We start from the raw sequence: 55306 nt of genomic DNA, 5'->3' as shown, positions 1-55306 counted from the left end.
AATCCGATCGAAATGGCATTCTCGAAGCTAAAGACAGCGCTGCGCAAGGGGGCCGCTCGCACCGTGACAACGCTGATGAAGCTGATCGGCAGGCTCATCAAGACATTTGCACCCGAGCAGTGCGCGAACTACTTTCGACATGCCGGATACGCGTAGTGACCCATATCAAGTGGAAAGCGCTCTAGCGCAACAGCATCGATTGCCATCCTGCTACGGTTTTAGGGATACTGTAGTTGCTGGCGGCTTAATCAGTCTTGGTCCAAATATCGTCGCGATCGCTATCGAGGGCGCAAACTACGTCGACAAGATCTTGCGCGGCGCAAAGCCAGCCGATTTGCCAGTTGAACAGCCCACCAAAATGGATGTGGTCATCAATCTCAAGACAGCTAAGGCGCTGGGCCTCGATATCCCAGCAACTCTCTTGGGGCGCGCCGACGAGGTGATCGAATAGGCTGCGTCACTTCCGCTCGGGGGTAAAGCTGAAGTCGGACTTCGGGGCCGTCAGGGCAGCTTTTGATCCGGAGCAGACATTTTCTGGGCCGTTTCGCAATGCCGTTTGAATCGCTATGATGATCCTGGCGACGGGGACTAGCATGAAGCGGCGTACGTTGATTATGCTTCTGGGCGGCGTTGCGGCTTCTACCTTATGTTCGCCGCTCCGGGCCATCGCCCAGCAATCGCCTGGCAAGGTGTGGCGCGTCGCTTTCCTGCTTCCTGGAGCTTGGGATAACCCTGCCGACCGGGCCCTCTTCGACCTCTTCCGCGAGGAATTGCAGAAGCTCGGCTACGTCGACGGCAAGAACCTTGTCATCGACCGCCGGGGCGCAGAGGGGCACAACGAACGGCTCTTTTCGCTGATCAGCGAGTTGATTGCACTTAGCCCGGACGTCATCGTCGCCGTTGGCGTCCCTCCCACGGCCGCTGCCCGGCGCGCGACGTCAACCATTCCCATTGTGATGTGGGGGACGAACGATCCGGTCGGCGCGGGCTTCATCAAAAGTCTGGCCCATCCCGGCGGAAACGTGACCGGCGTCGCCGGCATGTTTGCCGATTCCATCGGCAAGTCGGTTGAACTCCTTCGTGCCGTTCTTCCCACGGCAAAACGCATGGCGGTGCTGACCTCGTCCAATCCGAACCATCCACGGCAATACGAATTGGCGGAGGCTGCCGGCAAGGCTTTAGGTCTTATAGCGATCCAAATCCTGGCTCCTGCATCAACCGATCTCGAGCAGGCCTTTGACAGAATGGCGCAGGAAAAGTGCGATGCTCTCTTTGTCCTTGCTGACCCAATCCGGCCAACCATCGTTCCGCTGGCGGCAAAGACGAAGATACCGGCAGTTTATCAATACAGCGCTTATGTCGATTTGGGTGGCCTTGCAAGCTACGGCGCCAGCATCACGCTGATGGCCAAGCAAACGGCGCAATACGCCGACAAGATATTCAAGGGAGCTGACCCGGCAGAACTTCCCGTCGAGCAGCCGGTCGTCTTTGAACTTGCTCTGAATCTCAAAACAGCGGCGGCGCTTGGCGTGAGTATTCCAGAGTCCGTCGTGGCCCGCGCCGACCGGGTGATCGAATGAAGCTAATTGTTGCAGTGCATGAGTCCGGGTTTGGCACAACTCGGACATGCCGCCGTGGTCACTCTATGTCCGTTGTTGGGGGCAGAGCGGAAAACATATGCTCCCATTGAGCATTTCAGCTTTTGACCCAGAACCGACTTCGCGTGGCATAGAAAAATTCGGCCATGCCTTACACCCGACTTCTTCAACATGCTAACGTGAGCCATGCGGTACCCTCGTCTGACGCAGAGGGTGCGGGATATGAGACGGCGAGAGTTCTTCGCAATCGTAGGAGGCGCAGCGGCCGGATGGCCGTTCGGCGCGCGTGCCCAACCGTTCCCTGGAACAAAACGGCTTGGCGTGCTTATGAGCGTGCGGCAGGACGATCCGGAGGGAAAAGCCCAACTCTCAGCATTCTTGGAAGCGCTGGCTGCGCTGGGTTGGATAGTCGATCGCAACCTCCGGATGGACATTCGTTGGGGCGGCGGCGACGTAAGTCGGACACGGACTTTCGCGAAAGAATTGGTCGCCCTGCAGCCCGACGTCATCCTGACACAAGGGACTCCGGGGACTGCAGCGCTGCAACCGGAAACGCGTACCATTCCGATCGTATTCGTCGTTGTCGCCGATCCGGTAGGTCCCGGGTTCGTGAGTAGCATTTCGCGGCCTGGGGGTAACATTACAGGATTTATTAATTCAGAAGCCTCACTAGGGGCCAAGATGCTTGAGTTGCTTACGGAGATTGCCCCCAGGCTCAAGCGGGTCGCTATGATCTTCAATTCCGACACGGCGCCTGGCCGCGGGACCTATTACTTCCGCGACTTCGAAGCTGCTGCACGCCGGTCCAAATTGGAACCGATCGCAGCGGACGCTCGCAGCGACGCCGAAATCGAAACCGTCGTAACCTCACTTCGAGGAGAGCCCCGCGGCGGCATCGTCGTCACACCAGACTATTTTATGCTCAATCATAGCCAGCAAATCATATCGCAGGCAGCGCGAAACAATGTACCAACCATCTATCCTTGGAAATCCACCGTTATTAGGCAAGGTGGTTTGCTTTCGTACGGACCAGACCTTGTAGACATAGTTCGTCGTAGCGCGCCCTATGTCGATAAAATACTCCGCGGCACCAACCCGGCTGACCTGCCGGTACAAGTACCGATAAGATTCGAGGTGGCTGTAAACGTTAAGACGGCCAGCGTACTGGGCCTCACCGTGCCGACCTCCATCGTGGTGCGCGCCGAAGAAGTGATCGAGTAGAGCGCTCTTCGCCGCGGTTCATGAGGTCCGTTCATGGCACGAAACGGACCTGCCGACTGCGGTGCACGATGTCCGCTCTCAGGGGCAAAGCGGAAAACATATGCTCGCATTGAGTTTTTCCGGTTTTGACCCAACTCAGACATGGCGACCTACGTCGTCGTACAGCCGACTTCGCCCTATTGAAGCCTCCAAGCTCACGCTGCGCGGAGCCTGTTCCGCCGTTTCAACCTCGCAGAACCAGCCGCCGTGCCGCCGTTCTCAGGCACGGCGGAGTTCACGCGTCACCGCGCGCTGCCCGTCGTAAGCTCTTCCGAGTGCACCGGGATCATCAGGTGCTCGTTTGGTTTGCCGGGGAACATGACATAGGGCTGGGTCGGGTCTTTGACATCCAGATCGCGCGGATAGGGACTGAGCATCTCGCGTGCTGCGCCGCCGACGATCATCACATGCGGCCCGGTCTGGACCCAATGCTGGTGCGTGTGGCGTTCGGCGGAATCATGATTGCTCGTGCCGGTGTCACCGGCCAGCATGAAAATGAAGCCTATCTTATTTGGCGGGGTCTGTTTGGCCTGCAGAGCCTTGCGCCATTCCATGGCGTTCTGGTCATCGCATTCGGGCGTACCGTCGTTGCCGATAAAGCACGTGAAGCCGTTCGATCCGGTTTGGACGGTCTTGGAAGACCCATCCGGCTGCGGCATGGTGATCGTCGCGTTGTTCACCAGCGACGCCGGGGCGGCGGTCTTCACCTTGGCGATGTACTCTGGTTCGGTCTTCGGGATTTCCTCGGTTGGAAGAGCCGATGCCGACGTGATGAGGGCTGCCGAAGCTACGCAGAACCCAACCGACGCGAGAACGTAGAGGCTGTTCATGGCTTACCTCCTGTAGTGGGCGACCGGCATCAATTGTACATCAAAACCAAGTGGGTGCATTCACCGAAAGCACCCCAGGCGGACATCTTCGGCGAGGTTCCGCCGATGCCACGACGGGAGGAACGAGCTACCGCCTCAAGTCTCTGACCAGAGATGAAGGGATCGCCAAAGCCTGCCGAGCGTCCGGTTGTGGCACTAAACAGACACGCCGTGGTCACCCGGAGATGTCCGCTTTGGCGGGCAAAGCCGACACGGCGGATTTATGAGGTACAGGCCCTAGCTCTTGCGATGATCGACATGCGGGGCCAGCGGCTCGGGCTCGCCGACCGGCTGGATCGAGCCCGCGACCGCTTCGCCGCCGACCACTTCGATGTCGCACAGCGTGACCAGCTCGCGCACGCCGTCGCCGAGATCGGCATCGCATTTGGCGGTGACCTGAGCCTGGCCGACGCTGCCGACCGGCGTGGCGCGGCAGATCGAGCTGTCGCCTGCATCGACCGAGACCGCGATGATGCTCGCATCCGAACTTTCCCACGAGACCTCGCCGTCTATGGTAGCGGGGTTGCCCTTGGCATCGACGTAGCTGACCTGCATCAGAACGGTGTGATCGACTGGCAATGCATACATGACATGGCTCCCTTCGGCGGTGATGTTGAAGCGGTCGAACTGCAGCGTGATCTGCTGCTGGCCGAGCGGCTGCTCGGTTACTTCCAAGATCTTCAGCGGATTGACGAAGGCGATCTCGATGCGCTGCGCTTCGGCCATCACGCTGACAATGCCCTGCCGATCGGCAGGCAGAATGCCGGATGCACGACCTTGTTCTCTTGTCTCAGCTCATCGCAGCGCGAGGCGTCGTCATAAAGTTTGTACGCCATCACCAGCGACGGCAGCGGCTCGAAGAACTCGAAGTTCAGCATGCGCGGCAGCGGTCGCGCGGTCGCGACCAGATGGTTCGTCACTGCGCCGTGCAGCTTGATCAGCGCCTGAAACATCGCCTGATCCTTGTCGTCGGCGGCGGTCTCCTCGGCGTCTCGGAACGGCTGCAGCAGCTGCAGCTTGATCGCATCGACATCCTGGCGGCTGACAAAAGTCATCTGCGCGATGATGGCGGCCTCGGTGGCGAGGCAAAGCCGGATGCCTGCGTTCATCACCAGCGCGCCGCCCAGCGTCGTCGGCGATTCCTGCTCGATCATGACGCGCACGGCGTCGATCTTCTGCAGCGTCGCGCCAGCTTGCCGCGCCAGATCGAAGCACCGGTCGAGCGGCGGCCCGAGCGCGTCCTCGATGCACAGCTTGAACGCATTGGCGCGGGTGTCGCCGATGGCGGTGCGCGCATCCGAACCGGAGCGGCCGACGGGCGGCACGGTCGCGATCAGGTTCGCGAGCATGCGATCCACAATCGGAGCTGCCTCGGTTGCGTCGCTGCGCTTCATGGCGTCGCCTGCGGCTGCAGCGGGCCGAGGTTTGGCCCGGTGTACGGGGCCTTCAGCGATTCCTGCACCTGATCGCGCACGCCCTGACTGGCATCAGTCACCGTGCTCGCTGTCGCAACGCTCGGTGCGGTGAGCGACGGATCAGCGCCGTACTCCTGGAACGTCATGTCGATGGTGCAATAGCCGCCGAACCGTTCCTCCTCGTTGACCCGATAGCGCGGACAGACGACCGGCTGCGACGGCTGCGTCGGAAGCTGCAGCGTGCCGGGGCCTTCCGCCTCCAGCTGGGCGATCAGCGCGTCGCGCACCACCGTGTAGTCGAGCGTGCGCAGGCCGTCGCCAGTGTCGAACGGGAAGACGATGCAATAGGCGCGGATCGTGAACTCGCGCGCCGCGCGGCCCATGTCCTCGGCATAGGGCACGTCTTTTTTCGGAAACTGATGCTCGACAATCCTGCGCCCGCTCTCGCGCGCATTGCTCTCGCAGTGGAAGCGCGCACCATTGAACGATGCGGGCAGCATCCTCGCGCGCCATACTGCTGGCAGATCGAAAATGTTGGTCATGGCGTCTCTGCAGGCGGCCCGCGATCTGCGGGAGCCATCTGGGTCTGGCGATAGGTCTCGACGCTACTGAACAAGCCGCTGGCCTCGGCCCCGACATTGGTGCCCTTGGGCGCATTGACATCGACCCTGATCTTGGCGTTGCCCTCGACCCTCGTCGCGGCGTTCTGCTCGGCATCCATGCTTCGCCGCGCGTGCGCCAGCAGGTTCTCCCTTGTCAGATCGCCCGACTGGTTCATCAGCCTGCGCTCGCCATAGGCTCGCAGCTGCTCCGGGGTCAGCGTCGATGCTGCCGGTTGATCATTCGCGGTCTGCGGCGATGTCGGCACCATTGGCGCCGATGACGTGACTTGGTCGCTGCCGGTGTAGGCACCGACGCCGGGGACGCCGCGCAAATATTTGTTGCTTCGGCTAACGCGGTAACCCGCCGCTGGCTTCAGATATTCGTTGACGAAGAGCGACGCGGCTTCGCCCGGAGACTTTGCCGCCTGCATCCGCTTCCATGTGCCGGGATAATTCTTTTTCAGATTCTCGGCGAGGAAGTCGCTCTGCAGTTTCGGATCAGCTTCTCGACATGCTTGGTACCGCTGCCGTGCTCGCCGCCGAGTTCCTTGATCTGGTCCTGCAGCTTGCCGAGCCCAGCCGATGCGTTGTCAACCAGCGTGACGACGAGGCGCAGCTCTTCCTGTTCAGTGGCCATTATTCGTCATCGCTGTTTGCGGCCTTCTGCGCCTGCTGGCACTCCCAAGTGCGATGCATGTGCAGCCCGACCTCGCTGATGGTCATCGACAAAAACACTTCAGGACTGACGTGATACCAGCGCGCCAACCGATAGCAGTCGAGGATGATCTCGTGCTCACTGCCTACCAGGCCGCTGGATCGGGAAGAAAAAAACGCTGCAGCTTATAGGCGCAGGTGTTCCAGTCGCGCGGATGCATCTCTTCGATGAACGGCGGCAGGATGCCGGTCAGCGCGGCGATCATGTACGTCATCTTGCGCTCGTCGTGGACGATGTCGCCCTCGCGGTTGAATCGCACCGGGTTGCCATAGCGGTTGATGTCGCCAGCGCGCGGCTCGCGCAGCTCGACCTGCGTAATCTCGTCGCCGCGATTGTTGCGGATCGGCTTGTACTTCAGCGTGACGATGATCGGCCATTCGTCCTGCTCCAGCGGCGGCATTTCCTCGGGCGACGGCTCGATCTCTGGCGGCGGTGCCGCGCGCTTAGTGCCCGGAGCCGCAGCCGGGGCAGGCTGTTCGTGCTCGACCGGCTTCGCCTGATCGTCCACGAATCCCTCGCGTTTCGGATTGACGTTCACAGGCTCATCTCCTCACAAGTGAGGCCTTCCCAGCGCACGCGGACCTGACCGTCTCGGGTGTTGTTCTCGAAGCCGCCTTTGCAGGTCGCGCTGGTGAGCACGTACTGCATCTTGTTGGCGAGCTGCGCGACCACGGTAACGTCGGTCTCGGCCAGCAGCGTCTCAAGCGACAAGCCGGGGACCGTCGAGAGATCGCCCTCGATGTAGGGCACGCGCGGCAACTCCTGATAGCCATGCACGCCGTCCTGCCCCGCGATCATGGTTCGCTCGACAGGCGACGGGCTGACGGTGAAGTTGCCGCGCAGCGCCAGTTGATCGCCATCCACGGTCAGGAAGGCGATGCCCGCAATTCTCTGTGCCATAGTTCATCCTCCTTATGCGCCCGAGGCCGCGTTGAACGGCGGCTGGGCCTGTCCGATGATCTGGGTGTCGATGCCCCGGTCGTATTGCAGCCGGAACTGCGCCAGCACCGCGAAGATGCGCAGCTGGTTGATCAGGTCAGGCGGATACAGCACGTTCGCCCATGTTCAGGATGGCGTTGTCGAAGTCGGGCGTTCCGACGCCGCCTGTCAGGAATCCGGTCGCGGGCATCGTAATGCCGAGCCCGACCGGCAACTGCTCACCGCCACGGCTGCCGTAGTAGTTCAGCGACACGCTGATGTCGTTGGCATTGACGCTCTTGAAGGTCGAGGTCAGGTCCACGCCAGAGCCGCCGACAGCGCTCACCGTTGCGGTCAGCGGCAGGGTCACGTCGGCATTGATCGCCGCAGTGATGGCGGTTGCGATGCTGCCCGTTGTGTCGGTGGTGGAGATGTTGACCGGCACATGGTCACCCGCGATGTACAGGTGCAGCGTGCCAGCTGTTGTCGGAACATCGGTGATATCAATGGTGCCGGTCGCAGCTGCCGCGGCGGTCGGCTCGGCCAGCGGCAGGCCCCAGACTTCGTTGGCGAAGTTGTTGGCGAAGAACGCCTTGAACATCCGCGCCAGCTCGGAGCCTTCGCCGAAGGCCTGATCGGCTTGCGCTTGGCTACCGATAGGCAGCGGGATGTCGGGCGGCGCTTCGCCTGCATCGATCTTCACGCCGACCAGCAGCGCCCGCAGGTTGATGGTCGGCAGGCCCGCCATCGACGGGTCCACCTCAACCCAGAAAAGTGGGACCTTGATATTTGCGGGAATCGAAGAGAACGAGATTGGCATGGTTATGACTCCTTGCTTTGCAGCCACGCCAAGCGGCGCGCAGCCGACCAGGGTTCACCCCGGCGCACGAACTGGTTTGCGATGCGCGCCAGCCAGCCGCGAGCGCTCATTCATGCTTCGCGGTGTGCGCAGGCGCTGCAGCTCGGGTCTGGTAGTCGCCACGACTTGACTGTTGCGACGGCTTGGCCTCGCGCGATTTGGGCTGCGCCGATGGATCGTTCGGATCAGGCGGCGATCCATCAGGCTCGTGTTCGGTGCCGTGAACGCCCAGCGCAGCGAGATCGTTCTCGTCCTGCGTTGGCGTAGGCTTCACCTTGCCCTCTTCAGCGATGCGCTCGTTGCGCGCCTTCTCGCGCGCCTCGCGATCCTCGGCCAGCTTTTTCTTGGCGGCCTCGGCCTGCTTCGCAGCAGCGTCAGTGTGTTCGGTCATTTTTGCTTCTCCTCTGAATTGCCGATGCCGGTTACCAAGTGACGCCCGAGACGTAGGCGACGACGCCAGCGCGGCGGATGGTCCAGTTGATCGGCAGGATCAGCCGCAGCGCGAGGCTGTCGGTCTGCCAGAGCGACTTGACCGGGTTGGCCGGGGTGCCCGGAGCTGCGCCGCTCACGATGTCCTGCGGCGCGGTGTCCTCAAGATGCAGCGTGGCCTGGTCGCTGATCTCGAAGCGCGGGGCTTCGCCGCCGACTGCGACGAAGTCGGCCGCATCGATGGCGACCACTTCACCCAGCGGCACCGTGCCCGAGTCGATGATCGGCCAGCCGCCGAGCTGGCCTCGGCTGATTTCCTCGCGGAACGGGAAAGCGCCGACGCCCGGAGCTGCCGTCAGGCTGATGCTGTTGACCTGCTGCGGGTTCATCAGCCAAGCCGGATTGCGCACGTTGCCCTTGGTGCCGGTGAGCAAGGCACCAGAGAGCTGCTTGATGTCGCCGACCAGCGCATTGAAGCCGCCGCCAGCGGTAGGTGTCAGGCCGACGACACCGTTCAGGATGCCAGCGGGACGGATCACCGTTGCCGGGTTGCTGTCGAGCAGCACGCTGTCGAGCGAGATCGCGGTGTCCTGCGAGATCGCGTCGCGCAGCAGGCCTTCAATAGCGGGCACGCTGTGCTCATCGATCTCTCGGGTCCACGTGGTGATGACGGCCATCTTCTTCGGCGTCAGGGTCTGCGAAGTGAACAGGCCTTGACGGACGGGGATCGGCAAACCTTCACCGACGAACGAGCCCGCGATGGTCGGCGTCGTCGCGCGGGTCGGAATGATGATCTTGCCGTTGCGCCCGAACTCCAGCGAGAGGCCGAGCGTCGAGAGCCGGGGAAAGACCGACTTCGGCATCAGGGTCTGCATGAAGTCGGTGACGATCTGCTGCACCAGCTCGGCGGCCCAGCCGGTAACCGTGGTCATGGCGGGCGCGGTCGCCGCGCGGGTTGCCCATTCGAGCACCGAGCGCGTGGCTTCATCGTCGCCATAGATTTCCCGCATCACGGTATCGAGAGACTTGCGATGCAGATGGGAGAAAATCTGCACCGTGCCCGCACGAACCAGCAGCTCGATGGGCTCGATCTTCTTCTTCGGCATGTTGAAAGGCCGAAGCGGCTGCTGCTGCTGCTGCGGCTGCTGCTGGCGCGTGACCACGACCGTGCGCCCACCGTCATCGGACTGCTGGCCGAGGCTCTTCTCGGCAGCCCGCATCGCTTCAAGCGTGCGCTCCTCGCGCTCGATCTGCTCGTTCAGGTCAGTGGCGATCTTCAGCTGATCGTCGCTGACATTTGTTTCGTCGGTCTTTTCCCAGTGCGCCGACAGCTGATCGCGCAGCGCGTTGATGCGCTGCTCGGCAGCAGTGATCCTTTGAGCAAACGACATTGTCGTGCCCTTTCTCACAAGCGATGATTTTTCGGCTTGCCCGCCGGTGATCTCGCGCCGCTCGATGCCGTCCCGTGCGCCTTTCCCGGCGAAGACGAGATCGATGGTTGCGCGAGAAATTTTCAGCGACTTGGCGACCGCCAACGCATTCGGGTTGGCAGGCACCGAGACGAGGCTGGTCTCGACCAGCTCGCTCTTGGTGAAGAACAGGCCCCAGTCAGATTCCGCTCGCGGCTTGCTCTCCTTGGGTCGGAAGCCGACGCTGACCGCGCGCAGAATGTCGGCATCGACCAGCCGCCTGATTTCATCGATGCGCTGCGATGTGCCTTCCGGGGCCAGCTCCAGAAAACCGCGCAGCTGCTTGTCCACGACGCGGACGTTCTTCCACTTGCCAATCGGGAAGCTGCTTTGATGGCCGAACAGCGCTATCGGGTTCTTGTTGAAGTTCGCGAGGTCCCAGCCATCGGACATGATGACATCGTCCATGCGGTCGGGCGTCTCAAAGCCCGATGGCTGGCGTGCTGATGTAGCGGTCCCGGCAGCTAAGCAGCGAGAGCTGCGGCGGGTTGTGCTTCAGCGTGATCCCGGCTTGGAAGAGAACTCGCTTGATGACGGGCGGTGCTTCGCCGAACCACTCGATGGTGCCGCCGCCCTCGATGAGGACGACGTTGCTATCGACGCTGTCGTCGGGCGGCGCGATCTCGACGGTTGAAGCGCACGCCAGCGAGACAGCTGGCGCTTCACCATGAGCGCAACGCCATCGCAGAATCGGCAAGCCATCACTCTTTGCGTTTGCTCGATGATGCCGCAGCCGCGTCGCCGGTCTCGATTGCAATGGCGAATTTGCAATCGTCCTTGGTCTGCTTCACCGGATGATCGCGCGAGCCTGATCTGAACTTGATGAAGGCAATTGAGCGCGTCCAGTGCTCGCCGACGATGATGCCGGTGTTCGGCTTCGCCACGCAGGTGACCTCGCTGCCGTCGGCATTGAACAGATCGTTGTAAAGATCGCCATTGCTGGAGATTTGAAACGTCAGGTTCGCAGGCGTGAACTCCTGCGGCACGGTGATGCGAACGATGGTGCCCGCCGAGCAATCGACGCCATCCGAGAGCGACTCGCCCAGCTTGATGGTTGGTCCGTCCACGATGCTAAGTGCCATGATGCGCGTCTCCCTTTTCAGCGGTGCCTGTTGGCGGGGTGGTTCGGATCGGTCGGCCAGCCATCGGCATCGACCGCGATGTCGAAGCCGCGCGCTTCGATCTGCTGTTTGCGCGAGCTGTGGCAGGTGGCGCAGAGGCTCTGCAGCGCGCCCAGGCAGAACAGATTCCAGTCGCCGCGATGCGGCTCGACGTGATCGACATGCGTGGCTGGAGTAACGATCCCGTCGTCAGCGCAGAACTTGCAGAGCGGGTGCTGGCGAAGCTGCAGCTTGCGTCGGCGCTGCCAGAACGCCGTGCCGTAGAAATGGCCCCATGCCTCACGCATGGTACGCGACGATCAGGATGATGATCAGGCCGACTGCAACGCCGATAACGATCCACCAAGGAATGTCATGGCCGTTGAAACTCATCCGATCAGCGCCTCGATGTCGATGGGTTTGACGGTGCGATCCCGCGCACGCAGCCCGAGCAGCATCGAAAGCGCCACCGCGCCGTCGATGCGGAATCGCGCCTTGTCCTTGTCCAGCTTGCGGTTGCCTGCCGGGTCCATGGTCGCTACCGCGTTCGCCATGTTCCAGTTCAGCACCGGATTGTTCGGATGGATCAGCTGGCGTTCGATCACGGCCAGCTCTAGCGCATCGATGGCAGGCCCCATGTCCTTGAAGCCTTGGCCCCAAAGCCGACGACCTTGAGTGTCTGCTCAATCGATGGAAGCCAGCGCACACGCAAATCGTCTTCGATTATTCGGGTCTCGGAACGCCGAGCGATCCGATGGCCGGGACGCCTTGAGAGGAAACAGGCATGCAGTACAATCAGCCTTACGGCGTCAGCGATCCGAACGCGGCTTACATCAACGGCAATCCCGCGACCGGCACCATGGGCTCGATCCCGCCCGCCGCTTCCATCGAGTTTCCCCAGCGCGAGATCGTCAACCTGATCAGCGATGCCAATTTGCTCGCGCCTGACAATGCCGACCTGCGCCAGCTCGGAAAGTCGATCCAGTCGCAGAAGCTGTGGTCGGTCGATGATGCGGGCACCGCCAACCAGTATTCGGTGACGCTGTCGCCTGCGCCAGGCGCTTACTATCGCTACCTGATGGTGGTGGCGTGGGTCACCGCGCCGAACACCGGCCCATCGAACCTCAATGTCAACGCGATGGGTGCGAAGCCCATCCTGCGGTCGGACGGATCGCCGCTGATCCCCGGCGACATCGGCGGCAACACGCTCAACGCCTTCATGTACGACGGCGCGGCGTTCCGCATGGTGTGGCAGGGCAAGAGCGTCGGCGGCCCGGTCTTCCTGACGCAGAACCTGACCTTCTATGTCAACTTCGCGACCGGCAACGATAACAATGACGGCGCGGCGGCGGTGGTCGGCGGCGGCCATGGTCCATTCAAGACGCTGCAGCGCGCTGCCACCGTCATCGGCGTGATGAACCTCAACGGCTACACCATCACCGTCAATGTCGCCGACAGCCTGTCCTATACCAGCTTCACGCTGCCAGCCTGCGCGGGCACTGGCTCGGTGCAGTGGATCGGAAATGCCGGGACGCCAGCGAACTGCACTATCTCGGGCGTCAACAGGGGCGCGATCTTCGTCAGCGGCGTCTGCAACACCATGACCGGCTTCAAGGTGCAGACCAGTGGCACGCCATCGGGCGACGGGCTCGCGGGCATCGCTGGACAAGGCAACGTGCAGGCGGTCTTCGCCAATTTCGAGTACGGCCAATGTGCGGGGCCGCAGATCAGCGCCTATGGTGGCGCGTACCTTCGGCTGCAGGGGCCGAAGCGCATCTCGGGCGGCGCGTCGCACAATCCGTATGGCCTCGGGGCCTTCATCGATGCCGTCATGGGCGCGAAGGTCGATGTGGTCGAGATCAGCCCCGCGCAGCCGCTGGTCCTGATCGGAAACCCGACCTATGACGACGCCTTCATCATCTCCAACAGCCTTGCGGTGGTTTCGTTCTTCTACAACACGATCAGCGGCAGCGCCGTCGGCAAGAGATTCGACGTTCAATACAACGCAATGATCGGCGTCGGCGGCGGCGGCATCAACTATCTGCCTGGGACCATCGCGGGCACGCAAGCGACGGGAGGCCAGTATGCCTAGAAATATTTACATGCCGCGCCACTGGTGGTGGCTGGCCGACGATGGCCGCCTGTTCAGCAGCGAAAACGTCACCATCACCGATGTCAGCGATCCGAAATATATCGCGTGGCAGGGCACCGATCAGCCGGTGGCGGAAGCGCAAATCTGGCCGCGCGACAGCACAGGCGCGCAGACCACCGCCTCGATGCAAGCGGTGATGGACGAGTACGGCATCACGGTGCCGTAGCGGAGACAGTGCATGGCCATCGTCAACATCACCACGCAGAACGATTCGGACTTCATCCGCTCGTTCGCCTACCAGACCGTGGCTGGTGCGCCGATTGATCTGACCGGCGACAAAATGCGGATGGGCATTCGCCGCCGCGCCCAGGATGTCACCGAGGAGCTGCTGCTCACAACCGAGAACGGCGGCCTTGAGATCACCGATGCGGTCAACGGCGTCTTTCAGGTCTGGATCACCAACGCGCAGCTGCTCGCGCTGCAGCTCGGCAACTATGAGCATTCGCTGATCCGCATTGTCGGCGCGCTGCAGCTTCGCATCTGGTCGGGCGCGCTGACCGTCAACGCGGGACCGAGTCGATGAACGATCTTCTCGTCACGCAGGATGTCGATGTCACCAGCGACGACATCACGGTGGTCGCCGACTTCGATGTCGAGGTCATCCAGACATTCGAGCAGGGAGCGCCCGGACCACAGGGGCCACCGGGACCGCTCGGCCCCGTCGGCCCGCCCGGTCCAGAAGGCCCGACAGGCAATACGATCTGGTACGGCACGCGCGATCCGATTACGGCCGACGGGCTGCCAGGCGACAGCTGGATCAACACCGCGACCAGCAAACTATTTGGTCCGAAGAGTACAGGCGGCATCTGGCCGCCCGGTGTGTCGCTGATCGGGCCGCAAGGTGTCCAAGGCGTACAAGGCGCGCAAGGCATCCAAGGCGTTCAGGGACCGCAGGGCAACCCCGGCCAGGAAGGCAACACCGTGCTCTATGGCGCGGCCGATCCGACCGGCGCGGTCGGTGTCGATGGCAACTTCTACATCAACACCACGACGCATTTTCTATTCGGCCCGAAGGCGGGCGGCGCATGGCCTGCTGGCACGTCGCTCGTTGGTCCGCAGGGTCCGCAGGGCATCCAAGGCATCCAAGGCGTTCAGGGCGTCCAAGGCCCGCAGGGGAATCCCGGCGTCGATGGCAACACGGTGCTCTATGGCACCGTCGATCCGGTCGCGGGCGCGGGCGTCAACGGCAACTTCTATATCAACACCTCGACGCATTTCATGTTTGGCCCGAAGGCAGGCGGCGCATGGCCTGCTGGCACCTCGCTGATCGGGCCGCAAGGCATTCAAGGCCCGCAGGGCATTCAGGGCATTCAGGGACCAGCGGGCGCAGGCAGTCCATCGACAAATGTGCCGCTCGTTGACAGCGGTGCTGGCGCGGTCGGCGTCTCGACCAACTTCGCGCGAGAGGATCACGTTCATCCGTTCCCGCCTGCGGTGCGCTTCGATGCCGCCCAGGCGCTGACCGGCGCGCAGATTTTGCAGGCGCGACAGAACATCTACGCCGCGCCGTTCGACGCGATGGCGTTCAGCGGCATCCAGATCAACGGCTCGTTCGACATCTCGCTGGAGAACGGGACCAACCAGATGAGCCTTCCGAACATCGGCAAGTATATCTGCGATACTTTCTATGTCGCCTGCATCACTCCCAGCGGCGGCGCGCTGAACTGCCAACAATATCAGGGCGGCGGCGCGCTCGGCTTCCCGAATACGCTGCGAATGATCGCCTCTCCGGCAGTGGCGCTGGCTGCTGCCGATTACACGGTTAGCATGTACATGATCGAGGGCAACCGCTGGGCGCGGCTCGGCTGGGGCAACTCAGGCGCGCTGCCGGTCACGCTCGCGTTCTGGGTCTTTTCGTATGCCGCGACCGGGATCGCGACGGCGAGCATCCGCAATGGAACCAACAACCGAAGTTATCTCGCGAACTTCAACATCCCGGTGGCGAACGTCTGGCAGTATGTCACGGTCACCATCCCCGGCGACATGGCGGGCGCATGGAGCACCGACACCGGCCTTGGTGCCTATGTCACGCTCTGCTTCGGCGCGGGCGCGAACTATCAGAGTGCGGCGGGTGTCTGGAACGCCGATGGTCATTTCGCGACCCCGCAGACCACAAACTTCTTCAGCGCCATAAACTACGGCATCCAGATCGCGGGGCTGGCGATCTTCCCCGGCGCGCAGGCTCCGACCGCCGCGCAGCATCCACTGATCATGCGGCCACCGCAAACCGAGTTGCCGCTGGTCGAGCGCTACTATCGGAGATTTAACTGGAACGCTGAAGGCTACGGAGCGCCGCGCGTCAACTGGACGACCGCGATGCCGCCGATGCGGGTGCCGCCATCCGTGGCGCGCTTGGCAGTCGGCACCATGACCAATATCCGAGCCAACGATCCAACGAACTACGTGATGGTGCAGGCGCTGGGTTACAATTCGCTTAACATCAGCATGGAAGCCGCTGCGACCGGGTGGGTGCAGTGCCTTAACTTTGTCGAAGCCCTGAACGCGAGGTTCTGATGGCCGAGTACAAGCTCACAACTTCCGATGCGGTGATCCGCACCATCGACAACACAATAATCCCGAACCATCCGGACAACGCAGACTGGATCGAATATCTGCAGTGGCTTGCGGACGGCGGCGTGCCCGATCCGTTGCCGCCGAAGATCGATCCCGAGCTGGACAGCATGGGCACCGGCAAGACCGCCAACCAGATTCTAGGAGCGACCTGAAATGTCCGCAGTCGATCACATCGCTACGGCGAGCGATCCGACCTTCGCCGGTCGCGTCATGATGCTGATGTTCAAGGTGGCGCAGAACGTCGCCAGCGAAGACCCGGCGACCGCGAACCACACCGAGCGCATCAACTATGCCAGCTTTGTGATCATGGGCCAGGAGAAGCCGCAGCTCGTCGCCGCGCATGTCATCTCGTCGAACCCGACGATTGGCGCGGCCATCGATAGCGATCCGGCAGCGCTCGGCTCCAACGTCCCTGACAGCGACATCGAGTTCGCGCTGTCCTCGATCTGGACCGCGCGCTCGCTGGCCTATGCTGCAATTGCGCCCGCATAGCCTACTGCCTCACCTCCTGTACGTCATTCTTCGCGAGACATGATGAGCAGCACCGGTCGGGTCTCTCGTCTGTTTATGGCACGAACCGGACCAACCGGGCCGACCTGATGATGTCCGTTGCTCGGGGTAACCCGGAGTGGCGGTTCGGGGCCGTCAGGACCGTTTCTGACCCAATTCGGACATCAACAGGACGCCTTCGTGATCTGCATCACAGCCGGGCTACGGCGTGTTGGTTATGACTATTCAACACTCAAAAATTAACCCACGCTTTCGTTTGAGACAGGAGACCGCCATGTTGGACCAAATCTTCGCCATAAAATGCGAGGAACTCACCGACGACGAACTCAACGCCATCTCCGGCGGCAAGGCCGGTGAGATAACGACAGAAAAGCCGGGAATATCCGCCAGCATGGTGTTCGGAGACCAGAAGCTGACGGTGTTTGCGTCCGCCGACTGCCATGGCTTGATTTGGTCGCCGAGATAACTCCGCCAAGGTTACGCTAGTTAACACTGACCTTCGATCAGCTCCCATGATGCCTTGGTCGATCATCTCGCCGCCGTGCGACAAGGCTCGCCCACGCCGACGAGGTGATCGAATTACAACTCGCTACACGAAACCATTTCTCGCGAAGCCATACTGTGCAGTCTGCAAGCCTTAAACATGCGACTAAACAGGATAGACCCATCCATTGGAGGAGACCATGACTACGCAAGAACTCACGAGCGACGCTCTAGATAATCGACAGCTGAGTAATGGAGAGTTGTACGTCGTAAATGGAGGCCTCGGGATCACCGTTTGCGCCTTCGGCTTTTGTGCGTCTGCCAGCACTGACGGTGTCTCGTTAGGTGTTGCGTTTGGCAAAGCCGCATCTCGGCCCGCTGGAGATGATCAACGATCTGCCGTTCATACCGCGTGGCGCGGCGGTGCAATCAGAGGGCCGCATGGTAGGCATGCTGCCGGTGCGAGGGACCCGACAATGACCTTTGTTCACAACCCGCCGAATGAACAGCTGCGCATCGATGAGGTCTGGCTGTTCATCTCGGTCGATGAAACAGGCGAAGGCGTATGCGCTGGCCCGCTGATGGGTCCGGGCACGCTGGTGCCGCTGATCGCCGCCGATCAAGCGCGCATGGAATCGCTGATCCCGGTCGCGCGCCAGATCGCCCAGGAGAGCGGCAAGCCGGTGAAGCTGATCAAGATGAGCGCCCGCGCCGAGCTGATGACCATCGCGCCCTTCGGATCGAGGACGCAATGAGCAGCCCGGAAGACTTCATCTGCCTTGGCTGCAAGGGCTTCATCCTCCGCCGAGGCCCGCGCGGCGGTTTGTCCGAGAACATCGAATACGTCGGCTGCGGCTCTCGTTTCAACGTCGCGCGCTGGCATGGCCTGCTGATCAGCGCCGAGCGCATCCCCAACGACAGCGTATGGCGCGAGGATATGTTCGCGAAGGTGCTGCAATGAGCGATCTGCGCAGCATGATCATCGCGCGGATCAGAGAGCGCGGCCCCAGCTTCTGGGTGCTCGATGCCTTTCATCATCTGGTCAGCAACGGGGCGTCGCCCGATGATGCGATCAAGGCGATGGACTTGTTCGTGGACGAGATGATCGAAAAAAAGAAGGCGCAGCAGAGTGATGCAGCAAGCTGATCAAGCACCCATCATCGCCAGGCAATTCGGCGATCTCACCGTGCTGGCGCATCCGCCCGCTAAGATGCTGAAGGCGCTGGCGGTGATCCTCGCCGAGCGGCTGGAGGAAGTTCACCGCCCGATCCGGTCGCGCCAGCAGTGACACGCGCGACCCGCGCGGTTGCGCAACGGGCTTGCCGCCGAGCACCGTCTCATCCTTCTCGGCTAGAGGATATGGGTCCCTTGCAGATCGGATCGCTCTTTCGGCGGCCTGCCGCCGAGAGCTTGGCCGTTGGACGCGAAGGCTTGAAGTGCTTTCGGAAGCAACGAGATTGCAGCGACGAATTATCCAAGGTGAAAATTTTGCCCCTGCTGCTCACGCAGCATACCGTCCGTCGGCCAGTTGCCTGGCTTGGCCAATCGCAGTCAGTGCCTTCAGAACCGGCTCAATTGTGCTGGCACGCTTCCCGTCAAAAATACGCGCCACATCTCGCGGGGAAAGCGGCTTTGGTGCTGCTGCTAGAATCTTGGAAATAGCTGTGACCTGATCCGGAAGGGATTTGGGCCAGAGCGTAAGGGCGGCAGAGGTTTTCGCCAACACAATTTCTCCCAAATCAAACGTAGGCATCGGCACTCCGATTTCCCCCGGCGCCTGAAGCTCAGGGCGAAGCCATTTCACGACTCCACGCTCCTCTTCCGCTGCTCGCTCTCGATTAAGGATAACCAGACGTGTCAGCACCTCTTCCTCTGTAAGGCTCACCGGCCAGTCGTACGCTTCCGCGATTAATTTGTCGATTTCATCGTGATGCTTTCGCAACAAGCTAACAAGGCCGCGATCATGGACCTCGCGCTCAGCGTCCTCCAGTTTGACGTTCGTACGAACCTTCTCAAGCACGTTGTAAAGGTTGGTCAGCGTGAGGTCAGGGTTCTCTTTTAGTATTTTCTTTCGTAATGCGTCGAGACTCTCGCCTTCAACCCGGATAAGCGCTTTGGACGACTCCGCTACATCCGAGGGAAACGGAAAGCGATTGAAGCAAACAGCATGATTGTAGTTTGAATCATTTCCGACGCCAAGCCAACCGCCAGTACGAAACGCCCATAGCTGATGAATACGGCTCGTCAGTAGCGCCAGGTGAAATGCGTCGTCGAGTGCAATTCCGACAATCTTCGCGTCAACAATATAATTTGCCGGCACGAAAACAAAAATCCGATGCTTCGCCGTTCGACAGGTTCCTATGAACCGCTTCAGACCTTGCGTGCCGCGTCGCAACGTTGGGGCGTTCTCACCGAAGAGCCACCAATTTTGCTTTCGCACCGATCTTCTATTTTGGTCGCGCTCGGGTTTCACGTTCGTCAGGATGTGCTGGTAGAGGCTCGGATTGCTGCCGCATACGCGATCCGCATGGCGCGCGGCATGCCTTGGGCTGATCTGGCTTTGCTTGGACTGATCTGGCTTTGTTTGGGCATCTTCAGCCATGCGCGCTTGCTGCATAGCTGGGGCTGGAGCCTGCCAGCGCTGCTCGAAAGCCAGCTCTGGGGTGATCGGAACGGTGCGGATCAGCACCGCAAATGGCTTTGGCGGATCGATAGCCGCAGGCGCTGGTGCGTTTTTTTGATCGAGCTGGACAAAGACAGCGCCGACCATCCACGCAGCCCACAGGGCTCCAGAAGCGATGGCCAGCTTGGTCGGGAATACGGGCTGCAGCAGCGGATGCATTCTCAATGCCTACCGCGCCCCAGCTGCTTCAGATGATGGCAACAAAAAACTCGCCCCAGATCAACCGGGGCGAGCTAATTTTTTTAAGATGATGTCACTTTCCGCGTATTGTCAGGCGGCCCGCCGCAGCTCCTCCTGCGCTGCAGCAGGTTCGGCGACGATGCGCCAGATCTCATCGGCCAGCTTTTGCAGGGCCTCGCGCTTCTCGCCGATGCGCGGGTCCTGATCGTAATGCTTGCCGGTCACCGCCGCGACCGCGCCCCGAGCAATCGCACTCGCGATGCCGTAATGAGTGGCCCCCTTACCCTCCTTGATTGCCTTCGCCGCTTCGTGAACAGATCGCAGGACAAGATCTCGGCTCGCTCCGCTCAATTCCTTCCCCGTCCGTGACAAGAAGGTTTCAAGCGGCATGCCGGAGACCGTCGCTCCCGACCAATGGATGATGGCTGACTCGCCGTGCTCTCCGAGCATGTAGGACTCGCCGCTTCCTCTGCGCTGACGATCTTTCCGCTGTCCAGCGCTCTCACTGGCGCAAGGGTAATTCGATTTGGCTCAGCTGACATGGATCCTCCACGAGCTTCCGAGTCGTCTATTGTTGACCTCTGTCGAAGCGCGACAGCAGCAAAACTGACCGTCAGGGAACTCTTGTTGCAAATTCCAGCCCTTCTGCTGTTTTTCTCAGTAGATGCCGGTCAAATAGTAAAATGCGATGACAACGAATACCGCGGCTGTCTTTGTCAGCGTGATCACGAACACGTCCTTGTAGGCCTGCCGATGCGTGAGGCCTGTCACCGCGAGCAGCGTGATGACGGCCCCGTTGTGTGAGGCAAGGTATCCATGCCGCCGCTCGCCATGGCCGCGACGCGATGGAAGACCTCGAGCGGGATATTTGCGGCCTGCGCGGCGGCGATGAAGGTATCGGACATCGCGGCCAAGGCGATGCTCATCCCCCCGGAGGCCGAGCCGGTGATACCGGCGAGCACCGTCACTGTGACGGCCTCGTTGACCAGCGGATTGGGAATTGCCTTGAGCGCGGCAGCAACCATCTCAAAACCCGGCAACAGCGCAATCACCCCGCCGAACCCGTATTCGGAGGCGGTATTGAGCGATGCCAGCAGCGCTCCGGCAACGGCCGCCTTGCTGCCATCGGCGAACTTCGCCAACACGGGCCGCCAGGCAAAGACGAACACCGTCAGGATGCCGAGCAGCAGCGCGCCTTCGACCGCCCAGATGGCCGCCAGCGGACCGACCTTCGTCGCGATCGCGTGGCCGCCGAGCGTGACCTCATGCGTTGCGCCGTAGGCGCGGCGCACCAGTTTCGTCAATATGATGTTTGCAACGCCGACCACGACCAGCGGCGAGAGCGCGATCCAGGCGTTCGGCAATTCCTTCTCCTCGAACGGCTCCGGCTCGTTCAGAAGCTCGGTGCCGTAACCCTCCCGGTTCCTGTGCGCGGCGCGGCGGCGGTTCTCGATATAGGCAATGCCCGCGACGAACACGAAAACGCTGCCGATCAGGCCAAGGACCGGGGCGGCCCACGTGGTCGTGTTGAAGAAGGTGGTCGGAATGATGTTCTGGATCTGCGGCGTTCCCGGCAAGGCATCCATCGTGAAGCTGAAGGCGCCGAGCGCGATGGTGGCCGGGATGAGTCGTTTGGGGATGTCTCCCTGGCGGAACATCTCGGCCGCAAACGGATAAACCGCGAACACCACGACGAACAGTGACACGCCGCCATAGGTCAGGATCGCGCAGACAACGACAATGGACAGGACCGCGCGCTCCCGCCCGAGCACCCCGATCACGGCCGACACGATCGACTTCGAGAAACCCGACAGTTCAATGACCTTGCCAAAGACTGCCCCGAGCATGAACACCGGGAAATAGTTTTTGACGAAGCCGACCATCTTCTCCATGAAGACACTGGAAAACAGCGGCGGGACCAGCGACGGATCTGTCAGCAACACGGCGCCCATTGCGGCAACCGGCGCAAACAGTATGACGCTGTAGCCGCGGTAGGCGACAAACATGAGGAAGACCAGAGCGGCCAGCACGATCAGGAGATTCATGGCGACACCCCCAATTCCAATGGTACTTGATCCGGGCAGGCTCACACCGTCGATGTGAGCATCGTCATGCGTTCGCGCTCAAGCTCGCCGATGATCTTGGCGTGATGTTCGACCGCCTCGCGCAGCAGGTCGCGGATCGAGACGACGCCGACCACCTTGCCATTCTTGAGAACCGGCAGGTGACGAAATTCCGTGAGCGTGCATCAGCCTCAGACATTCGGCAAAGGTATCCTCGATCCCCACCTTGACGACGTTTTTGACCATGATGTCCCCGACCGCAGTCGCCTCCGGCAACTTCCCGGCCAGCACCATGCGCCTGAGGCAATCGCGCTCGGACACAACGCCCGCGATCGCTTCGTTCTCCAGAACCACGAGAAAACCGATATTCTTCTCTTCCATGATCCGCACGGCCGCCAGCACAGTGTCCGTCGGACCGATGGTCCACAGAGTTCCCGACTTGAGAATCTGCTTCAGCGGCCTATAGGCGAGAATTTCCTCCGGGCGTCTAAGCGGATGATCCATCTTGCGTCACTCCGTGGTGGAATCGATATCAATGGGGCGTTGCATCTGTTCAGCGAGCTGCCCCCGGACATCAGCGTGCGGACAACAGCTCAATCCGATTTCTGCTTCACATAACGGCCGGGTGCTGCCTCGATGACATGAAAGTTGTCGTTGCCAGGCTGCGTCGGCGCCCGAACAGTGCCGCTTGAATGACGCTTCATCCAGGCGTCCCAATCGGGCCACCAGCTTCCCGGCTTCTCACTGGCCTCCTCCAGCCAATTTTTCGCGTCGCGATCGATATTGTCATTGAGCCAATAGCTGCGCTTGTTGCGGGCGGGCGGGTTGATGACACCCGCAACGTGACCACTAGCGGCCAGCACGAAGCGCGGATCTCTTCCCATCAGATCCTTCGACCGGTAGGCGCTTTGCCAAGGCACGATATGGTCCTCGCGGGATGCCAACAGATAGAGCGGCACTCTGATCTTCGAGAGGTCGACCGGCAGGCCACATTGAGTCGTCTTGCCGGACTCCTTGATCTTGTTCTCGAGATAGGTGTTGCGCGTATACCAGCAGTACATCGGACCCGGCAGGCTGACGCTATCGGAATCCCAGTACAGCAGGTCGAACGCCTCAGGCGTCGCGCCTTTCAAATAGTTCTCGACCACGTAGCGCCAGATCAGATCGTTGGCGCGTAGCGTCCCGAAGGTAAAGGCCAGTTCCTTCCCAGGCAGGATGCCACCTCTTCCGATCATCGTCTCGCGCAAAGCGACGGAGCTCTCGTCGATCAAGAGCCCAATATCCCCGGTGTCGGCAAAGTCGATCATCGTGGTCAGCAGCGTCATGGTCGCCAGCTTGTGTTCCCCGCGGGCGGCCAGCACCCCGGCCGCGCAGCTCAGGATCGTGCCGCCAACGCAAAAGCCCAACCCATGAATCCGGTCGGCTTCGGCAATATCGCGCACAACGTCGATTGCCGTGAGCGGTCCAAGCATCAAGTAGTCGTCCCAGGTCAGATACTGAGTTTCGGCCACCGCGCTGCGCCACGAGATCAGGAAGACGTGATGGCCTTGAGCAACTGCATATTCAACGAACGAATTTCCTGCGCCGAGATCCAGCAGGTAGTACTTGTTGATGCATGGCGGCACGATCAGAAGCGGTGTCTTCTCGACGTCGGTCGTCTGTGGCGCATATTCGATGAGCTGGATCAGCTCGTTTTCGAAGACGACCGATCCTGGCGTTGCCGCAAGATTTCGGCCGACCTCGAAGGCGGATTCATCAACCCGGGTGATGCGCCCTTTCTGGATGTCTTCGATCAGGTTCTGCATCCCGGTCGTCAGACTCGCCGCGCGTGTCTGGATTGCGGTTCGAATGACCTCGGGATTTGTCCCGGGAAAATTGGACGGGCTCATCGCATCAATGAATTGCCGTGCATAAAAGCGAAGCTGTAGCTTGGACTTATCATCGACCTGGGCTTGATCGACCAGATCGGCCAATTGCTTCGAGGTAAGCAGGTAGGATTGCTTGAGAAGATCAAAATAAGGCGACTGATGCCAGGCGTCGTCCTTGAACCGCTTGTCGCCTCGCGAGGGCTGAATGCTCGACGCGGTGCCCGCCGTGAACGCATTGACGATGCTGGCATTCCAGAGCCGCCAAGCCTGCGTCACGTAGTCGGGATATACCGCAAACGACGACGTTCCCTGACCCGTCGCGCGCCCGCCGCCTACGCCAATTGCCGCGGCGATCGCATCATCAAATTGCTTCATCGATTGCTGGCCGGCCTTCATCAGACTTTCAAGAGAGGCCGAAGATCTGCTTGGCGATGACGAATTGTCCATCCGAACCTCCCACGAACGCATTCGCTGTCGGTTGCTGCTGCCGCTGCTCTACGAACCGACAGAACTCCGACGGAAGCTCAAATCCCTCCAGCGCAAACCCGTTACCCTGGTCATTGCTGGGCTGCCGTTCTGCAACACGCTGACGGCTCCTTTATTGCAGCGCAGCAATCCGACTAATATCCGACCAATTAGGCAGACGGCGCAGGCCACCGGCGGACGTCAGGTTCTGGTCTCCGGGCCAATATGACGATTGGTGCGATCGGCAAATCGTCCGGTAGCCAGGACCGCAATGCTGATGGACCCTTCGCCGCCTAACTCGCCTCGGTTGCTTGGCCAGGAACGTACGGTCTGGCCGGTCAAGTCACTCCGGCTTGATCTAGATCAACGAAACGAATCCACATCATTAGAACCTGATCGAGTGCAGCGAATGCAGTGTGCTCCTGGCGTCTGGCCGTGAAGCAAATCAAAAGCATAATTGCGATGGAGGCGTCCATGAAAGCGAGCGCGGCTCTTAGGAAAGAAGGCGATGCCGGAGATTGCTGGAGAGGTTTTCGGCCGGGCGATTGGCGCACTTCCATTAGCGTTCGCGATTTCATCGTCAGGAATGTTACGCCTTATGCCGGCAACGAGGACTTCCTGACCAGCGCATCGCAGCGCACGAAGGCCGTTTGGGCGAAACTACAGCCATACTTCGCGGACGAAAGGAAAAAGGGTGTTCTGGCGGTCGATACCAAGACGCCTTCCACCCTGCTGGCCCACAAGGCAGGTTACATCGACCGTGACAATGAGATCATCGTAGGACTTCAGACCGACCAGCCGTTCAAGCGTGCCATCTTTCCGTTCGGCGGTTTGAGAATGGTCGAGGCAGGCATCAAAGCCGCCGGTTTCGAACCGGATCCGGCGGTGCACGAGACCTTCACCAAGTACCGCAGGTCGCACAATGACGGCGTCTTCGACGCCTATACGCCGGAGATCATGAATTGCCGCCGGTCCGGCATCATTACCGGACTTCCGGATGCCTACGGCCGCGGCCGCATCATCGGCGACTATCGCCGCGTGGCGCTCTACGGAGTCGATCGCCTCATCGAAGTAAAGCGCGCCGAACGAGCGCAGATCGACGACATGTGGCCGACCGACGAGATCATTCGGACACGCGAAGAGCTGTCCGAGCAGATCCGCGCACTCGAGGATCTGGCGTCGATGGCGAAGTTCTATGATCGCGATATTTCGAAGCCGGCCACGAATGCCCAGGAGGCGTTCCAGTGGACCTATTTCGCTTATCTCGGCGCCATCAAGGAAGCCAACGGTGCGGCGATGTCGATCGGCCGCATCTCGAGCTTCCTCGACATCTACATCGAGCGTGACCTGAAGGCTGGTGCTCTGGACGAGGCGCGCGCCCAGGAACTGTGGGACCAGCTGGTGCAAAAGCTGCGCATCGTGCGCTTCCTTCGGACGCCAGACTACGACGCGCTGTTCAGCGGCGACCCCTATTGGGCGACCGAGTGTGTCGGCGGCATGGATCTCGACGGGCGCGCTCTCGTGACGAAGAGCAGCTACCGGATGCTGCATACGCTCTACAATCTGGGGCCGGCGCCGGAGCCGAACATCACGGTGCTCTGGTCGAGCCATATGCCCGCGCCGTTCAAGCGCTACTGCGTCAAGGTCAGCCGTGACACGTCTTCGCTGCAATACGAGAACGACGATCTGATGCGGCCGTTCTGGGGCGACGACTACGGCATCGCCTGCTGCGTCTCGGCGATGCGGCTGGGCAAGCAGATGCAGTTCTTCGGCGCTCGTGTCAATTTCGCCAAGGCTCTGCTTTACGCTATCAATGGCGGCCGCGACGAGGTCTCCGGCGATCAGGTCGCGCCGCGAACAATGCCTGTTGTCGGCGACTTCCTCGACTATGACGACGTCATGGCCAAATTCGACACCACGATGGAATGGCTGGCCAAAACCTATGTGCATGCCATGAACTGTATTCATTACATGCACGACAAGTATTTCTACGAGCGCCTCGAAATGGCGCTGCACGACCGCGACATCCTGCGAACGATGGCATTCGGGATCGCGGGTCTTTCAGTCGTTGCCGACAGTCTGAGCGCGATCAAGTACGGGAAGATGCGCGTCACGCGCGACGCCACGGACCTGATTGTCGACTATCAGAACGAAGGCAACCAATCGACGCCGCAGTTTGGCAACAACGACGATCGGGTCGATCAGATCGCCTCCAGCCTGGTTACGAGCTTCATGGACAAGATCCGCAAGCATCCGACCTACCGGAACGCGACGCACACCCAGAGCGTGCTGACGATCACGTCCAATGTCGTCTACGGCAAGGCCACCGGAAATACGCCGGACGGACGGCGCAAGGGCGAGCCGTTCGGGCCGGGCGCCAACCCGATGCATGGGCGCGACAGCCATGGCTGGCTGGCCTCCTGCCTGTCGGTCGCGAAGCTTCCGTACAAGGATTCGCTGGACGGCATCAGCTACACCGTCTCCGTCGCGCCGCAGAAAACCCACCTGTCGGACAGCCAGTTGCTGGATGAGGCGGTCAAGGCCTTCGACGTCTATTTCGATCGCGGCGGCTTCCACATGAACCTGAACGTGATCGACAAGGAGACGCTCGAGGACGCGATCAAGAACCCGGACAAATACCCGCAGCTCACGATCCGGGTCTCGGGTTACGCGGTGAACTTCGTCCGGCTGACGCCGGAGCAGCAGCGAGACGTGATCAGCCGTACCTTCCACGGCCAGATTTGATCGAGGTGCACAATGTCGACGGTGCAGGCACTGGAGCCCGGAAGTCGTTACGACCTCCGGGTCGGGATTTCGCCCGACGCGCCCGATGAAAGCACGATCAAGGACGAGGTCGGCTCGTTCGGCTATTGCCATTCCTACGAAACGTCGTCGCGTTACGACGGTCCCGGTCTGCGCCTCGTGCTGTTTCTTTCGGGCTGCCTGCTGCGCTGTACCTATTGCCACAACCCGGACACCTGGCACCTCAAGGACGGCACCTATGTCTCGGTCGACCATGTGCTCCGCCGCATTGCCGATTTCGCGACTTCCATCCAGGCGCTCGGTGGCGGGCTGACGATCACGGGCGGCGAGCCGATGGTGCAGCTGGCTTTCACCAAGCGGATCCTCGCCGGCGCCAGGCGCATGGGCCTGCACACGGCGATACAGACGTCCGGATTTCTGGGCGACCGCGCCGACGAAAGCTTCCTGTCCGAGGTCGACCTCGTCTTGCTCGATATCAAAAGCTCGGATCCGGAAACCTACCGGCGAACCACCGAACGCGATATCGCACCCACGCTTCGCTTCGCCGAGCGTCTGGCGTCGTTGTCGAAGCCCGTTTGGGTTCGCTTCACGCTAGTGCCTGGCGAGACCGACGACCCCGCGAATGTTGATGGCATTGCACGATTTGTCGCGCCCATGAAGAACGTCCAATGGGTAGAGGTGCAGCCATTCCACCAGATGGGTTCGTTCAAGTGGAAGGCGATGGGCCTTGAATACAAGCTCGAAAACACCCAGCCGCCGAGCCGCGATCTGGTGAACCGGGTGATCGAACAATTTCGTGCCGCAGGGTGCCAGGCACGCTGATTCAAACAGATGACCGGCCGATCCGGGGGAGTTAAGACACATGTTGGATCTTGCACGCGACATCATCGGCAGCCAGCCGATCCTGACGGCGTTTCTCGCGATCGGACTGGGCTACCTGGTCGGCCAGATCAGCGTAGCCGGGTTTTCGCTCGGGGTCGGCGCGGTACTGTTCGTCGCCCTTGCGATCGGCGCATTCGCGCCGAAGGCCCAGATCATCGGACCCATCGGCCTGACCGGGCTGATCATGTTCCTGTACGGCATCGGCATCCTGTATGGCCGCCAATTTTTCGAAGGCATCCTTGGCAGCGGCCAGAAATACAATCTGCTGGCGCTGGTCGCCTGTCTCGCCGGCCTGCTGGTTGCGCTCGGACTGGGACGCGTCTTCGGCATCAAGATCGGCCACACGCTTGGTCTCTACGCGGGATCGATGACGAGCACGGCGTCGCTGCAAGCGGCGCTTGAAGTCATGAAGAACAAGGATCCGTCGATCGGCTATTCCATCGCCTACCCGTTTGGGGTTCTCGGCCCGATCCTCTGCATCTATTTCATGACACGCATCGTGAAGCCCAAATTCCCCGCCAAAGTACAGCGCTTCCACATGGGCGAAATCTCGATAGGCGAAGGCTTTTCCGGCCGGAAACTCGACGATCTAACCGGGGGAGTGCTGAGCGACGTCCAGGTGACCATGATTCGCAAGGGCGGGAAAAATTTCGTTCCGACAGGCGATACGGTCGTGTCCGTCGGCGACGCGTTGCTGGTCATCTCCGAGCGCGAAGAAGCAATCGCCGAGGCGGCCGCACAACTCGGGAAACTCGAGCCGGGCAGGCTGGCGAGCGATCGCGCCGATCTCGACTACATCCGCGTCTTTGTCGGAAAGGCCAGCGTGGTCGGCATACCGCTTGCCAGTCTTCCGATGCCATCGGGTTATCCGACACATCTGCTGCACGTTCGCCGTTACGATGCCGACCTGGTGCCGTCACCCGACCTGATGCTGGAGTTCGGAGACCGGGTCGGCGTGTTGACGCCACCTGACCGAAAGGAAGAGATCCGACGTCACTTCGGCGACACGGTGAAGGCAGCAGCCGAGTTCAGTTATGTATCGCTCGGGCTCGGGATGGTGCTGGGCGTCCTGCTCGGGCTTATTCCGATTCCAATCCCGGGCGTTGGAATCGTCACCCTCGGCATCGGGGGAGGGCCGCTGATCGTCGCGCTCATTTTTGGCAAGCTTCGTCGTACGGGTCCTCTGCTTTGGACGATGCCGTTGCCGGCGAACATCGTTCTCCGGAACTTCGGCCTGGCGTTGTTCCTGGCCACCGTAGGTGTCAACGCCGGGCAGCCGTTCGTCCGCACTGTGGCTGAATCGGGTTTCACGATGCTGTTCATCGGCGTGGCCGTGCTGCTGACGACCGTGTTTGTCGTTCTGGTGGTCGGCCACTACGTCATGAAGATTCCCTATGACGACCTGGTCGGCGTCGCGTCTGGGGCCACCGGAAATCCCGCCATCCTGGTTTATTCGACCAAGATGGCGCCGACCGACCGACCCGATATCGGCTACGCCATGATCTTCCCGTCGATGACGCTGGTGAAGGTGATTGCCGCGCAGATCGTCGGACTTCTGGCCACGGGCGGCGCAGGCGGGTAGGGGCGTCGAACTGACCGTGAGCGAGGGCAACAGGAATGGCTGAACCGACAGCACCCGCGCCACAACCGCCCATCTTCAATTTGCAGGCGTACAGTCCTGCCGAGATCAAGCAGGCTGTCGAAAAGGTCGGAGTGAAGAAGGCCAATCTGCCCTTTCTGGCCTCCTTCATGCTGGCGACCGTGGCAGGCGGCGGTGTCGGCTTCGGCGCGCTCTACTATACAATCGTTGCCAGTGACGCGGCGCTCAGCTTCGCCACGACACGCGTTGTCGGCGGAGTTGTTTTCACTCTCGGATTGGCACTCGTCCTTGTTGGAGGCGCCGAACTGTTTACGGGCAACAACTTGATCGTGATGGCCTGGGCAAGCGGAACGGTGTCAACGCGCACGATGCTGCGCAACTGGACCATCGTCTGGTTCGGCAACTTGTTTGGATCGCTTGGGCTCGTTGTTCTCGTCTTTTTTTCGCATCATCTCGATATGAATGATGGCCGCATCGGATTGTCTGTGTTGAATACGGCAGCCGGCAAGATCCGTCCCGACATGGTGACGCTGTTCTTCAAGGGCATTCTGTGCAACGTGCTCGTGTGCGCGGCAGTCTGGCTGGCCTATGCGGGCCGGTCGGTCACCGACAAGATGGTTGCGGTCATATTGCCGGTCTCAGCCTTCATAGCGGCCGGATTCGAGCACTGCGTCGCCAACATGTATTTCCTGCCGTTGGCATGGCTGCTGATCCAGACGGGCCACGTTCCGGCAAATTTTGACGCCTCGCCTATCACCATGTCTGGGATCGTCCACAATCTCGTACCGGTAACTCTAGGCAACATCGTTGGGGGTGCCGGCTTTGTCGGCGCCTTCTACTGGGCGATTTATCGGGCAGCGTTCGGCGCGTCGTATCCGGACGAAAAGTAGTTCCTACAGGACTTAACAACCCGCACAGGAAGATCGTTATGCCGCTTGCGAAAGTCGATTGGGAGCCCAACAAGGACATGCCCGTTGGGAAAGGCGCGACCATCCAGCAGTTCTTCACGACACTCGGGAAAGATCGCTTCGAGATTAGCGTGGCTCCCTGGGGCGAAGGCCAGTTGAAGGTCAATGATCGGGAGGTCGCCAGGACTGCGGAAGCGAAAGACCGTCGTCAGGCGTTCGCCCTCTTGAAAGACGCCGCAGAACGCTACGCACGCGGCGAGCCGATGGGCGGCTCGACAAAAGGCAAGGCCCGTCTCATACCAGCGGTCAAGGCGAAGTTGCTGGAGGGAAAGAAGGGTCTAGTTGTCGGCATCGCGAACGAGCAATCGATAGCCTGGGGATGTGCCGCCGCTTTCCGCGCCTTCGGCGCCGATCTGGCCGTGACCTATCTGAACGACAAAGCCAAGAAGCATGTAGCCCCTTTGGCTCAAGTGCTGGAGTCCTCGATCGTGATGCCGCTCGATGTCCGTGTCCCCGGGCAAATGGAGGCCGTATTCGATAAGATATCAAAGGAGTGGGGCAAGCTGGACTTCGTCGTGCATTCGATTGCATTCGCTCCACAGGATGCGCTGCATGGTCGGGTTGTCGACGTGTCTTTGGAAGGCTTTTCGACCACCATGCAGGTCTCATGTTGGACATTCCTTCGGATGGCCAAACTTGCCGAGCCTTTGATGAAGAAGGGAGGCACGCTGTTCACCATGACTTATTATGGAAGCCAAACGGTGGTGAAGAACTACAACATTATGGGCGTAGCGAAGGCCGCCTTAGAAAGCGCGGTCAAATACGTATCTGCCGAGCTTGGTCCAAAAGGGATTCGCGTACACGCCATCTCGCCAGGACCGCTTGCGACACGAGCTGCTTCTGGCATACCCGAGTTTGACAAATTGCTGGAAAAGGCCAAGGCCAAGGCTCCCGCGCGCAGCCTCGTGACCATCGAAGACGTCGGTGCGGCAACGGCGTTCCTGGCTCACGACGCGGCCCGGCTGATTACTGGTGATACGATTTACATTGATGGCGGATATCACGTTGTCGACTAGCGGCGACAGTTAGCAGACGTGTGGATAATTCAACTAGCGTGGCAGCAAGTGTGTCGTTGCGGTTCACTGGAGAAGCGCGCGCACTCTTTCGAGCATAGCAAGAGTATATCTGATACCTGCATTGGCAGAGACCTATTCGGGATTACGAACTTGGTGTGACCTTACTCTCGGCTCTCACAACCGCTGGATTGTGAGTCGGCTTCATCGATCATCTGCTTGATGGTATGGGTGCAGCGACCGCATTTCGCGGCGCTGTCGAGCGACGCATAGACCTGACTCATGCCGCATCTCCTCCCGCCTTCAGCGGCGAGTTTCGTTGATCAGCCAGCCACCATGCTTGCGCAAACCCATCAGGGCGAACAACGCCTGCTCACCGGCTTGGGCCTGTTGCTTCGATAGATCATCGGCAAGGACGACATAGGACATGCGCCCGCCGTTGACCCTGATCATCTCGATCAGAGATTGCGTCATCGGCCAAACTTTCTTGCCTCTCCGCTCTCTGAGCGGCTCAATGAATTGCGGGGTTGTATTGATCAGATAGGCCGCCATCGACATCAGCGGTCGATCCGACTTGCCCTCGCCCAACCGGCCCAGCGAACAGTCGTCGTTCAGGAGCATGTAGATGATGCGGTCCTTGAAGCCACCATCGTCGGGTGCGCTCGCCGCCACTGCCTGCAGCTTGCTGATTGGGTGGCCGCCGAGCATCGCTGGCGCGGCAATGCGCGTGAGCAGAGTCTTGGCCTGCTCTCTGAATTTTGTTTCAGTCATGCTGCCAATCCCCATTTGCCGTCCTCCTTCCGTTCGATGATGTGCCTGATCTCATCGGCCAGCCGCTGCAGGGCCTCACGCTTCTCGCCGATGCGCAGGTCCTGATCGTAATGCTTGCCGGTGATCGCCGAGACCGCGCCATGGTCATCGCTCTTGATGGTGTGGTCGAGGCAGAGCGAGATGATCGAGCGCGGCACCTTGAGGCCGCCCAGCAGGCTGGCGGCGGTGCGGCGCAGATCGTGCGGCGTGAACGGCTTCAGCCCGAGTTGCTCGCAAAGGCCGATGGTTCTTGTGATCCGCTTTCCGTTCCTGATCCGGCACGTGCCGCGCAGCGCGTTCGCCATCGCGTTGCGAGCGAGCGGCGCATCGCCGAAGCGGCCCATGAACAGCCAAGGATAATTGCCCATCGCCTCTTTTGCGATCTCGACCGCCAGATCGGAAAGCGGCTGATGTATCTCGCGGGCCGCCTTGACGCGCTCCTCGGGGATCACGACCAGCGGCAGCGCGCTGTTCAAGCCACCGCGCCCCAGTTCATCGCGGTGGATATGCAGCATCTCGACCGAGCGCAGCATGCTCACCAGCGCGAACTTGATGGCCAAGCGGATGCGGCGCTCGATGGTGATGTGGGGCCGGTCGAGCCCATGCCAGAGCACCCTGATCTCGTCGGGGCTCAGCTTGCGCGTGCGCGGCGGCTCCTTGTCGAGCGGCGGCAGATTCACGCAAGGGCTGGCGCTGACATAATCGCGGCCCGCTTCAGCCGCCCAGCTGAACAGCCCCGAGACCGCCTTGCGCATATGGCGGGCGCTGGAGATCGATCCCGCCTTGCTGGTCTTGCCCTTCCTGATGATCAGCGTGCCCGCGAGGATATCCGCCTGCAGCTGCGCAATGTCATGCTTGGTGACTTCGCTGGCGATCATCCTGCCGAGGCGCGGGCGGACGAAGCGCTCCAGATGGCTGGCCATGTTTTCCCAATCCTTTCGGCGCGGCCCCATCTTCAGCTTGATGCCATCCTTGTCGCGGCCCTTCGGCACCAGCTCGCTGACCCACGCGATCCGCATGTCGATCAGCGCATCAACGGTGATGCCTTGCTTGGCCTGCAGCTGCTCCGCTCGCCGAGCGGTCGCCGCGATATCCTCGCCGCAGCCGATCCTGCCCTTCAGCTTCATTGCTTCAGCGCGCCAATATCGAACGTCGCGCGCCTCGATGCCATCGCCGCCCTGCTGATAGATGCCGAGCCAATGGGTGAGCCGCACGCCGCTCTGGCTCGTGTACTTCAGCGAGAAGGACGGCGGTGCTGTCGGGCTCAGGCTGACATACAGGCCCGAGCATTCGGCGTCGTAAATTTTCTGCCGCTGCTTGACCGGCTTGCGGCAGTCCGCGTTGAGGTCGTGCGCGGCGACCGGGTCGCGGTGCTGGCGCTGAACACCACCGATACACTGGAAGTGCAGTTCGCCTGCGGCCGGATCGGCGCGGTGTTCCTGCCGCTGAACACCCGCCTCACTGTGCCCGAGTTGCAGTTCATCGTCGGCGATTCGTCGCCGAGGGTGATGATCCACGACGGCGATCTGGCCGAGGTCGCGCTGACGGTCGCAAAACTCTGCAATGTTTCCTCGGTGCTGCTGCTCGGGCCCGGCGGTTCCTATGAAGCGGCGATCGCATCGGCACAACCGCTCGATAAGGCCTGCGACGTCACGCTCGATGACATCTCGACTATCATGTACACCTCGGGCACCACCGGCCAGCCGAAGGGCGCGATCATCACCCACGGCATGACGTTCTGGAATTGCGTCAATCTCGGCGGCCCCGCCTACATCTCGCCGTCGTCCGTGCTGCTGACCGTGCTGCCGCTGTTCCACACCGGCGGGCTGAATTGCTACACCAATCCGGTGCTGCATGCCGGCGGCACGGTGCTGATCATGCGCGCGTTCGATCCGGGCGCGGCGCTGCAATTGATCAGCGATCCCGCGCAGGGCATCAACGTGTTCTTCGGCGTGCCCGCGATCTACCAGTTCATGGCGCAGCACCCCGCTTTTGCGACCTCCGATTTCAGCCGGCTGGTGATCGGCGGCGTCGGCGGCGCCCCGATGCCGGTGCCGCTGCTCAAGACCTGGGAACAACGCGGCGTCGCGCTGCAGCAGGGCTACGGCATGACCGAGACCTCGCCGGCGGTGCTGACGCTCGACCGTGAGGATGCCGTTCGCAAGGCCGGCTCCTCCGGCAAGCCGGTGCTGCATACGGAAGTGCGGATCGTTCGCCCCGACGGGTCAGACGCCGCTGTCGGCGAGCTCGGCGAACTCTGGGTCAAGGGGCCGAACGTCACGCCGGGCTATTGGAACAGGCCGGACGCCAACGCGTCCTCCTTCACCGACGGCTGGCTACACACCGGCGATGCCACGCGGATCGACGAGGAAGGGTTTTACACCATCGTCGACCGCTGGAAGGACATGTACATCTCCGGCGGCGAGAACGTCTATCCGGCCGAGGTCGAGAGCGTGCTGCATCAGCTACCGGCCATCGCCGAAGCCGCCGTCATCGGCATCCCCAACGAGCAATGGGGCGAAGTCGGCATGGCGATCGTGGCGGTCAAGCCCGGCCATACGCTTGCTCCTGAGGAAATTCATGCGCATTGTGCCGCCAATCTGGCGCGGTTCAAATGCCCGCGCCTGATTGAATTCGTCGACACGCTGCCGCGCAACGCGACCGGGAAGATTCACAAACCGACTTTACGAAAGACGTTCAGCACGCCGAAAGCCACCGATAGCACCGCCGCTGCCTCGTAACCGCCTGCCGGGACCGGTTACGATTTTTTTAAAACTGTCCCCAACCAAAAGAAACCGAGGAATACGCTTTCATGAACAACAAGAAATTGTCGCTGCTTGCCGCCGCTGCAGCCCTCTCCCTGCTCTCCACCCAGTCCCTGGCGCAGAAGAAATACGACACCGGCGCCTCCGACACCGAAATCAAGATCGGCAATGTCGAGGCCTATTCGGGACCTGCTTCCGCCTACGGCGTCATCGGCAAGACCGAGGAAGCCTATTTCAAGATGGTCAACGATGCCGGCGGCATCAACGGCCGCAAGATCAACTGGATCTCCTACGACGACGGCTACAGCCCGCCGAAGACGGTCGAGCAGATCCGCAAGCTGATCGAGAGTGACGAGGTGTTTCTGGTGTTCAACGCGCTGGGCACGCCGACCCAGACCGCGGTTCAGAAATATCATAATGCCAAGAAGGTGCCGCAGCTGTTCCTCGCCACCGGCGCCAGCAAGTGGAACGATCCGAAGGATTTTCCCTGGACCATGGGCTTCCAGCCGAGCTACCGCGTCGAAGCCCGGATCTTTGCGAAATACATCCTGAAGAACAAGCCCGACGCAAAGGTCGCGGTGTTCTATGCCAATGACGATTTCGGCAAGGATTACGTCGCCGGCCTGAAGGAAGTGTTCGGCGACAAGGCCTCCTCGATCCTGATCGCGGAAGAGAGCTACGAGACCACCGAGCCCTCGATCGATTCCCACATCGTCAAGCTGAAGGGCACCGGCGCCGACGTGTTCGTCAACATCTCGACGCCGAAATTCGCAGCCCAAGCGATCAAGAAGATCTCGGAGCTGGAATGGAAGCCGATGCACATCATGACCGACGTTTCGATTTCGATCGGCGCGGTGATGAAGCCGGCCGGTCTCGACGCGTCCGAAGGCGTGCTGTCGGCCGGCTACCTCAAGGACGCCTCCGATCCGCAGTGGAAGGACGATGAAGGCATGAAGAAGTTCATGGCGTTCGTCGACAAGTACATGCCGGGCGCCAACATCTCCGACGCCAATCTGGTCTATGGCTACGCCGCGGCGCAGACCATGGCGCAGGTGCTGAAACAGTCCGGCGATAATCTGACCCGGGAAAACGTCATGAAGCAGGCCGCCAGCCTGAAGGATTTTGCGCCGGATACGCTGATCCCCGGCATCAAGGTCAACACGTCAGCCAATGACTTCGCTCCGATCGAACAGCTCAAGATGATGCGGTTCAAGAACGGCCAGTGGGAATTGTTCGGCGACATCATCAGCGCCGAGACGGGCGGTTAGAGCGCATTCCGCTTGGATGGAAGGGCTTTGTGTCACCCGGCTTCATGGTTCGAGACGCGCGGCGTTGCCGCGCTCCTCACCATGAGGATTTCAGACCTCATCCTGAGGAGCGGCGAAAGCCGCGTCTCGAAGGATGAAGCCCGACTGGGAAAGCAGCTCCGCCAAGAAGCGCCGATGTCGAACGTTAGATATCGGCGCCTGTGCTACGCCGGCAGCAGTGAAGCAATCGCCAGTTCGCCGCTGATCGCGCGGTCGATCGAATCGATCAACCCCTGCGTCTCGACGAATTTGTTGCGCGCGCGCTCCGCCTTGTCGCGGTCGAACGGCGCAGCAAGCACCTTGGCATGCGCATCGCGCTCTTCCACCATTCGATCCCGCGCCTTTTTCAGGGTGTCCAGCCGTTCAGTCATTTCCGGCCTCCTTTGGGCTGATGATTTCAGATGCATCACAAACAAAAAGCCCGCTGGTTCATCACCAGCGGGCCTTGATATTCAAAAGCCGATCAGAGGATTCCAGTACATCCGTGGAAATCCCAAATCGACGATTTTAGCTCACGCGAAGGTTCTCGGCGCTGGTCTTGCCGCGCATAGAGTCGGTCTTCGCTTCGAACGAGAGCTTCTGGCCCTCATTGAGCGAGCTCAGACCAGCGCGTTCGACGGCGCTGATGTGAACGAAAACGTCATTTCCGCCGTCGTCGGGCTGAATGAAGCCGAAGCCTTTGGTCGCGTTAAACCACTTAACTGTTCCGGTAGCCATGTAACTATCTCCAAGATGCGCAGATGCGCTTTGCCCGCACGACCTCCGCGCGGGTTCGATCCGATTTTTAACGATGTCTTGGGGAAAGGAGCCGGTTTCGGCGCGGTCAACAAGGCAGAGCGGTAATTCGAATGGGGCTCATATAGACCCTTTCACAGGAAATACAAGCCCTGTAGCAGAGATCGCTTCTAGCCGGGTAAAAACATGGCAAACGGCTCGTCGATGGTACGGCGCAAATGCTGGCGATAAGCCGCGTAATTGGCATCGTTTGGTGAAATGCGGCCGAGGGTTGGACCAGAAACCATCTTGATCGGCAGATACGCGATCGGGGCTGCGATCGGCGTCAACAGCGAGCCGCGGCCCGCCAACAGCGTCGTGATGATGCCGTACATCTCGCCCGAAATGGTCGGGCGCGCCACCGTGATCAGGCGATGCTGACCGTGGCGGTTGGTGACGAGATAGATGTGGCCCGATTGATTGGGCACCGCCACTTCACCGTATTGGGTGTAGGCCGCATCCTGCCGCTCGCTCTCGTGGAACACGAGCGACGACGCCGCGGCATCCCAGGCAATCTCGGTGCGGTAGGCGAAGATCGCTTCCTTGTCGCCGAACGACGGCCGTATCGTCACATAGGTCCCCTCGATCCAGCCGACCGCGCGGCGCGAATAGGCTCCCAGCCCGTCCGGCGCGACGTCGCCGTTGGCGGGCGGTGCAGCTACCGGAAGGTCCGGCGTCTTGCGCAAGGATACGCCCAGCGCCTGCTCGAGCCGCACGGTGGTCGCCAGCGTGAACGGGCGGCGGCCGCCGAGCACCTTTTCCAGCGTCGAAAGGCTGAGCTTGGCCTGTTCGGCCAGCGCTTGCCGGGAGATGCGGCGGCGCGCGATTTCCTCGCGTATGGTCTCGGCCACCTGCCGGCTTTGCTCGGCGGAAAGCTGCGTGTCCGGCGTCGGCATCGTCACCCCTGCTTTGTCCCGGCCATTCTATCAGACGGACAATTGCGCACAAAGCCGCACAATCCCGTCGCGGCCAGGGCGCGCCTCGCCGGAGCGCGGCTGAACAATGCCGATCATTCTGCTCGCGCCAAAACACGCGTTCCCCAACACTTCCCGGCAGCGAAACATTCGCTCGGGAGTGACGAAAAATGACGATTTGCGCTGAAATCCAGACCGGCAGGCGCGCGGGCCTGTCGCGCAAGATACGAATATTGCTGTTCTTCGTGGTGGAAGGCGTCGCCGCACTCGCGGTCGGGTTTGCGGCATTATTCTTGAGTTTTGAGCCGGTTTGGTCGGGGGAAAATCCGCAGGCCGCCGTGCTCCGGCCCGCCGAGGCGCGGTCCGGCTCGCTGCTCATGAAAACCGACGACGGCTATGCCGACGCAACGCGGCTTGGCATCGATGTCGACCTCACCGTATCCGGCCCGACCATCCGCGCCCGCGTCACCCAGATTTTCCGGAACCCTACCCAGAACTGGGTCGAGGCCATTTACGTCTACCCGCTGCCCTCGGGCGGCGCGGTGGATACGCTGAAGATGGTGGTCGGCGATCGCGTCGTGGTCGGCGACATCAAGGAGCGGCAGCAGGCCCGCGTCATCTATGAGCAGGCGGCGCGGAACGGACAGAAGGCGGCGCTGACCGAACAGGAACGGCCGAACATCTTTACCAATTCGGTCGCCAATATCGGCCCCGGCGAGACCGTGCTGGTGCAGATCGAATATCAGGAGCCGGTTCAGCAATCCGGCAACGAGTTCTCGTTGCGGGTGCCGATGGTGGTCGGCCCGCGCTACAATCCCGCACCCGTGGTGCAGAGCGTCGACTTCCGGCCCGACGGCGGCGGCTGGGGCGCGACCAAATCCGATTCCGTTCCTGATCGCGACCGCATCTCGCCGCCAGTGCTCGACCCTGCACAGAACGCACCGGTCAACCCGACCAGCATCACGGTGCGCCTGCAGGCCGGCTTCCCCCTTGGCGAAGTGAAGAGTCACCATCACGCGATCAAGACCGAAAGCCCCGACGGCAACACGCGCATCATCAGGCTCGCCGAAGGCCCGGTGCCGGCGGATCGCGATTTCGAGCTGACCTGGAAACCGGCGGCCGAAAAGGCGCCGTCGGTCGGACTATTCCGCGAGCATGTCGGCAATGCCGACTATCTGCTGGCCTTCGTGACGCCGCCCTCGGTCGAACAGACCGAAAAAAAGCCGCTGCCGCGCGAGGTGATCTTCGTCATCGACAATTCCGGCTCGATGGGCGGCACCTCGATCGCGCAGGCCAAGGCGAGCCTGATCTACGCGCTCGGTCGCCTGCAGCCCAGCGACCGCTTCAACGTGATCCGTTTCGATCACACCATGGACGCGCTGTTCTCGGCGTCAGTGCCGGCCGACGCCGGACATCTCGGCAGGGCCACCGCGTTCGTCAGCGCGCTGGAAGCCAATGGCGGCACCGAAATGGTGCCGGCGATGCGCGCGGCGCTGACCGATGATTCCAGCGACGACGCCAACAATGTCCGCCAGGTCGTGTTCCTGACCGACGGCGCGATCGGCAACGAGCAGCAATTGTTCGAAACCATCACGGCGATGCGCGGCCGCTCGCGCGTGTTCATGGTCGGCATCGGTTCGGCGCCGAACACCTATCTGATGACGCGCGCCGCCGAACTCGGCCGCGGCGCCTTCACCCATATCGGCTCGGTCGAACAGGTCGAGGAGCGGATGCGCTCCCTGTTTGCCAAGCTGGAGAATCCGGCGGTGACCGGTCTCACCGCAAAATTCTCAGGTGCCTCAGCCGACATCACGCCGGCTGCGATCCCCGACCTCTATCGCGACGAGCCGCTGGTTCTGGCCGCCAAACTCGACAAGCTCGCGGGCTCGGTCGAGATCAAGGGCCGCATCGGCGATCGTCCCTGGGTCGTGACCCTTCCACTTGCGAATGCGGCGGAAGGCAAGGGCCTGTCAAAGCTGTGGGCGCGCCGCAAGATCAGCGATGCCGAAGTGGCGCGTACCACGCGGCAAGCTGCACCTGAAGACGCCGACAAGACCATTCTGGCGCTGGCGCTGGAGCATCAACTCGTCACCCGGCTGACCAGCCTGGTCGCGGTCGACAAGACGCCGAGCCGTCCCGATGGCGAACCGCTCAAGGTCAGCGAGTTGCCGATCAACCTGCCCGCGGGTTGGGATTTCGCAAAAGTGTTCGGCGAGCGCCCGCAATTGCCGGTCGTGCCCAGGGAGAGGCGTGCCGATGCCGGCGACGGCAAAGTTCAGGTCGCGGCCTCGAAGCGTCCGCTGCCCGTGGCCGCGCCGATGCCGGACACCACCATCAAGCTGCCGAAGACGGCGACCGACTCGGAGCTGAGGATGATCGCGGGTTCGATCCTGCTCGCGCTCAGCCTGATCCTGTTCGTGTTCAACCGGCGTCAGATGTTCGTGCGCTGACGCCGCCAGACGGAGGAGGCGCCCCAACCTCCTCCTTGAAAGCGCGCGCGGCCAACCCGTCCCCCAGGGCCGCGCGTGCGACTTTTTCAAGTACCGTCGTTGCGAGCGAAGCGCAGCAATCCATCTCGCCGCGACAGGAGAGAATGGATTGCTTCGTCGCTGACGCTCCTCGCAATGACGGAAATGACAAATGCGCCGCTTCGCCGCTCCTCTCCTGCTCGTACTCGGCGGCCTCATCCTGTTCGGCCAGGGCGCCTATATCCACGCCAAGGCGCGGCTGGCGCAAATTCTGCTCGAGCGAGCCTTCAGCGAAACCATCGCTACCGGCCACCCGACAAAACCGTGGTCATGGGCGGACACCTGGCCGGTCGCGCGCATCGAGGTGAAGCGGATCCATGCCAGCACCATCGTGCTGGCCGGAAGCAGCGGCCAAGCGCTAGCCTTCGGTCCCGGTCATCTCGAACGGACGCCCGATGCCGGCGAGCGCGGTGTCGCCGTCTACTCCGCGCACCGCGATACGCATTTCTCTTTCCTCAGAGATGTCGCCATCGGCGACGAGATCGACATTACGCGAAGCGATGGCAGCAAGTTCCGTTATCGGGCCGATGCCACCTCCGTGGTGCGCTTCGACGCCTCGGGAATCGATCCCCTGAAGGGTGGATACGAACTGGTGCTATCGACTTGCTGGCCGTTCGATGCGCTGACGTCGGGGCCGGATCGCTATATACTTCATGCCACCATGATCGAACCATAATCGGCCCAGAACAGCGCCACTGGAATGCGCAGAAATGCACGTCACACCCTTGCCACGCGGTGGAAGACCAATAGCTGAACAGATGATCGGAAGCGCGAGAACCATTCCAGGCTGAACCAAAATCATGGATTCCGGGATGCACTATCTGCCGCTGACCCCAGGGTTGTTTTCGATCCTGATCCTCCTGTTTGCGGGGCTGATCATCCTGATCCAGCTTCGCGTACTCAGATATGCGTATATGCGGCTGGGTGTTGGGCCGGGGGCTGCCCTGTTCCTGCTGTTCGGCTCGCTGATCGGCAGCTATTTCAACATCCCGATCACGGTCCTGCCCGGACTGCCCGTGACATCCGGGCAGATCGTTGAATTCTTTGGCATGCGCTATGTCGTACCTATGGTTGTCTCATGGCCGGGCACGGTTCTTGCCGTGAATGTCGGCGGTGCGGTTATCCCGACATTGATGTCCACCTACCTCGTCATTCGGTATCAGCTCTGGCTCAAGGCGACGCTGGCCACGGTTGCCATTGCTCTGGTGATTCATGCGATGGCGACGCCCGTGCCCGGAATTGGCATTGCCGTCCCGGTTTTCGCGCCGGTCGTGGCCACGGCAATCCTTGCTTTCATCCTATCTCGCGAATACGCACCGCCGCTCGCCTACATCGGCGGCTCAATGGGGACATTGATCAGCGCTGATCTGCTCAATCTCGATAAGATCGGCGGCATCGGCGCGCCAATCGCCTCGATCGGCGGCGCCGGGACATTCGATGGAATATTCCTCACCGGAATCCTCGCGGTCCTGCTCGCCGGTATCGCCTCTCCTTCACGTCCGCGACCCGCCTAGTAGCAGCGGACCTCGTGGTGGCCCGTCCCGTTCCGCGCGCCGGGATATCGTGCGCAAAAACAATGGTCTGCATCCACCTCACGCGAGTTGCCACCCTGCTCAAGTCTCAATAAAAAGAAATGAAAAATCATGGCCGGTGGCGACTGCGCTCGATCGTCACGGCCAAAGGAAACAACGGGTAAGGGTCAACTCCATGGAAGCTCCGGCAAGCACCGCGTCTCACTCGGCCGAAAAATGGTCGCCATCGTCCGACGCCAGCGACATCGTCAAACGCATCCATGCGATGCTGCACCCGCGCAACATCGTGCTGGTCGGTGCAACCGACAAGCCCGGCAACTATGCCGAGCGCATCTGGAACAACCTGATCAAATACCAATACGCGGGCGGCCTCTATCCCGTTAACGCCAAGCGCGAAACAATCTGGGGCGTGCCCTGCTACAAGGATTTCGCCAGCCTGCCGGACAAGCCCGATCACGTGCTGGTGCTGGTGCCGGCGCGTTTCGCCGTGCAGGTGATCCGCGATGCTGCCGCTGCGGGCGCCCGCTCCGCCACCATCGTCACTTCGGGCTTCAGCGAATTGCAGGATGAGGAAAGCCAGCAGCTGGCGGTCGAATTGCAGCGGGCGGTGCGGGAGACCGGCCTTGCCGTGACCGGCCCGAACTGCCTCGGCAATTTGAGCGCGGGCGAAAAGCTGTTCACCAATATCGACGACCGCATCGTCACCATGGAAGCCGGGCCGGTGGCGATCGCCGGACAATCCGGCGCGATCGTGATGGCGATCCGCCAGGCGCTGGAGGATCGCGGCGTCGGCGTCGGCTATATGGTCACGACCGGCAACGAGACCGGGCTGGAGACGCCCGACCTGATAGCCTATTTCGCGGCCGATCCCTCCGTCCGCGTCATCGTGGTCTATCTCGAAGGCGTGCGGAACACGAAGGTGTTTCGCGAGGCCTGCAAGGCCGCGCGGGCGGCGGGCAAACCCGTCATCGCACTGAAACTCGGCGCCTCCGAGGGCGGCCGCGCTGCAGCGATGGCGCATACCGGCGCGCTCGCCGGCTCGATCGAAACTTTTGACGCGATCTCGACGCGCGAAGGCGTGGTCCGCGTGCGCGGACTGGATGAGCTGATCGAGACCACCGAATGTTTCGTTCACGCCGATCCGCCGAAGAGCAACCGCCTCGCCGCGGTGTCGCTGTCGGGCGGCAAGCGCGGCCTTCTGATCGACGCCTTCCATTCGGCCGGCCTGAATTTTGCGCCGCTGAGCGCCAGCGCTACCGAAAAGCTGGCAAAGATGCTCGGCCCCGGCAGCATCGTCGGCAATCCGCTCGACGCCGGCTTTGCCGCGGTCGTCGATCCCTCCGTCTACATGCAGTCGATCAAGGTCATGATCGACGATCCCGACACCGACATCGTCATCATCGACGCGGAACTGCCGAAGGCGCCGCATGAACTGCGCGAACGCAATTTGCGCATCGTCAACGACATGGCCGGCGCGGCCTCCAAGCCCGTGGTATACATCAGCACGATGTCGATCGGCTTTACCGAATTCACCAAGGGCTTGCGCAAGTCGCTGCCGAACATCGCGGTCATGCAGGGGCTCGATCGCGCGGTGGGCGCGATCAAGTCGCTGATCGACTATGCTTCGCTGCGCAAGGTAGTACCGGAGATCGCGTCGAGTTCGAAGGCTCCCGCGCGGGCCATGCTGGAGAAGATGCTCAAGAGCGCCAATGGCGCGGCGGCGCTCGACGAGGTCGCCTCGAAAAAGCTGCTCAAGGCTTATGGCATTCCGGTTTCAAAGGAAGAGATCGCGCAGACCGCCGCGGAAGCGGTGAAGATCGCCAAGAAAATCGGCTTTCCCGTGGTGGCAAAAGTGGTCAGCGCCGAGATCCTGCACAAGTCGGACATCGGCGGCGTGGTGCTGAACATCAACAGCGCCGCTGACGTGAAGAAGGCGTTCAACGACATCACCGCGCGGGTGAAAAAACTCAAGAACAAGCCGAAACTCGAAGGCATCTTGATCGCGCAGCAGGTCAAGGCCGATCTCGAACTGGTGGTCGGTGCCTCGCTCGATGCCGAAATGGGCCCCGTGGTGCTGTTCGGCACCGGCGGCGTCGATATCGAGCTGATGAAGGATGTTGCACTGGCAGGCGCACCGCTCGACGCTGACGAGGCGAAACAACTGATCCACAAGACCAAGGCCGGCGTGAAGATCAAGGGATATCGCGGCAAGCCGGCGCTGCACGAGGCGTCCGCCGTCAAGGCGCTGGTCGGCCTGTCCAATCTGATGGCCGACGCGGGAAACCGGATTGCGTCGATCGACGTCAATCCGTTCCTGATCAACAGCAAGCTCGGCGTCGCCGTGGATGGGTTGATCGTGCTCAACAATGCCGCGGCGAACAAGGCGGCGGGGCATTGAGATGCAGCGGCCGCCATCCCCAAACTCGTGATGCGCGGGCTTCACCCGCGCATCAATCTGGAAAAAAGTCCTTCGAAACGGATGGATTGCCGGGAGCGCAGACAAGTTTACGTAGTCTGCGCAGGGCAGACTACTATGCCCGGCAATGACGGCCTAAAGCCCCGCGCCCCACTGCCGCGCGGTCCGCAAAATCCAGTCGCGGTACAGCGTCAGCGGCGTGACCCCCGTCATGCCGCCGCAGCCGGCTGAGCCGTTCGGCCCGGTCGACCAGCTGATGACGCCGATGATGGCAGGGCCGGCCTGTTTGTCCTCGAACACCGGTCCACCGGAATCGCCGGTGCAGGCGCTCATCCCGTCGCGCATGCCCTGCCCCACCGGATCGACCAGCCGAATCTGCAGCGTTCCCGGCTTGCCGGTCGCGACAAGCCCCGCCACGCGGATGGTGCCGCCGCTCTTGCCGTCACCGCGAACGGTCACACCGATGCCGGCGATCGTAAAGCGGCCACCGATCACGATGGGAATGTTGGGCATGCCGAGCGCCGACGGGGTCTTCCCTTTGGCGGGTTCAGCCAGTTGCAGCAGCGCGACGTCGGCAGTCGCGCGGTGAGCCAGCATCGCCTGGATGTTGAAGGCGGGGTGAACCGCGACGGTTCTGACGTCCTGCAATTGCGGCGGCTTGTCCGCGGCATATTCTACGATCTTGTAATCGGCGCCGGGCTGCACGCAATGCGCCGCTGTCAGCACCAGTTTCGGCGCAATGAGCGCGCCGGTGCAGAAATTACCGCGTGAGCCGACGATGGTGACGACGGAACGGCCGACGCCCTCGGCCGACGGCGCGCCGCCGCCGACGATGGCGTGGGCAGGCGCGGCGGCCAGCAGCAGGCCTGTGATCACTGGAATCGAGAATTTCATCGCGCAGAAATAGCCGTTGCGGCAGGCCCCGCCAAGCCGCGGTTCAGACTGGTCCCGATCAGCATTCCGTGTTAGCCGCTCCCGGGCGTACAGGCCATGGGTGGGTAAGCATGATCGAAGCGGTGATCTGGGATTTCGGCGGCGTGTTGACGACCTCGCCATTCGAGGCGTTTGCGCGGTTCGAGAGCGAGCGCGGGCTGCCCGCCGACATCATCCGGCGCACCAATGCCGCCAATCATCTGGAAAATGCCTGGGCCAAGTTCGAGCGCGCCGAGGTCGATATCGAGGCGTTCGACGCCTTGTTCGCAACCGAATCGCGGGCGCTGGGCGCGGAGGTTCGCGGCAAGGATGTGTTGCCGCTGCTGTCGGGCGATCTGCGGCCCGAAATGGTCGAAGCGCTCAAGCGCGTGAAGGTCAAATTCAAGACCGGCTGCATCACCAACAATCTTCCCGCCAATGCCATCGGCAGCCGGAGCGGCCGGTCGCTCTATGTCGCCGAAGTCATGGTGCTGTTCGATCATGTGATCGAATCCGCAAAGATCGGCCTGCGCAAGCCCGACCCGCGCATCTATCGGATGATGGTCGAGACGCTGAAGGTGAACCCGAAGCGTTGCGTCTATCTCGACGACCTCGGCGTCAATCTGAAGCCGGCGCGCGATATGGGCATGACCACGATCAAGGTGCTCAACGCCGCGCACGCCATCGGCGAGCTCGAAGCCGCGACCGGGCTGGTGCTGACGTAAGTTTGGTTCCATTCGGGTATTCACGGCCCATTCAGACAGCAAGACCCAGCTTCGGCTTCCAACAGGAGAACGCCATGAGACTTCCCGTCATCGCCATTATTTCCGCCGGCTCGATCGTATTTTCGGTCGCGGCATTTGCGCAGTCTGCGACAGCACCAGCTCCTGCGCCGGCTGCTCCGGTACAAGCCAATTCCGCAGCCGCGGTGCCGGTACCCAGCGGGAAACGAATGGCGTGCCAAACCGCGTCCCAGGCGCTGAAAGGGCAGGACCGTCAGGACCAGATACAGCTCTGCATGGCGCAGGCACGTCTCGACTGCCTCAAGCAGGCAATCGACCAGAAGGTCGTGGGCCCGCAGCGCAAGGATTTCATGCAGACCTGCGCGAACTAACAGGTCGATTTTCCAGCAGCCGCTTCCCCGGGCCCGGCAAGCGCACCGGGCCGGTATTGCGCTCTGCGGAAAATGCCGGAACCCTGTCGCTCCGACAGCTGAAACTTGGCTTGTTCTTTGCCGGGAACGCAGGCAGAACATGGCTGAATTCTGCAACATCCGGAGTTGAACTCGTGGCTGAACATCGGCCTTCGGCCTCGATCGAGGCAGTGGAAAGCGGCCTCGCGGCGCAAGGCTACATTGCGAGCCGGCAGATCGCGACCGCGGTCTATCTCGCGCAGCAGATCGAGAAGCCGATCCTTGTCGAAGGCCCCGCAGGCGTCGGCAAGACCGAGCTTGCGAAAGCGATCGCGGCCTGGCGCGGGCTGAAGATGATCCGCCTGCAATGCTATGAGGGGCTGGACGAGGCCAAGGCGCTCTATGAGTGGAAATACGCCAAGCAGCTTTTGTACACCCAGATCCTGAAGGACAAGCTCGGCGAAGTGCTCGGCGGCGCCGCGACGCTGCATGCCGCATTGGATCAGCTGCACGATTTCGGCGACGTGTTCTTCTCCAAGGAATTCGTCGAACCGCGGCCGCTGCTGCAGGCGCTGGAACAGCCAGCGGGCTGCGTGCTCCTGATCGACGAAATCGACAAGTCGGATGCCGAGTTCGAATCGCTATTGCTCGAGATCCTCAGCGATTTCCAGGTCACCATTCCCGAACTTGGAACGATTGTCGCCGTGGCACCGCCGACCGTGATCCTGACCTCGAACAGCGAGCGCGATCTTGGCGACGCGCTGAAGCGGCGCTGCCTCCACCTCCACATCGGTTTCCCCGAGCAGAAGCTCGAGGAGCGCATCGTCGAAAGCCGCGTTCCCGGCATTTCCCAGACGCTGCGCAAGCAGATGGTCGGGTTCATCCACGAGATCCGCACGCTGGACCTGAAGAAGCTGCCGTCGGTGAGCGAGACCATCGACTGGGCGCGCGTGCTGGTGCTGCTGCAGGCGACCGAACTTGGCCACGAAATGGTCAAGGACACGCTGAACGTACTGTTGAAATACGAGGCGGATATCGAGGCCGCACAGCCTCAGGTCAGCACGTTCATCGCCAAGGCCTCGCGCCAGGGCGTCTTCGGGTAACAGAGGATGAGAGAGAACCTGCATCGCTTCTTTCGTGCGGCGCGGGGGGCGGGCGTACGGCTCTCGCCGGCCGAAAGCATCGATGCGATGCGGGCGGTGGCGAAGGTCGGCTTTTCCGATCGAACGATCCTGCGCGATACCTTTCTGCTGACGCTCGCCAAGACCCAGGACGAGAAGAAGGCGCTGGGCGATTGCTTCGACCTGTTCTTCGATCAGCCGGAGCCGTCGCAGGCGGCGCCCGACGACGGCGATGCAGACGATTCGGAATCCGGCGCTGAAACGACTGAATCCCGTTCGGACAGCGACGCCGGCGGCGGTGGCGATGCGGTACAGAATCTCGGCCCGCTCGCGCAGATGCTGCTGGCGCAGGATCGCAACGAGATTGCCGCCGCGATCGCGAACGCATCGAGCGCGGCCTCCCTGTCCGACATCCGCTACTTCACCCAGCGCGGGATATTTTCGGGCCGCATCCTCGATGCGATGGGCATCCAGCGGCTTCGCGACGACCTCGATGATCTGACCGCGACAAACCCGGCCCTGGCAGAACGACTGGCCGCGGCCCTCGACGGGTTGCGCGACACCGTTCGCGAGGCCGTCTCGCAGGCGCTGATGCTGTACGGACGCGAGGAAGCCGAGAATTTGCGCAACGAGATCCTGCGGAACGCGCCGCTTTCCCGGATCGAGCCGCGGCAAGTCGAGCAGATGCGGTATCTGATTCGCCAGATCGCACGCCGCCTGCGCGAGCGCTACAGCAAGCCGCGCAAGCGCCAGCGCCGCGGCCATCTCGATGTGCGCCGGACCTTGCGCCGTAACGCCGCGTGGGGCAGCGTTCCTTTCCTCACCGCCTGGAAGCGCAAGCATCGCGACAAGCCGAAGATCGTTGCCCTCTGCGACGTCTCGGGTTCGGTGGCGCGGGTTTCGGATTTCTTCCTGCTGCTGATCCACAGCCTGCATGAAGTCGTTTCCGACGTTCGCTCATTCGCCTTTTCCGGGCACCTGATCGAGGTCAGCGACATCCTGGAAGCCAAATCGCCGGAAGAGGCGATGGCCGAGATCATGGCCAAGGTCGGGTTCGGCTCGTCCGACTACGGCGGCTCGCTCGCCGATTTCGAAAAGCAATGGATGAGCGCGGTGACGCCGCAGACCACCGTGATCGTGCTCGGCGACGCCCGCAGCAACAATCTCGATCCGCGTGCGGATATTCTGCGCCGCATCGGCGAACGGTCGAAGCGGCTGGTATGGCTCAACCCCGAAGGCCGCATGGCCTGGGGCTGGGGCGATTCCGAAATGCCGCGCTATTCGACCTTCTGTACCGTCGTGCGCCAGTGCGCCACCGCGCAGCAGCTCGAGCGCGCGGTGTCGGACATCGTTGCGACGTATCAGTAGAGCGCCTCACGCATCGATCGCATCCTTAATGCGTTTTCGCGTCAGCGGCAGGTCTCGCAGCCTTTTTCCCGTAACATTGGCGATGGCGTTGGCGATCGATGCCGCCGCCGGCCCCTGCCCGGTCTCGCCGCTACCGAGGAAGGGCTGGCCGGGCCGGTTGATGATGTGGACCTCGATACTGTCAGGCACGGCGTTGAAACGCAGGATCGGATAGGTCTGCCAGTCGATGCTGGTGATCCGCGTCGCGTCGAAGGTCACGCTTTCATACAGCGTCCAGCTCATCGACTGCACGATCGCGCCTTCGATCTGGTTGATCAGCCCGTCCGGATTGATCACCTGGCCGCTGTCGACGGCGGCCACCGCACGCACCAGCCGTGGACGGCCGGTTTCACGGTTGACTTCGACCTCGGAGGCGATAGCGCAATAGGCCGCATGGTTCTTGTAGCGCGCAAAGGCAAAGCCATAGCCGCGATCCAGCGGCGGCGTCTGACCGGCTTTCCATCCAAAACCTTGCGCGGCCTTCTCGATCACGTCACGGCCACGCTGGTCGTCGAGATGCTTCAGCCTGAATTCGACCGGGTCGGTACCGGCGAGCGTGGCGAGTTCGTCCATAAAGCTCTCGATCGAGAATACATTGTGGTAGGCGCCGAGCGCGCGCATCGCCGAAATCCGCAACGGCATCTCGGGAATGAAGTGATGCACGACGCGCGCATTCGGAAAATTGTAGAACGGGATAGCGTTGCGGTCGCCGCCGCCGTCCGGCAACGGGAGCGGTTTCGGCTCCGGCACCGCAAAGGGCTGCGCCATATGCTGCGCGGCCAGCATCGAGCCGGCGCCGCCGGGCCGCATCGAATGGGTGTTGCTGAAAACTTCGAAACTCCAGTCGGCGATCTTGCCGTTGCCATCGAGCGAGGCCTTCAATTTCGTCACCATTGCCGGACCATAGGGCTCCCAAGCGTGTTCCTGCTCGCGCATCCACTGCACGCGAACGGGCCTGCCGGGCAGCGCACGCGCGATCAGCGCCGCATCCGCCGCGGCGTCGTCGGCACCGTTGTGCCCGTAACAGCCGGAGCCCTCGACATGGATCAGGCGGACGCTCGCCGGCGGCATGCGCAGCATTTCCGCAATGCCCTGGCGGTCGGGATAGACACCCTGGGTATGCGTCCACACCGTCATCGCGCCATCCGTGAATTGCGCGACCGCGCAGGACGGCCCGATCGACCCATGGGACTGATAGGGCCGCGTGTAGGTGGCCTCGATCGTCTTCCGGCCGGTGACGGCGGGATTGCTGTGCTCGAAGATGGTGGAATCCTGCGACCGCAAGCTGGTCAGGACCTTGAGCAGATCGTCCTGCTTCGGCAGGCTTGCCGTCTCCTTCCATTTCGCCGCGGCCGAGAGCGCGTTCATCGCCTTGATCGACTGGAATTCCTTTTCCGCAACGACGGCGAGGAAATTGCCGTCGCGCACGACTTTGACGACGCCGGGCAGCTTTTTGACCGCCGCCGTATCGCACTCCGTCAGTTGCGCGCCATAGCTCGGCGGCCGAACGATGCGGGCATGCACCATGCCCGGTATCCGCATGTCCTGGACATAGGCTGCGCCACCAGTGACCTTTGCCGGGATATCGACGCGCGGTATGGATTGGCCCATCACCTTGAACGTCGCAGAATCCTTCAGCTTCGATTTCGGCTGCGCCTGCACATGCAGCATGTCGGCCGCGACCAGTTCGCCATAGGTGAGACGCTTGCCATTCGCCGAGATCACCGCGCCGGTCTCGGTCCGCAGCCCTTCGGCCGGTTGGCCCAGCCGCCTGGCGGCCTCCGCAACCAGAAGCTCGCGCACCTGCGCGGCGGCATTCTGGATCGCTGTGCCGCTGTCCTTCATGGAGTTGCTGCCGGCAGTGTAGCCTTCGTTGGCGGTGAGGCGCGTGTCGGCCGTAACGACCTTCAGGGATTCGAAGGCAACGTCGAGTTCTTCGGCGGCGATCTGTTGCAATGCGGTCTTGAGACCCTGGCCAAGTTCGGCCTTGCCGGTGAATACCGTGATGCTGCCGTCGGCGTCGATCCGGATCCAGGAATCGAGATACGGCGTCGTTGCAAGGCTGCCGGAGGGTTTTGGCGTCGGCGCGGCGCCCGGCGCCTGATCCTGCGCAAAGGCGCTCGTGAGCGAGAAGCTGACGATCAGCGCGCCGCCGCCCGCGAGCACGCGGCGGCGATCGAGAATCACGGGGGCGTTCATGGCGCGCTCCTCCCGGTTGAAGCTGCATCTGCCGTGTCCATCAGCCGGGCGGCGCGGTGCACCGCGCGCAGGATGCGCATATGGGTGCCGCACCGGCACAGATGCGGCTCCAGCTCGGCGCGGATCTGCTCATCGGTCGGCTTGGAATTCCGCTGCAGCAGCGCCTGCGCCCGCATCATCATGCCGGCGATGCAGTAGCCGCATTGCGCTGCCTGCTCTTCCATGAAGGCGCGCTGGATCGGCGCCGGCGCGCCAATGGTCCCGAGCCCCTCGAGCGTCGTCACCTGCTTGCCTTCCAATAGAACCAGCGGCGTCACGCAGGAGAGCACGGCCTTGCCGTCCACGATCACCGTGCACGCGCCACACTGGCCAAGCCCGCAACCGAATTTGGCGGCATTGAGCTTGATGTCGTCGCGCAGCACATAGAGCAGCGGCGTATCCGGATCCGCATCGACCTGATGATCGTGGCCGTTGACCTTCAATGTCATCATGGCTTGTCTCGCTGCGTGGGATCGGCGGGCGCGTTGCGCGGTCCTGCCGAGGTCTGGAGAAGGACGGTTTCGGTGCGGCGTGCGTCGGCAATGGTCTTTTCAACACCGGTCCATGCCGGTTGGTTGCTGAACCGCGCCCGCAGATAATTCAGCAAGCCCACCATCTGCGTATCGTTCATGCTGGCGGCAAAGCCCGGCATGATCGGACTACGTTCGCCCTCCACGGCGCGAACGCCCGACAGCAGGATATTGACGAGATTGCGCGGATCGGGACCTGAGATCGCGGTCGAGAGCCCCAGATTGACCCCGCCATAGGGCAGCGGCCTGCCTGTCTCATGGCACGCGGCGCAGGCCGCGGCATAGATCGACGCCCCGGCGGGGTTCGCTTGCGAAGCCTGCGCGGGTGGTGATTTGGCTTGCGCCAGCGCGGCCTCGCCCTGGCGCTTGCGATCCGGCGTCGGCGCACCGGAAATCTCGGCCATGTAGACCGCGATGGCGCGGACATCGCTGTCCGCGACCTGCGACAGGTTGGCGACGACCTCCGCCATCGGGCCGCGCGCCGTGCCGTGATCGGGATGCCAGCCGTTACGCAAATAGGCATAGAGAGCGTCGGCATCCCACGGCACCGGTGAACGGGATTTGTCGTTGATCGCATAGGCGTGCCAATTGTCGACGTCGCCGCCGGCAAATTGCGCGCTCACGCGTTCTGCGCCCAGCGCATTGCGCGGCGTGTGGCAGGCGCCGCAATGCGCCAGTCCCGCGACCAGATAGGCGCCACGATTCCATTCCGCGCTCTTTGTGTTGTCGGGCTGATAGGTGTCGCGGCGCAGAAACAGCAACTTCCAGCCGGCAATGACGGGCCGCTGGTCGAGCGGAAAGGAAAGCTGGTTCGCGCGCGCCGGCGCATGCACCGGTTGCCGCGTCATCAAGAAGGCGTAGATCGCCCGGTCATCCTCGTCGGAGACATTGGTGAAATGGTCATAGGGGAATGTCGGATAGAGATGCTGGCCTTCGCGATTGACGCCGGAACGCATGGCGCGGCGGAAGGCTGTTTCCGACCATCGCCCGATCCCGGTCTCGGCATCCGGTGTGATGTTGGAAGAGAAGATGGTTCCGAACGGCGTCGGCACCGGCAGCCCGCCGGCGAAATTCCTGGCCCCGCGGACCGTGTGGCAATCGCTGCAATTGCCGATCGCGGCCAGGTCGCGGCCCCGCTTCACGAGTGCCGCGTCGAACGCCTGCGGCGCCGGTGGATCGACTGCCGCAATTGCCGGCCGCCAGGCAATCGCAAAGGCCGCCACCGCGCCGGCGACCAGCGCGATCACAATGACGCTTGCGATGATCCGCGACGGCCCCGTCATGCGCTCCCGCTGGTCTTCGTTGTCGTTGGATGATGCTTTAACACAAACCTTCTGCCGTCGTTCGCCCGCAAGACGCAGATCACCCCATATTGAGGTTCCATTTTATTGCACGCGCGAAGAACGGCGGCCGAGAGCCGGGCTCGAATCTGAGACTCCCTCATTCCAGCGGCTCGACCTTGACGATCGATGCGCCATGGTTGCTGCCGGCCCAGAACGTGACCGGCGTGGTGGAATTGTCGACGTACACCCGCCTGATATTGGTGTTGCGCGGCAACAGATAGTTGATCGCTTCGCCGGTCCTGGTGTTGAGCCGCGTGACCTGATCGCTCACCATCGAGCCGGTCCAGGCCTCTTCGTTCTTGTCTGACATGACGTCATAGGGCGACGACCAGCGCGGCGCGACCGGCCACTCCCTGAATTGCCCGGTTTTGGTGTCGAGCATGCCGATGCGGTCGCCGCGATATTCGCCGAACCACAGCCGGTCCTGCGCATCCATGGTGCCACGGCGGGGCGCCGAATTCGGCGTCGGGATCTCGTACAGCTTGACTTCACCGGTTTTGGCGTCGATCCGCCCGATATGGCGCTGGCGGAAGTCGGTGAAGAACACGTTGTTTTTGGAATCCGGAATCACGTCGTAGATATTGTGCGGGCCCGGCACGCCCTTGAACGGCTCCCAGGTCTCGAATTTTCCGGTCGCGATATCGAGCCGGTGCACGCCGGCAAAGCCGTTGTTCTGGGTCCAGACCTTGCCGTCGACGCCGCAGCTTTGCGGGCTGACCATGTTGATTTGGGCGGCGTCGATATTTTCATCGCCCTGCAGCGGCCAGAATTTGAACGCCTCGGTTTTGCGATCGAACTTCACGATGGTCGCCTGGTACATATTGCCGAGCCACAGATCGCCGTCGCGGTCGCTGCGCAGGCCAAGCAGGCCGGTCGGGAAGCCCGGCTTGTGCTCTGGAATCGGAAACTCCGTAACCTTGCCGGTCTTGGGATCGAGCCTGCCCAGATTCTGCTCGCCAAAGCTGGAATACCAAACCATGCCACTGCCATCGACGATCACGTCATGCGGCGAGATGGTCTCGCGCGGCAGATCGTATTCGGTATAGATGACGCGGGTGGCGGCACCTCGCGGGCGCGGCAGGGTCTTGAGTTCGAAATTCCATTGCGGATGCGAACTGAGATTGATGCTGGCGAGAAATTCGGCCGCGGCCCGGTAGACCTGCACGCGCTGATCGCCGCGCTCCTCCATCAACCGCTCGGCGCGCCGCAATTGCGGGTGCTGCGGAATGCTCTGGTTCACATAACCCTGCATGCGCGGCAGGATCATCGTCATGAAATCATCGGCGCTGTATTTCGAACGCAACGGGCGCTCCAGCGTGTGGCAGCCGACGCAATTGAGCAATTGCCCCTTCTGCGCATCGGTGCCCGGCATGCTCGCGAGCCATTCGGCGTTGGTCAGCTGCGAGGCGATATCCGCGGTCTTGTGCAGGGTGAGATCGGAAGTCGCGGGCTTGTCGGCGGCGACCTCGACCGAAGCCACGTTGTCAAATTCGTAGCCGGCGGCGCGAATGCGCAGCGAATACTGGCCGGGCTCGAGCCTCGCCGCAGGAAAGCTGTAGCGGCCGTCCTTGTCGCTGACGACCGTGACGGTGATGGTCGATCCGTTTCGTTTGGCGCTGACCAGAACGCCTTCCAGCGCGTCCTGCCCGGCCGTGACCTTGCCTGATAGTGCCGGCGAACCGGTCTGCGCCGGCAATTTGCCCGTTCCCGCCAGCCACGAGAAAATCACCAGAAAACCAACGCCCGTAATCAACGAACGACGTGGCATAGCCGCCTCCCCAAGGATTATTCTTGTTTTTCGAACGGTGGAACGATTGTAGGAGGCTGATACCGCGCAGGCTAGGGGGTCGGAGGCCGCGGCCGGAGCACATTTGCGGGAGCCGACCCGGCCGTGAATAGGTGGAGCCCGAATCAGAAACAGACCTGCTATCGTCGTTTGCTGGCCCGCCATGATATTCTTGACCTGGGGCGATCGGCGTCACAGGCCGCTCCTCCAAGCGCTTAATCGGACAACCAAATTCGCATGTCTGCTCCCGCCAATGCCACCACCTCCAGACGCCACTCCGAAGCAGCTCCCGACGCACTCTCCATGCTGAATTCCGTGTTCGGCCTGCCGGCCTTTCGCGGTGCACAGGAAGA

60 protein-coding genes and 3 pseudogenes (2 of these 63 cut by a window edge) are annotated in these 55306 nt (G+C 61.8%); 31 read left to right on the top strand and 32 right to left on the bottom strand.

Features of this window, described 5'->3' with window-relative positions; genetic code table 11:
- From V1289_RS23710 to V1289_RS23695, 4 genes are all read left to right on the top strand, one after another.
- The gene (locus V1289_RS23710; protein ID WP_334399281.1) for an IS630 family transposase occupies positions 1 to 156 on the top strand; it begins 784 nt to the left of the window's first position. Within the gene, positions 1 to 156 belong to an annotated coding region that runs on past the window's edge; the region does not span the whole gene.
- Positions 140 to 451, top strand: coding sequence for an ABC transporter substrate binding protein (locus V1289_RS23705; RefSeq protein ID WP_334399279.1), 312 nt, complete (start codon positions 140 to 142; stop codon positions 449 to 451). Before V1289_RS23710 ends, V1289_RS23705 begins: the two co-directional genes overlap by 17 nt.
- Positions 452 to 593: 142 nt before the next feature.
- Positions 594 to 1580: an ABC transporter substrate-binding protein gene (locus V1289_RS23700; protein ID WP_334399277.1), complete on the top strand. Its 987-nt coding sequence runs from the start codon at positions 594 to 596 to the stop codon at positions 1578 to 1580.
- 345 nt (positions 1581 to 1925) lie between these two features.
- Positions 1926 to 2819 carry an ABC transporter substrate-binding protein gene (locus tag V1289_RS23695; RefSeq protein WP_334399275.1) on the top strand — a complete coding sequence of 298 codons (894 nt, stop codon included), beginning with the start codon at positions 1926 to 1928 and terminating at the stop codon, positions 2817 to 2819.
- Positions 2820 to 3100: 281 nt separating this feature from the next.
- Here V1289_RS23695 and V1289_RS23690 read toward each other — a convergent pair whose 3' ends face one another.
- The 16 genes and pseudogenes from V1289_RS23690 to V1289_RS23615 form a co-directional block, all read right to left on the bottom strand.
- Positions 3101 to 3688, bottom strand: a complete 588-nt coding sequence (locus V1289_RS23690) for a hypothetical protein (RefSeq protein WP_334399273.1) — start codon at positions 3686 to 3688, stop codon at positions 3101 to 3103.
- A 276-nt stretch (positions 3689 to 3964) separates the two neighbouring features.
- The gene (locus V1289_RS23685) at positions 3965 to 4456 is read right to left on the bottom strand and encodes a hypothetical protein (RefSeq protein ID WP_334399271.1); all 492 of its coding nucleotides are present in this window, start codon (positions 4454 to 4456) and stop codon (positions 3965 to 3967) included.
- The gene (locus V1289_RS23680) at positions 4453 to 5121 is read right to left on the bottom strand and encodes a hypothetical protein (protein ID WP_334399269.1); all 669 of its coding nucleotides are present in this window, start codon (positions 5119 to 5121) and stop codon (positions 4453 to 4455) included. Before V1289_RS23680 ends, V1289_RS23685 begins: the two co-directional genes overlap by 4 nt.
- Positions 5118 to 5684, bottom strand: coding sequence for a DNA circularization N-terminal domain-containing protein (locus tag V1289_RS23675; protein ID WP_334399267.1), 567 nt, complete (start codon positions 5682 to 5684; stop codon positions 5118 to 5120). The genes V1289_RS23680 and V1289_RS23675 overlap by 4 nt, the downstream gene beginning before the upstream one ends.
- On the bottom strand, positions 5681 to 6175 hold the full coding sequence (locus V1289_RS23670) for a hypothetical protein (protein WP_334399265.1): 495 nt from the start codon (positions 6173 to 6175) through the stop codon (positions 5681 to 5683). The genes V1289_RS23675 and V1289_RS23670 overlap by 4 nt, the downstream gene beginning before the upstream one ends.
- Positions 6176 to 6204: 29 nt before the next feature.
- Complete coding sequence (locus tag V1289_RS23665; RefSeq protein ID WP_334399263.1) at positions 6205 to 6381, bottom strand: hypothetical protein; 177 nt, start codon at positions 6379 to 6381, stop codon at positions 6205 to 6207.
- A gap of 163 nt (positions 6382 to 6544) precedes the next feature.
- A complete protein-coding gene (locus V1289_RS23660) occupies positions 6545 to 6967 on the bottom strand; it encodes a phage tail assembly protein (protein ID WP_334399261.1) in 423 nt (140 codons plus the stop codon).
- A 26-nt stretch (positions 6968 to 6993) separates the two neighbouring features.
- Positions 6994 to 7359 carry a phage tail tube protein gene (locus V1289_RS23655; RefSeq protein WP_074275945.1) on the bottom strand — a complete coding sequence of 122 codons (366 nt, stop codon included), beginning with the start codon at positions 7357 to 7359 and terminating at the stop codon, positions 6994 to 6996.
- 12 nt (positions 7360 to 7371) lie between these two features.
- Positions 7372 to 7512 carry a hypothetical protein gene (locus V1289_RS23650; RefSeq protein ID WP_334399258.1) on the bottom strand — a complete coding sequence of 47 codons (141 nt, stop codon included), beginning with the start codon at positions 7510 to 7512 and terminating at the stop codon, positions 7372 to 7374.
- A complete protein-coding gene (locus tag V1289_RS23645; protein ID WP_334399256.1) occupies positions 7496 to 8197 on the bottom strand; it encodes a hypothetical protein in 702 nt (233 codons plus the stop codon). Before V1289_RS23645 ends, V1289_RS23650 begins: the two co-directional genes overlap by 17 nt.
- A gap of 106 nt (positions 8198 to 8303) precedes the next feature.
- Entirely contained in the window at positions 8304 to 8627 is a 324-nt protein-coding gene (locus tag V1289_RS23640; protein WP_334399254.1) for a hypothetical protein, read from the bottom strand.
- 31 nt (positions 8628 to 8658) lie between these two features.
- Entirely contained in the window at positions 8659 to 10542 is a 1884-nt protein-coding gene (locus V1289_RS23635) for a phage major capsid protein (RefSeq protein WP_334399252.1), read from the bottom strand.
- 13 nt (positions 10543 to 10555) lie between these two features.
- Entirely contained in the window at positions 10556 to 10831 is a 276-nt protein-coding gene (locus V1289_RS23630) for a hypothetical protein (protein ID WP_334399250.1), read from the bottom strand.
- 4 nt (positions 10832 to 10835) lie between these two features.
- Positions 10836 to 11216: a hypothetical protein gene (locus tag V1289_RS23625; RefSeq protein ID WP_334399248.1), complete on the bottom strand. Its 381-nt coding sequence runs from the start codon at positions 11214 to 11216 to the stop codon at positions 10836 to 10838.
- A 17-nt stretch (positions 11217 to 11233) separates the two neighbouring features.
- Positions 11234 to 11542, bottom strand: coding sequence for an HNH endonuclease (locus V1289_RS23620; protein WP_334399247.1), 309 nt, complete (start codon positions 11540 to 11542; stop codon positions 11234 to 11236).
- Positions 11543 to 11623: 81 nt separating this feature from the next.
- Positions 11624 to 11878 (bottom strand): annotated as a pseudogene (locus V1289_RS23615) (terminase TerL endonuclease subunit); the annotation flags it as partial.
- 140 nt (positions 11879 to 12018) lie between these two features.
- On the opposite strand from V1289_RS23615, the gene V1289_RS23610 reads away from it, so the two are divergent.
- From V1289_RS23610 to V1289_RS23560, 11 genes are all read left to right on the top strand, one after another.
- Positions 12019 to 13326, top strand: coding sequence for a hypothetical protein (locus V1289_RS23610; RefSeq protein WP_334399245.1), 1308 nt, complete (start codon positions 12019 to 12021; stop codon positions 13324 to 13326).
- A complete protein-coding gene (locus V1289_RS23605; protein ID WP_334399243.1) occupies positions 13319 to 13552 on the top strand; it encodes a hypothetical protein in 234 nt (77 codons plus the stop codon). Before V1289_RS23610 ends, V1289_RS23605 begins: the two co-directional genes overlap by 8 nt.
- A gap of 12 nt (positions 13553 to 13564) precedes the next feature.
- Positions 13565 to 13909, top strand: coding sequence for a hypothetical protein (locus V1289_RS23600; protein WP_334399241.1), 345 nt, complete (start codon positions 13565 to 13567; stop codon positions 13907 to 13909).
- The gene (locus V1289_RS23595) at positions 13906 to 15900 is read left to right on the top strand and encodes a hypothetical protein (protein ID WP_334399239.1); all 1995 of its coding nucleotides are present in this window, start codon (positions 13906 to 13908) and stop codon (positions 15898 to 15900) included. Before V1289_RS23600 ends, V1289_RS23595 begins: the two co-directional genes overlap by 4 nt.
- Positions 15900 to 16112, top strand: a complete 213-nt coding sequence (locus V1289_RS23590) for a hypothetical protein (RefSeq protein WP_334399237.1) — start codon at positions 15900 to 15902, stop codon at positions 16110 to 16112. The genes V1289_RS23595 and V1289_RS23590 overlap by 1 nt, the downstream gene beginning before the upstream one ends.
- A gap of 1 nt (position 16113) precedes the next feature.
- On the top strand, positions 16114 to 16452 hold the full coding sequence (locus V1289_RS23585) for a hypothetical protein (protein ID WP_334399235.1): 339 nt from the start codon (positions 16114 to 16116) through the stop codon (positions 16450 to 16452).
- Positions 16453 to 16744: 292 nt separating this feature from the next.
- Positions 16745 to 16936: a bacteriocin gene (locus V1289_RS23580; protein WP_334399233.1), complete on the top strand. Its 192-nt coding sequence runs from the start codon at positions 16745 to 16747 to the stop codon at positions 16934 to 16936.
- A 493-nt stretch (positions 16937 to 17429) separates the two neighbouring features.
- On the top strand, positions 17430 to 17708 hold the full coding sequence (locus V1289_RS23575) for a hypothetical protein (protein WP_334399231.1): 279 nt from the start codon (positions 17430 to 17432) through the stop codon (positions 17706 to 17708).
- Positions 17705 to 17914 (top strand): hypothetical protein, encoded by a 210-nt coding sequence (locus tag V1289_RS23570; protein WP_334399229.1) that lies wholly within the window; start codon positions 17705 to 17707, stop codon positions 17912 to 17914. The genes V1289_RS23575 and V1289_RS23570 overlap by 4 nt, the downstream gene beginning before the upstream one ends.
- A complete protein-coding gene (locus V1289_RS23565) occupies positions 17911 to 18099 on the top strand; it encodes a hypothetical protein (protein WP_334399227.1) in 189 nt (62 codons plus the stop codon). Before V1289_RS23570 ends, V1289_RS23565 begins: the two co-directional genes overlap by 4 nt.
- Positions 18083 to 18241: a hypothetical protein gene (locus V1289_RS23560; protein ID WP_334399225.1), complete on the top strand. Its 159-nt coding sequence runs from the start codon at positions 18083 to 18085 to the stop codon at positions 18239 to 18241. Before V1289_RS23565 ends, V1289_RS23560 begins: the two co-directional genes overlap by 17 nt.
- Before the next feature lie 213 nt (positions 18242 to 18454).
- Here V1289_RS23560 and V1289_RS23555 read toward each other — a convergent pair whose 3' ends face one another.
- The 6 genes and pseudogenes from V1289_RS23555 to V1289_RS23535 form a co-directional block, all read right to left on the bottom strand.
- Positions 18455 to 19795: a type IIL restriction-modification enzyme MmeI gene (locus V1289_RS23555; protein ID WP_334399223.1), complete on the bottom strand. Its 1341-nt coding sequence runs from the start codon at positions 19793 to 19795 to the stop codon at positions 18455 to 18457.
- 111 nt (positions 19796 to 19906) lie between these two features.
- Positions 19907 to 20266 (bottom strand): hypothetical protein, encoded by a 360-nt coding sequence (locus V1289_RS23550; RefSeq protein WP_334399221.1) that lies wholly within the window; start codon positions 20264 to 20266, stop codon positions 19907 to 19909.
- 207 nt (positions 20267 to 20473) lie between these two features.
- Positions 20474 to 21861, bottom strand: a pseudogene (locus V1289_RS23545) (GntP family permease).
- A gap of 41 nt (positions 21862 to 21902) precedes the next feature.
- A complete protein-coding gene (locus tag V1289_RS49815; RefSeq protein ID WP_442896064.1) occupies positions 21903 to 22016 on the bottom strand; it encodes a hypothetical protein in 114 nt (37 codons plus the stop codon).
- 49 nt (positions 22017 to 22065) lie between these two features.
- Positions 22066 to 22383: pseudogene (locus V1289_RS23540) on the bottom strand (CBS domain-containing protein); the annotation flags it as partial.
- An 89-nt stretch (positions 22384 to 22472) separates the two neighbouring features.
- Complete coding sequence (locus V1289_RS23535; protein ID WP_334399217.1) at positions 22473 to 24143, bottom strand: PHA/PHB synthase family protein; 1671 nt, start codon at positions 24141 to 24143, stop codon at positions 22473 to 22475.
- A 543-nt stretch (positions 24144 to 24686) separates the two neighbouring features.
- On the opposite strand from V1289_RS23535, the gene pflB reads away from it, so the two are divergent.
- From pflB to fabI, 5 genes are all read left to right on the top strand, one after another.
- Complete coding sequence (gene pflB, locus V1289_RS23530; protein ID WP_334399216.1) at positions 24687 to 26957, top strand: formate C-acetyltransferase; 2271 nt, start codon at positions 24687 to 24689, stop codon at positions 26955 to 26957.
- Positions 26958 to 26969: 12 nt separating this feature from the next.
- Positions 26970 to 27797, top strand: a complete 828-nt coding sequence (pflA, locus tag V1289_RS23525; protein ID WP_334399214.1) for a pyruvate formate-lyase-activating protein — start codon at positions 26970 to 26972, stop codon at positions 27795 to 27797.
- A gap of 40 nt (positions 27798 to 27837) precedes the next feature.
- Positions 27838 to 29439 (top strand): aspartate:alanine exchanger family transporter, encoded by a 1602-nt coding sequence (locus V1289_RS23520; protein WP_334399212.1) that lies wholly within the window; start codon positions 27838 to 27840, stop codon positions 29437 to 29439.
- A gap of 35 nt (positions 29440 to 29474) precedes the next feature.
- Entirely contained in the window at positions 29475 to 30347 is an 873-nt protein-coding gene (locus V1289_RS23515) for a formate/nitrite transporter family protein (RefSeq protein ID WP_334399210.1), read from the top strand.
- A 281-nt stretch (positions 30348 to 30628) separates the two neighbouring features.
- Positions 30629 to 31441: an enoyl-ACP reductase FabI gene (gene fabI / locus V1289_RS23510; protein ID WP_334407628.1), complete on the top strand. Its 813-nt coding sequence runs from the start codon at positions 30629 to 30631 to the stop codon at positions 31439 to 31441.
- 300 nt (positions 31442 to 31741) lie between these two features.
- Here the strand turns inward: fabI and V1289_RS23505 are convergent, their stop codons facing one another.
- The gene (locus tag V1289_RS23505) at positions 31742 to 32209 is read right to left on the bottom strand and encodes a hypothetical protein (RefSeq protein ID WP_334399208.1); all 468 of its coding nucleotides are present in this window, start codon (positions 32207 to 32209) and stop codon (positions 31742 to 31744) included.
- On the bottom strand, positions 32206 to 33462 hold the full coding sequence (locus tag V1289_RS23500; RefSeq protein ID WP_334399206.1) for a tyrosine-type recombinase/integrase: 1257 nt from the start codon (positions 33460 to 33462) through the stop codon (positions 32206 to 32208). Before V1289_RS23500 ends, V1289_RS23505 begins: the two co-directional genes overlap by 4 nt.
- Here V1289_RS23500 and V1289_RS23495 point away from each other — a divergent pair.
- Together V1289_RS23495 and V1289_RS23490 are read left to right on the top strand one after the other, a co-directional pair.
- On the top strand, positions 33448 to 34989 hold the full coding sequence (locus tag V1289_RS23495; RefSeq protein WP_442896063.1) for an acyl-CoA synthetase: 1542 nt from the start codon (positions 33448 to 33450) through the stop codon (positions 34987 to 34989). The genes V1289_RS23500 and V1289_RS23495 overlap by 15 nt on opposite strands.
- A 71-nt stretch (positions 34990 to 35060) precedes the next feature.
- On the top strand, positions 35061 to 36281 hold the full coding sequence (locus tag V1289_RS23490; RefSeq protein ID WP_334399202.1) for an ABC transporter substrate-binding protein: 1221 nt from the start codon (positions 35061 to 35063) through the stop codon (positions 36279 to 36281).
- 203 nt (positions 36282 to 36484) lie between these two features.
- On the opposite strand, the gene V1289_RS23485 is transcribed toward V1289_RS23490, so the two are convergent.
- The 3 genes from V1289_RS23485 to V1289_RS23475 form a co-directional block, all read right to left on the bottom strand.
- Positions 36485 to 36691, bottom strand: a complete 207-nt coding sequence (locus V1289_RS23485) for a hypothetical protein (RefSeq protein WP_309181313.1) — start codon at positions 36689 to 36691, stop codon at positions 36485 to 36487.
- Between the two features lie 136 nt (positions 36692 to 36827).
- Complete coding sequence (locus V1289_RS23480; protein ID WP_074271649.1) at positions 36828 to 37037, bottom strand: cold-shock protein; 210 nt, start codon at positions 37035 to 37037, stop codon at positions 36828 to 36830.
- 188 nt (positions 37038 to 37225) lie between these two features.
- Entirely contained in the window at positions 37226 to 37990 is a 765-nt protein-coding gene (locus V1289_RS23475) for a helix-turn-helix domain-containing protein (RefSeq protein WP_334399199.1), read from the bottom strand.
- A 188-nt stretch (positions 37991 to 38178) separates the two neighbouring features.
- Between V1289_RS23475 and V1289_RS23470 the strand changes: the two genes are divergently transcribed.
- The 4 genes from V1289_RS23470 to V1289_RS23455 all read left to right on the top strand — a co-directional run bounded on the left by V1289_RS23470 (position 38179) and on the right by V1289_RS23455 (position 44466).
- On the top strand, positions 38179 to 40458 hold the full coding sequence (locus V1289_RS23470; protein WP_334399197.1) for a marine proteobacterial sortase target protein: 2280 nt from the start codon (positions 38179 to 38181) through the stop codon (positions 40456 to 40458).
- 190 nt (positions 40459 to 40648) lie between these two features.
- Positions 40649 to 41212 (top strand): class GN sortase, encoded by a 564-nt coding sequence (locus V1289_RS23465; protein ID WP_334399195.1) that lies wholly within the window; start codon positions 40649 to 40651, stop codon positions 41210 to 41212.
- A 124-nt stretch (positions 41213 to 41336) separates the two neighbouring features.
- A complete protein-coding gene (locus V1289_RS23460) occupies positions 41337 to 42050 on the top strand; it encodes a DUF1614 domain-containing protein (RefSeq protein WP_334399193.1) in 714 nt (237 codons plus the stop codon).
- Between the two features lie 193 nt (positions 42051 to 42243).
- A complete protein-coding gene (locus V1289_RS23455) occupies positions 42244 to 44466 on the top strand; it encodes an acetate--CoA ligase family protein (protein WP_334399191.1) in 2223 nt (740 codons plus the stop codon).
- 153 nt (positions 44467 to 44619) lie between these two features.
- On the opposite strand, the gene V1289_RS23450 is transcribed toward V1289_RS23455, so the two are convergent.
- Entirely contained in the window at positions 44620 to 45378 is a 759-nt protein-coding gene (locus V1289_RS23450; RefSeq protein ID WP_334399189.1) for a S1 family peptidase, read from the bottom strand.
- Positions 45379 to 45488: 110 nt separating this feature from the next.
- Here V1289_RS23450 and V1289_RS23445 point away from each other — a divergent pair, with 110 nt between their 5' ends.
- The 4 genes from V1289_RS23445 to V1289_RS23430 all read left to right on the top strand — a co-directional run bounded on the left by V1289_RS23445 (position 45489) and on the right by V1289_RS23430 (position 49017).
- Positions 45489 to 46121, top strand: a complete 633-nt coding sequence (locus V1289_RS23445; RefSeq protein ID WP_334399187.1) for an HAD-IA family hydrolase — start codon at positions 45489 to 45491, stop codon at positions 46119 to 46121.
- A gap of 74 nt (positions 46122 to 46195) precedes the next feature.
- Positions 46196 to 46510: a hypothetical protein gene (locus V1289_RS23440; RefSeq protein ID WP_334399186.1), complete on the top strand. Its 315-nt coding sequence runs from the start codon at positions 46196 to 46198 to the stop codon at positions 46508 to 46510.
- 173 nt (positions 46511 to 46683) lie between these two features.
- Complete coding sequence (locus V1289_RS23435) at positions 46684 to 47631, top strand: AAA family ATPase (protein WP_334399185.1); 948 nt, start codon at positions 46684 to 46686, stop codon at positions 47629 to 47631.
- A 6-nt stretch (positions 47632 to 47637) separates the two neighbouring features.
- Positions 47638 to 49017: a vWA domain-containing protein gene (locus V1289_RS23430; RefSeq protein WP_334399184.1), complete on the top strand. Its 1380-nt coding sequence runs from the start codon at positions 47638 to 47640 to the stop codon at positions 49015 to 49017.
- Positions 49018 to 49023: 6 nt separating this feature from the next.
- Here the strand turns inward: V1289_RS23430 and V1289_RS23425 are convergent, their stop codons facing one another.
- The 4 genes from V1289_RS23425 to V1289_RS23410 all read right to left on the bottom strand — a co-directional run bounded on the left by V1289_RS23425 (position 49024) and on the right by V1289_RS23410 (position 54935).
- Positions 49024 to 51255 carry a xanthine dehydrogenase family protein molybdopterin-binding subunit gene (locus V1289_RS23425; protein ID WP_334399182.1) on the bottom strand — a complete coding sequence of 744 codons (2232 nt, stop codon included), beginning with the start codon at positions 51253 to 51255 and terminating at the stop codon, positions 49024 to 49026.
- A complete protein-coding gene (locus tag V1289_RS23420; RefSeq protein ID WP_074271659.1) occupies positions 51252 to 51746 on the bottom strand; it encodes a (2Fe-2S)-binding protein in 495 nt (164 codons plus the stop codon). Before V1289_RS23420 ends, V1289_RS23425 begins: the two co-directional genes overlap by 4 nt.
- Positions 51743 to 53107 (bottom strand): cytochrome c, encoded by a 1365-nt coding sequence (locus tag V1289_RS23415; RefSeq protein ID WP_334399179.1) that lies wholly within the window; start codon positions 53105 to 53107, stop codon positions 51743 to 51745. Before V1289_RS23415 ends, V1289_RS23420 begins: the two co-directional genes overlap by 4 nt.
- A gap of 157 nt (positions 53108 to 53264) precedes the next feature.
- The gene (locus V1289_RS23410; RefSeq protein ID WP_334399177.1) at positions 53265 to 54935 is read right to left on the bottom strand and encodes a virginiamycin B lyase family protein; all 1671 of its coding nucleotides are present in this window, start codon (positions 54933 to 54935) and stop codon (positions 53265 to 53267) included.
- A 255-nt stretch (positions 54936 to 55190) separates the two neighbouring features.
- On the opposite strand from V1289_RS23410, the gene recQ reads away from it, so the two are divergent.
- Positions 55191 to 55306, top strand: partial view of a DNA helicase RecQ gene (gene recQ / locus V1289_RS23405; RefSeq protein WP_334399175.1) — the start only. It continues 1771 nt past the right edge of the window; the window shows 116 of its 1887 coding nt (coding positions 1–116); it begins with the start codon at positions 55191 to 55193; its stop codon lies beyond the right edge, outside the window.

This window comes from Bradyrhizobium sp. AZCC 2289 (genome assembly GCF_036924615.1).
GTDB lineage: Bacteria > Pseudomonadota > Alphaproteobacteria > Rhizobiales > Xanthobacteraceae > Bradyrhizobium.
Note: the sequence above shows the minus strand (reverse complement) of the source record. Positions and strands in the feature narration are given on the sequence as shown.

Excerpts from the sequence above, each read along its gene's own strand:
- V1289_RS23705 (WP_334399279.1), top strand. The coding sequence starts at position 140 with ATGCCGGATACGCGTAGTGACCCATATCAAGTGGAAAGCGCTCTAGCG.
- V1289_RS23700 (WP_334399277.1), top strand. The coding sequence starts at position 594 with ATGAAGCGGCGTACGTTGATTATGCTTCTGGGCGGCGTTGCGGCTTCT.
- V1289_RS23695 (WP_334399275.1), top strand. The coding sequence starts at position 1,926 with ATGAGCGTGCGGCAGGACGATCCGGAGGGAAAAGCCCAACTCTCAGCA.
- V1289_RS23690 (WP_334399273.1), bottom strand. The coding sequence starts at position 3,688 with ATGAACAGCCTCTACGTTCTCGCGTCGGTTGGGTTCTGCGTAGCTTCG.
- V1289_RS23680 (WP_334399269.1), bottom strand. The coding sequence starts at position 5,121 with ATGAAGCGCAGCGACGCAACCGAGGCAGCTCCGATTGTGGATCGCATG.
- V1289_RS23675 (WP_334399267.1), bottom strand. The coding sequence starts at position 5,684 with ATGACCAACATTTTCGATCTGCCAGCAGTATGGCGCGCGAGGATGCTG.
- V1289_RS23670 (WP_334399265.1), bottom strand. The coding sequence starts at position 6,175 with ATGCAGGCGGCAAAGTCTCCGGGCGAAGCCGCGTCGCTCTTCGTCAAC.
- V1289_RS23665 (WP_334399263.1), bottom strand. The coding sequence starts at position 6,381 with ATGGCCACTGAACAGGAAGAGCTGCGCCTCGTCGTCACGCTGGTTGAC.
- V1289_RS23655 (WP_074275945.1), bottom strand. The coding sequence starts at position 7,359 with ATGGCACAGAGAATTGCGGGCATCGCCTTCCTGACCGTGGATGGCGAT.
- V1289_RS23645 (WP_334399256.1), bottom strand. The coding sequence starts at position 8,197 with ATGCCAATCTCGTTCTCTTCGATTCCCGCAAATATCAAGGTCCCACTT.
- V1289_RS23640 (WP_334399254.1), bottom strand. The coding sequence starts at position 8,627 with ATGACCGAACACACTGACGCTGCTGCGAAGCAGGCCGAGGCCGCCAAG.
- V1289_RS23635 (WP_334399252.1), bottom strand. The coding sequence starts at position 10,542 with ATGGACGATGTCATCATGTCCGATGGCTGGGACCTCGCGAACTTCAAC.
- V1289_RS23625 (WP_334399248.1), bottom strand. The coding sequence starts at position 11,216 with ATGGCACTTAGCATCGTGGACGGACCAACCATCAAGCTGGGCGAGTCG.
- V1289_RS23620 (WP_334399247.1), bottom strand. The coding sequence starts at position 11,542 with ATGCGTGAGGCATGGGGCCATTTCTACGGCACGGCGTTCTGGCAGCGC.
- V1289_RS23610 (WP_334399245.1), top strand. The coding sequence starts at position 12,019 with ATGCAGTACAATCAGCCTTACGGCGTCAGCGATCCGAACGCGGCTTAC.
- V1289_RS23605 (WP_334399243.1), top strand. The coding sequence starts at position 13,319 with ATGCCTAGAAATATTTACATGCCGCGCCACTGGTGGTGGCTGGCCGAC.
- V1289_RS23600 (WP_334399241.1), top strand. The coding sequence starts at position 13,565 with ATGGCCATCGTCAACATCACCACGCAGAACGATTCGGACTTCATCCGC.
- V1289_RS23595 (WP_334399239.1), top strand. The coding sequence starts at position 13,906 with ATGAACGATCTTCTCGTCACGCAGGATGTCGATGTCACCAGCGACGAC.
- V1289_RS23590 (WP_334399237.1), top strand. The coding sequence starts at position 15,900 with ATGGCCGAGTACAAGCTCACAACTTCCGATGCGGTGATCCGCACCATC.
- V1289_RS23585 (WP_334399235.1), top strand. The coding sequence starts at position 16,114 with ATGTCCGCAGTCGATCACATCGCTACGGCGAGCGATCCGACCTTCGCC.
- V1289_RS23580 (WP_334399233.1), top strand. The coding sequence starts at position 16,745 with ATGTTGGACCAAATCTTCGCCATAAAATGCGAGGAACTCACCGACGAC.
- V1289_RS23575 (WP_334399231.1), top strand. The coding sequence starts at position 17,430 with ATGACCTTTGTTCACAACCCGCCGAATGAACAGCTGCGCATCGATGAG.
- V1289_RS23570 (WP_334399229.1), top strand. The coding sequence starts at position 17,705 with ATGAGCAGCCCGGAAGACTTCATCTGCCTTGGCTGCAAGGGCTTCATC.
- V1289_RS23565 (WP_334399227.1), top strand. The coding sequence starts at position 17,911 with ATGAGCGATCTGCGCAGCATGATCATCGCGCGGATCAGAGAGCGCGGC.
- V1289_RS23555 (WP_334399223.1), bottom strand. The coding sequence starts at position 19,795 with ATGCATCCGCTGCTGCAGCCCGTATTCCCGACCAAGCTGGCCATCGCT.
- V1289_RS23550 (WP_334399221.1), bottom strand. The coding sequence starts at position 20,266 with ATGCTCGGAGAGCACGGCGAGTCAGCCATCATCCATTGGTCGGGAGCG.
- V1289_RS23535 (WP_334399217.1), bottom strand. The coding sequence starts at position 24,143 with ATGAAGGCCGGCCAGCAATCGATGAAGCAATTTGATGATGCGATCGCC.
- pflB (WP_334399216.1), top strand. The coding sequence starts at position 24,687 with ATGAAAGCGAGCGCGGCTCTTAGGAAAGAAGGCGATGCCGGAGATTGC.
- pflA (WP_334399214.1), top strand. The coding sequence starts at position 26,970 with ATGTCGACGGTGCAGGCACTGGAGCCCGGAAGTCGTTACGACCTCCGG.
- V1289_RS23520 (WP_334399212.1), top strand. The coding sequence starts at position 27,838 with ATGTTGGATCTTGCACGCGACATCATCGGCAGCCAGCCGATCCTGACG.
- V1289_RS23515 (WP_334399210.1), top strand. The coding sequence starts at position 29,475 with ATGGCTGAACCGACAGCACCCGCGCCACAACCGCCCATCTTCAATTTG.
- fabI (WP_334407628.1), top strand. The coding sequence starts at position 30,629 with ATGGGCGGCTCGACAAAAGGCAAGGCCCGTCTCATACCAGCGGTCAAG.
- V1289_RS23505 (WP_334399208.1), bottom strand. The coding sequence starts at position 32,209 with ATGACTGAAACAAAATTCAGAGAGCAGGCCAAGACTCTGCTCACGCGC.
- V1289_RS23495 (WP_442896063.1), top strand. The coding sequence starts at position 33,448 with ATGGGTGAGCCGCACGCCGCTCTGGCTCGTGTACTTCAGCGAGAAGGA.
- V1289_RS23490 (WP_334399202.1), top strand. The coding sequence starts at position 35,061 with ATGAACAACAAGAAATTGTCGCTGCTTGCCGCCGCTGCAGCCCTCTCC.
- V1289_RS23485 (WP_309181313.1), bottom strand. The coding sequence starts at position 36,691 with ATGACTGAACGGCTGGACACCCTGAAAAAGGCGCGGGATCGAATGGTG.
- V1289_RS23480 (WP_074271649.1), bottom strand. The coding sequence starts at position 37,037 with ATGGCTACCGGAACAGTTAAGTGGTTTAACGCGACCAAAGGCTTCGGC.
- V1289_RS23475 (WP_334399199.1), bottom strand. The coding sequence starts at position 37,990 with ATGCCGACGCCGGACACGCAGCTTTCCGCCGAGCAAAGCCGGCAGGTG.
- V1289_RS23470 (WP_334399197.1), top strand. The coding sequence starts at position 38,179 with ATGACGATTTGCGCTGAAATCCAGACCGGCAGGCGCGCGGGCCTGTCG.
- V1289_RS23465 (WP_334399195.1), top strand. The coding sequence starts at position 40,649 with ATGCGCCGCTTCGCCGCTCCTCTCCTGCTCGTACTCGGCGGCCTCATC.
- V1289_RS23460 (WP_334399193.1), top strand. The coding sequence starts at position 41,337 with ATGGATTCCGGGATGCACTATCTGCCGCTGACCCCAGGGTTGTTTTCG.
- V1289_RS23455 (WP_334399191.1), top strand. The coding sequence starts at position 42,244 with ATGGAAGCTCCGGCAAGCACCGCGTCTCACTCGGCCGAAAAATGGTCG.
- V1289_RS23450 (WP_334399189.1), bottom strand. The coding sequence starts at position 45,378 with ATGAAATTCTCGATTCCAGTGATCACAGGCCTGCTGCTGGCCGCCGCG.
- V1289_RS23445 (WP_334399187.1), top strand. The coding sequence starts at position 45,489 with ATGATCGAAGCGGTGATCTGGGATTTCGGCGGCGTGTTGACGACCTCG.
- V1289_RS23440 (WP_334399186.1), top strand. The coding sequence starts at position 46,196 with ATGAGACTTCCCGTCATCGCCATTATTTCCGCCGGCTCGATCGTATTT.
- V1289_RS23430 (WP_334399184.1), top strand. The coding sequence starts at position 47,638 with ATGAGAGAGAACCTGCATCGCTTCTTTCGTGCGGCGCGGGGGGCGGGC.
- V1289_RS23425 (WP_334399182.1), bottom strand. The coding sequence starts at position 51,255 with ATGAACGCCCCCGTGATTCTCGATCGCCGCCGCGTGCTCGCGGGCGGC.
- V1289_RS23420 (WP_074271659.1), bottom strand. The coding sequence starts at position 51,746 with ATGATGACATTGAAGGTCAACGGCCACGATCATCAGGTCGATGCGGAT.
- V1289_RS23415 (WP_334399179.1), bottom strand. The coding sequence starts at position 53,107 with ATGACGGGGCCGTCGCGGATCATCGCAAGCGTCATTGTGATCGCGCTG.
- V1289_RS23410 (WP_334399177.1), bottom strand. The coding sequence starts at position 54,935 with ATGCCACGTCGTTCGTTGATTACGGGCGTTGGTTTTCTGGTGATTTTC.